This window comes from Rhodoferax sp. GW821-FHT10B06 (assembly GCF_059415605.1).
Window position 1 is genome coordinate 227,289 of record NZ_JBWKNO010000004.1, and the last position, 54,732, is coordinate 282,020.

At 62.1% G+C, this 54,732-nt stretch carries 57 protein-coding genes and 4 tRNA genes (2 of these 61 running past the window's edge); 29 read left to right on the forward strand and 32 right to left on the reverse strand.

Translation table 11 applies throughout. The features are described from left to right. From AC07O2_RS08415 to AC07O2_RS08460, 10 genes are all read right to left on the reverse strand, one after another. A protein-coding gene (locus AC07O2_RS08415; protein WP_495075289.1) for a 3',5'-nucleoside bisphosphate phosphatase crosses the window boundary here: on the reverse strand, positions 1–219 show its start. 636 nt of this gene lie to the left of the window's left edge; the window shows 219 of its 855 coding nt (coding positions 1–219); the start codon lies at positions 217–219; its stop codon lies off the left edge, out of view. 122 nt (positions 220–341) lie between these two features. Further along, a complete protein-coding gene (gene rpmG / locus AC07O2_RS08420) occupies positions 342–512 on the reverse strand; it encodes a 50S ribosomal protein L33 (protein WP_495075290.1) in 171 nt (56 codons plus the stop codon). 11 nt (positions 513–523) lie between these two features. Then, positions 524–757, reverse strand: a complete 234-nt coding sequence (gene rpmB / locus AC07O2_RS08425; protein WP_272548698.1) for a 50S ribosomal protein L28 — start codon at positions 755–757, stop codon at positions 524–526. 269 nt (positions 758–1,026) lie between these two features. Continuing rightward, positions 1,027–1,164 (reverse strand): hypothetical protein, encoded by a 138-nt coding sequence (locus tag AC07O2_RS08430; protein WP_495075291.1) that lies wholly within the window; start codon positions 1,162–1,164, stop codon positions 1,027–1,029. A gap of 87 nt (positions 1,165–1,251) precedes the next feature. Continuing rightward, positions 1,252–1,327: transfer RNA gene (locus AC07O2_RS08435), tRNA-Thr, on the reverse strand. Between the two features lie 14 nt (positions 1,328–1,341). After that, entirely contained in the window at positions 1,342–2,349 is a 1,008-nt protein-coding gene (locus AC07O2_RS08440; protein ID WP_495075292.1) for a class 1 fructose-bisphosphatase, read from the reverse strand. Between the two features lie 12 nt (positions 2,350–2,361). Next, entirely contained in the window at positions 2,362–5,079 is a 2,718-nt protein-coding gene (pepN, locus tag AC07O2_RS08445; protein WP_495075293.1) for an aminopeptidase N, read from the reverse strand. Further along, the gene (locus AC07O2_RS08450) at positions 5,069–5,758 is read right to left on the reverse strand and encodes an HAD family hydrolase (protein WP_495075294.1); all 690 of its coding nucleotides are present in this window, start codon (positions 5,756–5,758) and stop codon (positions 5,069–5,071) included. The genes pepN and AC07O2_RS08450 overlap by 11 nt, the downstream gene beginning before the upstream one ends. Beyond that, positions 5,758–6,862, reverse strand: a protein-coding gene (gene prfB, locus AC07O2_RS08455) for a peptide chain release factor 2 (protein ID WP_116605790.1) whose coding sequence is annotated in 2 segments (ribosomal slippage) — positions 5,758–6,780 and positions 6,782–6,862 — 1,104 coding nt in all. Because the reading frame shifts where the segments join, the coding sequence is not laid out codon by codon here. The genes AC07O2_RS08450 and prfB overlap by 1 nt, the downstream gene beginning before the upstream one ends. A 162-nt stretch (positions 6,863–7,024) precedes the next feature. Then, positions 7,025–7,963: an alpha/beta fold hydrolase gene (locus tag AC07O2_RS08460; RefSeq protein ID WP_495075295.1), complete on the reverse strand. Its 939-nt coding sequence runs from the start codon at positions 7,961–7,963 to the stop codon at positions 7,025–7,027. 121 nt (positions 7,964–8,084) lie between these two features. Here AC07O2_RS08460 and AC07O2_RS08465 point away from each other — a divergent pair, with 121 nt between their 5' ends. The 3 genes from AC07O2_RS08465 to plsY all read left to right on the forward strand — a co-directional run bounded on the left by AC07O2_RS08465 (position 8,085) and on the right by plsY (position 10,695). Next, positions 8,085–9,146: an aldo/keto reductase gene (locus AC07O2_RS08465; RefSeq protein WP_495075296.1), complete on the forward strand. Its 1,062-nt coding sequence runs from the start codon at positions 8,085–8,087 to the stop codon at positions 9,144–9,146. A gap of 215 nt (positions 9,147–9,361) precedes the next feature. After that, positions 9,362–9,853 (forward strand): aminoacyl-tRNA deacylase, encoded by a 492-nt coding sequence (locus AC07O2_RS08470; RefSeq protein WP_495075297.1) that lies wholly within the window; start codon positions 9,362–9,364, stop codon positions 9,851–9,853. A 194-nt stretch (positions 9,854–10,047) separates the two neighbouring features. Continuing rightward, positions 10,048–10,695, forward strand: coding sequence for a glycerol-3-phosphate 1-O-acyltransferase PlsY (plsY, locus tag AC07O2_RS08475; protein ID WP_495075298.1), 648 nt, complete (start codon positions 10,048–10,050; stop codon positions 10,693–10,695). Here the strand turns inward: plsY and AC07O2_RS08480 are convergent. From AC07O2_RS08480 to AC07O2_RS08490, 3 genes are read right to left on the reverse strand one after another with little or no spacing between them, the layout of a single operon-like run. Beyond that, positions 10,692–11,684 (reverse strand): HD-GYP domain-containing protein, encoded by a 993-nt coding sequence (locus tag AC07O2_RS08480; protein WP_495075299.1) that lies wholly within the window; start codon positions 11,682–11,684, stop codon positions 10,692–10,694. The two genes, plsY and AC07O2_RS08480, sit on opposite strands and share 4 nt — an antisense overlap. A gap of 44 nt (positions 11,685–11,728) precedes the next feature. Further along, entirely contained in the window at positions 11,729–12,379 is a 651-nt protein-coding gene (locus AC07O2_RS08485; RefSeq protein ID WP_495075300.1) for a retropepsin-like aspartic protease family protein, read from the reverse strand. Continuing rightward, positions 12,379–12,864, reverse strand: coding sequence for a YajQ family cyclic di-GMP-binding protein (locus AC07O2_RS08490; RefSeq protein ID WP_495075301.1), 486 nt, complete (start codon positions 12,862–12,864; stop codon positions 12,379–12,381). Before AC07O2_RS08490 ends, AC07O2_RS08485 begins: the two co-directional genes overlap by 1 nt. Before the next feature lie 63 nt (positions 12,865–12,927). Here AC07O2_RS08490 and murB point away from each other — a divergent pair, with 63 nt between their 5' ends. Continuing rightward, on the forward strand, positions 12,928–13,968 hold the full coding sequence (murB, locus tag AC07O2_RS08495; protein WP_495075302.1) for a UDP-N-acetylmuramate dehydrogenase: 1,041 nt from the start codon (positions 12,928–12,930) through the stop codon (positions 13,966–13,968). Between the two features lie 153 nt (positions 13,969–14,121). On the opposite strand, the gene ppnP is transcribed toward murB, so the two are convergent. Next, complete coding sequence (gene ppnP, locus AC07O2_RS08500) at positions 14,122–14,439, reverse strand: pyrimidine/purine nucleoside phosphorylase (RefSeq protein WP_490592364.1); 318 nt, start codon at positions 14,437–14,439, stop codon at positions 14,122–14,124. A 126-nt stretch (positions 14,440–14,565) separates the two neighbouring features. Further along, on the reverse strand, positions 14,566–14,913 hold the full coding sequence (locus AC07O2_RS08505) for an arsenate reductase (protein ID WP_495075303.1): 348 nt from the start codon (positions 14,911–14,913) through the stop codon (positions 14,566–14,568). A gap of 224 nt (positions 14,914–15,137) precedes the next feature. Here AC07O2_RS08505 and folC point away from each other — a divergent pair, with 224 nt between their 5' ends. From folC to rlmD, 9 genes are all read left to right on the forward strand, one after another. After that, a complete protein-coding gene (gene folC, locus AC07O2_RS08510) occupies positions 15,138–16,427 on the forward strand; it encodes a bifunctional tetrahydrofolate synthase/dihydrofolate synthase (RefSeq protein WP_495075304.1) in 1,290 nt (429 codons plus the stop codon). An 11-nt stretch (positions 16,428–16,438) separates the two neighbouring features. After that, positions 16,439–17,242, forward strand: a complete 804-nt coding sequence (locus AC07O2_RS08515) for an SPOR domain-containing protein (protein ID WP_495075305.1) — start codon at positions 16,439–16,441, stop codon at positions 17,240–17,242. A 12-nt stretch (positions 17,243–17,254) separates the two neighbouring features. Beyond that, positions 17,255–17,740 carry a CvpA family protein gene (locus AC07O2_RS08520; RefSeq protein WP_495075306.1) on the forward strand — a complete coding sequence of 162 codons (486 nt, stop codon included), beginning with the start codon at positions 17,255–17,257 and terminating at the stop codon, positions 17,738–17,740. Positions 17,741–17,768: 28 nt separating this feature from the next. Beyond that, positions 17,769–19,295: an amidophosphoribosyltransferase gene (purF, locus tag AC07O2_RS08525; protein ID WP_495075307.1), complete on the forward strand. Its 1,527-nt coding sequence runs from the start codon at positions 17,769–17,771 to the stop codon at positions 19,293–19,295. 12 nt (positions 19,296–19,307) lie between these two features. After that, entirely contained in the window at positions 19,308–20,696 is a 1,389-nt protein-coding gene (gene gltX, locus AC07O2_RS08530; RefSeq protein WP_495075308.1) for a glutamate--tRNA ligase, read from the forward strand. Between the two features lie 77 nt (positions 20,697–20,773). After that, a tRNA-Ala gene (locus AC07O2_RS08535) sits at positions 20,774–20,849 on the forward strand. A 62-nt stretch (positions 20,850–20,911) separates the two neighbouring features. After that, positions 20,912–20,987 (forward strand) — tRNA-Glu (locus tag AC07O2_RS08540). Between the two features lie 57 nt (positions 20,988–21,044). After that, positions 21,045–21,121 (forward strand) — tRNA-Asp (locus AC07O2_RS08545). 81 nt (positions 21,122–21,202) lie between these two features. Beyond that, positions 21,203–22,606, forward strand: a complete 1,404-nt coding sequence (gene rlmD / locus AC07O2_RS08550; protein WP_495075309.1) for a 23S rRNA (uracil(1939)-C(5))-methyltransferase RlmD — start codon at positions 21,203–21,205, stop codon at positions 22,604–22,606. A 13-nt stretch (positions 22,607–22,619) separates the two neighbouring features. Here the strand turns inward: rlmD and AC07O2_RS08555 are convergent, their stop codons facing one another. Then, on the reverse strand, positions 22,620–22,997 hold the full coding sequence (locus AC07O2_RS08555) for a hypothetical protein (RefSeq protein WP_495075310.1): 378 nt from the start codon (positions 22,995–22,997) through the stop codon (positions 22,620–22,622). Between the two features lie 125 nt (positions 22,998–23,122). Continuing rightward, positions 23,123–23,827, reverse strand: a complete 705-nt coding sequence (locus tag AC07O2_RS08560; protein ID WP_495075311.1) for a Bax inhibitor-1/YccA family protein — start codon at positions 23,825–23,827, stop codon at positions 23,123–23,125. Positions 23,828–24,009: 182 nt separating this feature from the next. Between AC07O2_RS08560 and AC07O2_RS08565 the strand changes: the two genes are divergently transcribed. After that, complete coding sequence (locus AC07O2_RS08565) at positions 24,010–24,417, forward strand: GlcG/HbpS family heme-binding protein (protein WP_495075312.1); 408 nt, start codon at positions 24,010–24,012, stop codon at positions 24,415–24,417. Positions 24,418–24,473: 56 nt separating this feature from the next. Here AC07O2_RS08565 and AC07O2_RS08570 read toward each other — a convergent pair whose 3' ends face one another. Then, positions 24,474–25,406: a choline sulfate utilization transcriptional regulator gene (locus tag AC07O2_RS08570; RefSeq protein WP_495075313.1), complete on the reverse strand. Its 933-nt coding sequence runs from the start codon at positions 25,404–25,406 to the stop codon at positions 24,474–24,476. A 104-nt stretch (positions 25,407–25,510) separates the two neighbouring features. Between AC07O2_RS08570 and betC the strand changes: the two genes are divergently transcribed. After that, on the forward strand, positions 25,511–27,106 hold the full coding sequence (gene betC, locus AC07O2_RS08575; protein WP_495075314.1) for a choline-sulfatase: 1,596 nt from the start codon (positions 25,511–25,513) through the stop codon (positions 27,104–27,106). A gap of 48 nt (positions 27,107–27,154) precedes the next feature. Next, positions 27,155–28,072 (forward strand): choline ABC transporter substrate-binding protein, encoded by a 918-nt coding sequence (choX, locus tag AC07O2_RS08580; RefSeq protein ID WP_495075485.1) that lies wholly within the window; start codon positions 27,155–27,157, stop codon positions 28,070–28,072. Positions 28,073–28,270: 198 nt separating this feature from the next. Here the strand turns inward: choX and hemP are convergent, their stop codons facing one another. From hemP to AC07O2_RS08605, 5 genes are all read right to left on the reverse strand, one after another. After that, on the reverse strand, positions 28,271–28,495 hold the full coding sequence (hemP, locus tag AC07O2_RS08585) for a hemin uptake protein HemP (RefSeq protein WP_495075315.1): 225 nt from the start codon (positions 28,493–28,495) through the stop codon (positions 28,271–28,273). 91 nt (positions 28,496–28,586) lie between these two features. Continuing rightward, positions 28,587–29,000, reverse strand: a complete 414-nt coding sequence (locus AC07O2_RS08590) for an ExbD/TolR family protein (protein ID WP_495075316.1) — start codon at positions 28,998–29,000, stop codon at positions 28,587–28,589. 2 nt (positions 29,001–29,002) lie between these two features. Further along, complete coding sequence (locus tag AC07O2_RS08595; protein WP_495075317.1) at positions 29,003–29,719, reverse strand: MotA/TolQ/ExbB proton channel family protein; 717 nt, start codon at positions 29,717–29,719, stop codon at positions 29,003–29,005. Between the two features lie 24 nt (positions 29,720–29,743). Then, entirely contained in the window at positions 29,744–30,436 is a 693-nt protein-coding gene (locus AC07O2_RS08600; RefSeq protein ID WP_495075318.1) for an energy transducer TonB, read from the reverse strand. 116 nt (positions 30,437–30,552) lie between these two features. Then, a complete protein-coding gene (locus AC07O2_RS08605) occupies positions 30,553–30,798 on the reverse strand; it encodes a (2Fe-2S)-binding protein (protein WP_495075319.1) in 246 nt (81 codons plus the stop codon). Between the two features lie 297 nt (positions 30,799–31,095). Between AC07O2_RS08605 and AC07O2_RS08610 the strand changes: the two genes are divergently transcribed. From AC07O2_RS08610 to AC07O2_RS08630, 5 genes are all read left to right on the forward strand, one after another. Continuing rightward, positions 31,096–31,521: a nuclear transport factor 2-like protein gene (locus AC07O2_RS08610; RefSeq protein WP_495075320.1), complete on the forward strand. Its 426-nt coding sequence runs from the start codon at positions 31,096–31,098 to the stop codon at positions 31,519–31,521. 16 nt (positions 31,522–31,537) lie between these two features. After that, entirely contained in the window at positions 31,538–32,440 is a 903-nt protein-coding gene (locus AC07O2_RS08615) for a polysaccharide deacetylase family protein (protein WP_495075321.1), read from the forward strand. After that, positions 32,437–34,032, forward strand: a complete 1,596-nt coding sequence (gene ggt / locus AC07O2_RS08620; protein WP_495075322.1) for a gamma-glutamyltransferase — start codon at positions 32,437–32,439, stop codon at positions 34,030–34,032. Before AC07O2_RS08615 ends, ggt begins: the two co-directional genes overlap by 4 nt. Positions 34,033–34,164: 132 nt before the next feature. Next, positions 34,165–34,446 carry an antibiotic biosynthesis monooxygenase gene (locus AC07O2_RS08625; protein WP_495075323.1) on the forward strand — a complete coding sequence of 94 codons (282 nt, stop codon included), beginning with the start codon at positions 34,165–34,167 and terminating at the stop codon, positions 34,444–34,446. 131 nt (positions 34,447–34,577) lie between these two features. Next, a complete protein-coding gene (locus tag AC07O2_RS08630) occupies positions 34,578–35,048 on the forward strand; it encodes a hypothetical protein (RefSeq protein ID WP_495075324.1) in 471 nt (156 codons plus the stop codon). A 17-nt stretch (positions 35,049–35,065) separates the two neighbouring features. Here the strand turns inward: AC07O2_RS08630 and AC07O2_RS08635 are convergent, their stop codons facing one another. Both AC07O2_RS08635 and AC07O2_RS08640 read right to left on the reverse strand, forming a co-directional pair. Next, a complete protein-coding gene (locus AC07O2_RS08635) occupies positions 35,066–36,313 on the reverse strand; it encodes a M20/M25/M40 family metallo-hydrolase (protein WP_495075325.1) in 1,248 nt (415 codons plus the stop codon). Between the two features lie 13 nt (positions 36,314–36,326). Then, entirely contained in the window at positions 36,327–39,272 is a 2,946-nt protein-coding gene (locus AC07O2_RS08640) for an FAD-dependent oxidoreductase (RefSeq protein WP_495075326.1), read from the reverse strand. A gap of 101 nt (positions 39,273–39,373) precedes the next feature. Here AC07O2_RS08640 and AC07O2_RS08645 point away from each other — a divergent pair, with 101 nt between their 5' ends. From AC07O2_RS08645 to AC07O2_RS08670, 6 genes are all read left to right on the forward strand, one after another. Further along, on the forward strand, positions 39,374–40,270 hold the full coding sequence (locus AC07O2_RS08645; protein WP_495075327.1) for a dihydrodipicolinate synthase family protein: 897 nt from the start codon (positions 39,374–39,376) through the stop codon (positions 40,268–40,270). A gap of 63 nt (positions 40,271–40,333) precedes the next feature. Next, positions 40,334–41,167 carry an ABC transporter substrate-binding protein gene (locus AC07O2_RS08650; RefSeq protein WP_495075328.1) on the forward strand — a complete coding sequence of 278 codons (834 nt, stop codon included), beginning with the start codon at positions 40,334–40,336 and terminating at the stop codon, positions 41,165–41,167. Positions 41,168–41,207: 40 nt separating this feature from the next. Further along, on the forward strand, positions 41,208–41,930 hold the full coding sequence (locus tag AC07O2_RS08655; RefSeq protein WP_495075329.1) for an amino acid ABC transporter permease: 723 nt from the start codon (positions 41,208–41,210) through the stop codon (positions 41,928–41,930). Positions 41,931–41,944: 14 nt separating this feature from the next. Next, complete coding sequence (hydA, locus tag AC07O2_RS08660) at positions 41,945–43,399, forward strand: dihydropyrimidinase (protein WP_495075330.1); 1,455 nt, start codon at positions 41,945–41,947, stop codon at positions 43,397–43,399. Positions 43,400–43,464: 65 nt separating this feature from the next. Beyond that, complete coding sequence (locus AC07O2_RS08665; protein ID WP_495075331.1) at positions 43,465–44,151, forward strand: GntR family transcriptional regulator; 687 nt, start codon at positions 43,465–43,467, stop codon at positions 44,149–44,151. 223 nt (positions 44,152–44,374) lie between these two features. Further along, complete coding sequence (locus AC07O2_RS08670; protein ID WP_495075332.1) at positions 44,375–44,953, forward strand: GNAT family N-acetyltransferase; 579 nt, start codon at positions 44,375–44,377, stop codon at positions 44,951–44,953. Between the two features lie 102 nt (positions 44,954–45,055). Here the strand turns inward: AC07O2_RS08670 and AC07O2_RS08675 are convergent, their stop codons facing one another. From AC07O2_RS08675 to AC07O2_RS08690, 4 genes are all read right to left on the reverse strand, one after another. Beyond that, positions 45,056–46,114 carry an alpha/beta hydrolase gene (locus AC07O2_RS08675; protein WP_495075333.1) on the reverse strand — a complete coding sequence of 353 codons (1,059 nt, stop codon included), beginning with the start codon at positions 46,112–46,114 and terminating at the stop codon, positions 45,056–45,058. Positions 46,115–46,431: 317 nt separating this feature from the next. Further along, on the reverse strand, positions 46,432–46,857 hold the full coding sequence (locus AC07O2_RS08680) for a hypothetical protein (RefSeq protein ID WP_495075334.1): 426 nt from the start codon (positions 46,855–46,857) through the stop codon (positions 46,432–46,434). Between the two features lie 29 nt (positions 46,858–46,886). Continuing rightward, a complete protein-coding gene (locus tag AC07O2_RS08685) occupies positions 46,887–47,102 on the reverse strand; it encodes a hypothetical protein (RefSeq protein ID WP_495075335.1) in 216 nt (71 codons plus the stop codon). Then, complete coding sequence (locus tag AC07O2_RS08690) at positions 47,089–47,340, reverse strand: hypothetical protein (protein ID WP_495075336.1); 252 nt, start codon at positions 47,338–47,340, stop codon at positions 47,089–47,091. The genes AC07O2_RS08685 and AC07O2_RS08690 overlap by 14 nt, the downstream gene beginning before the upstream one ends. Before the next feature lie 690 nt (positions 47,341–48,030). On the opposite strand from AC07O2_RS08690, the gene AC07O2_RS08695 reads away from it, so the two are divergent. Both AC07O2_RS08695 and AC07O2_RS08700 read left to right on the forward strand, forming a co-directional pair. Then, entirely contained in the window at positions 48,031–48,645 is a 615-nt protein-coding gene (locus AC07O2_RS08695; RefSeq protein ID WP_495075337.1) for a hypothetical protein, read from the forward strand. A gap of 49 nt (positions 48,646–48,694) precedes the next feature. Continuing rightward, a complete protein-coding gene (locus tag AC07O2_RS08700) occupies positions 48,695–51,628 on the forward strand; it encodes an MGH1-like glycoside hydrolase domain-containing protein (protein WP_495075338.1) in 2,934 nt (977 codons plus the stop codon). Between the two features lie 372 nt (positions 51,629–52,000). Here the strand turns inward: AC07O2_RS08700 and AC07O2_RS08705 are convergent, their stop codons facing one another. The 3 genes from AC07O2_RS08705 to AC07O2_RS08715 all read right to left on the reverse strand — a co-directional run. Beyond that, entirely contained in the window at positions 52,001–53,092 is a 1,092-nt protein-coding gene (locus tag AC07O2_RS08705) for an alpha-hydroxy acid oxidase (RefSeq protein ID WP_495075339.1), read from the reverse strand. Continuing rightward, positions 53,089–53,772: a Fe2+-dependent dioxygenase gene (locus AC07O2_RS08710; protein ID WP_495075340.1), complete on the reverse strand. Its 684-nt coding sequence runs from the start codon at positions 53,770–53,772 to the stop codon at positions 53,089–53,091. Before AC07O2_RS08710 ends, AC07O2_RS08705 begins: the two co-directional genes overlap by 4 nt. A gap of 75 nt (positions 53,773–53,847) precedes the next feature. Next, positions 53,848–54,732, reverse strand: partial view of a TonB-dependent receptor gene (locus AC07O2_RS08715; RefSeq protein WP_495075341.1) — the end only. The gene runs 1,416 nt beyond the window's last position; the window shows 885 of its 2,301 coding nt (coding positions 1,417–2,301); its start codon lies beyond the right edge, outside the window; it ends in the stop codon at positions 53,848–53,850.

Sequence of the window (54,732 nt, forward strand, 5' to 3'; positions counted from 1 at the left end):
GGCAAAAGTGACCGAGATTTCAACCCCGGTCAGGTATTTCATGCCATGGGCCTTGGCAGCGGCGGCGGCCCGGGCCTGACCGCCGATTTCGTCGTGGTCAGTAAGCGCCCACAATTCCACGCCGTTGGCGCTGGCGCGTGCTGCCAACTGCTCCGGCGTCAGAGTACCGTCGGAAACCACGGAGTGGCAGTGGAGGTCAGCGTTGAGTATGGATGTCACGGTCTGATTTTAGGCCCTAGCGCTTCCCCTGGTCCGCACGGTGGCTATTGGGTGGGAATGCAGGCGGGCATAAAAAAACCCGCTGGGTAAGAGCGGGTTTCGGGGCAAAGAGCCAGGCTGGATTACTTCAGCTTGATTTCTTTGTATTCCACATGCTTGCGAGCCTTGGGATCAAACTTGCTGATCAACATTTTCTCGGGCATGGTTTTCTTGTTTTTGGTCGTGGTGTAGAAGTGACCAGTACCAGCTGTGGATTCCAGCTTGATTTTTTCGCGTCCGCCTTTGGTTGCCATGATTCAGCTCCTTATGCTTGGCCACGTGCGCGCAGATCGGCGAGCACAGAGTCGATACCGTTTTTGTCGATCAAACGCAAACCGGCATTGGAAATGCGCAGACGCACCCAACGGTTTTCGGTTTCGACCCAGAAGCGGCGGTATTGCAGGTTCGGCAGGAACCGACGTTTGGTTTTGTTGTTGGCGTGGGAGACGTTGTTCCCAACCATCGGGCCTTTGCCCGTTACTTCGCATACGCGTGCCATGAGGACACTCCAATTTTGTGCAGTGGTGTGCGTTCTAAGCTTGCCACTGCAATTAACGGCTAATCGCCGCACCTCGCCACCTGCTTGAAGTGGCGGTAAAAGTCATTTACCGGCGATATTGTTCCCATTAAAACTAATTAAAACGGGCGCGCCAAATCCAGTAAAGCCTATGATTATAGCGTCTTGATTTGAGTTTGTCTTCTGCGACTGTTTCAGTGCCCTTGCGCCTGTCGCGCGCGGCTCCTGGTGCTCTTCTGTGCCAGGACACCTCAGGGGCCGCAACAATCTACCAGGTAGGTGCCGGCAAACCACACCAGCACGCCGCAAAACACCACGGCCAAGGCGCATATGGCCAGCAGGCGGCCAAACCTTGGCTGAATTTCTTTGCGGGGAGGGGGTTGGTTCATGGCGCGGTCTTTCTAAGGCAATGTGCAAACCGTCTGCAAAATGCAAAAGCCCGCTATCTTTTGGACAGCGGGCTTTTAAATTCAACGTGGTGCCGGAGAGATGAATCGAACACCCGACCTTCTCATTACGAATGAGCTGCTCTACCGACTGAGCTACACCGGCACGTTAGCCTTGGATTATAGCTTGGAGAAGTAGCTATTAATGTGGGCCACCTCATTTTTTGATCCGAGGATCACGCTCACGCGTTCGTGCAGCTTCTCCGGCACGATGTCCAGGATGCGCTGGGTGCCGGTGCTGGCTGCGCCGCCGGCCTGTTCGATCAGCCAGCCCATGGGGTTGGCTTCGTACATCAGGCGCAGCTTGCCGGGCTTGTTGGGCTCGCGCTTGTCCCAGGGGTAGAGGAAGACACCACCGCGCGTCAGGATGCGGTGTACATCGGCCACCATACTGGCGATCCAGCGCATATTGAAGTCCTTGCCACGCGGGCCTTCGCTGCCTTGCAGGCAGTCTTCCACATAGCGCTTCACCGGCGTGTCCCAGTGGCGCATATTGCTCATATTGATGGCAAATTCCTTGGTGTCTGGCGGAATCTGCACGTTCTCCTGCGTCAGCACAAAGGAGCCCTGCTCGCGGTCCAGCGTGAACATGGCGACTCCGTCGCCTACGGTCAGCACCAGGGTGGTTTGCGGGCCGTAGACGCAGTAGCCGGCAGCAACCTGGTGGTGGCCGGCCTGCAGAAAGTCTTTTTCACCCACGGCGGCATCGCCATCGGGTTTTTTGAGCACGCTGAAAATGGTGCCGATGCTGACGTTCACGTCGATGTTGCTAGAGCCGTCCAGGGGATCGAACAGCAGCAGGTATTCGCCCTGCGGATAGCGGTTCGGCACGGCGTAAATGCTTTCCATCTCTTCGGATGCCATGGCCGCCAGGTGGCCGCCCCATTCATTGGCTTCGATCAGCACTTCATTGGCGATGATGTCCAGCTTTTTCTGGATTTCGCCCTGCACGTTTTCAGACTCGGCGGTACCCAGCACGCCACCCAGCGCGCCCTTGTTGACGGCATGGCTGATGCTCTTGCATGAGCGGGCCACCACTTCCAGCAGCAGGCGCAGCTGGGCCGGAATCAGGCCGTCCACGCGTTGCTGCTCTACCAGGTAGCGGGTGAGGGATATATTTTTGGACATGGGTTTCCTTGTTTAGTCGGCCAGTGCGCGCGTAACTACTTCGCGCACGTCGTTGCTGAGGTCGGCTTTGGCGGCCACGCGGGCCAGGGCTTCGCGGGCGGCACTGCGATAGGGTTCGGTCAGGTTCTTCCAGCGGTCCAGGGCGCGCGCCAGTCGGGCGGCGACCTGGGGGTTGATGCCGTCCAGTTCGATCACGCGCTCGCTCCAGAACACATAGCCTGCAGCGTCGCGGCGGTGGAAGGCGCCGGGGTTGGCGCTGCAGAAGCTGAACACCAGGCTGCGCGCCCGGTTCGGGTTGCGCAGGCTGAAGTCGGGGTGCTTCAGCAGTTGGCGCACGGCAGGCAGGATGTTGCCATTGCGGTCGGTGGCGCCGGCCTGCAGGGCAAACCATTTGTCCAACACCAGGGCCTCGTCCTTGAACAGGGCGTGGAAACGCTGCAACGCCGGGGCGGCCAGGGCGTTGCCACTGGACACCAGGGCGCTGAGGGCGTTGAAGCGGTCGGTCATATTGCCCGCATCCTTGAAGCGCTGGTAGGCCTTACCCGGCCATATCGTGTCACCGTTGGTCAAGGCGGCTAGGCACAGATGGGTCAACGCCATGCCGGCCAGGGCCCGGCGTCCACTGGACAGCGGGTCGGGGCGGTAGGCGCCGGTATCGCCGTAGGTCTCGTAGGCCCAGGCCCAGTCGTCTGCCAGGGCGTGGGCCAGCTGGCTACGCATGGCTTCGCGCACGGCGTGGATGCGCTGCGGGTCCACCACGTCCAGCTGTTCAGCCAGATAGGTTTCGGACGGCAGGGTCAGCACCAGTTCCTTGAAGGCCGCATCCAGCGCGGGATGGCGCAGTACGCTGCGCATGGCTTCAATATAGGCATCGTTTAGCGGTTTGGCGCAGGTAATATCTGCGTCGCTAGCTATCAATGCAATAGCAGAGCGAACCGCCAGGCGCTGGCCGGCTTCCCAGCGGTTGAAGGCGTCCGTGTCATGCGCCAGCAGGGTCAGCAGCTGCGCATCGGTGTAGTCGAAGGCAAGTGTCACCGGTGCCGAGAAGCCGCGCAGGATGCTGGGCACGGGCTCTGCGGCCAGGTTAACGAAGGTCAGGGTTTCCGTCGCCTCGTGCATCACGAAGGTGTAGGGCTCGGCCAGCGTGCTGCCGTCGGCGGTTTGCAGGGCCAGCGCGCTGCCGTCCTGTGCCAGCAGGCCTAGGCCGATGGGTATCACAAACGGCTCTTTCTGTGCTTGACCGGGCGTGGGGGCGCAGCTTTGCGCGAGGGTCAGCGTATAGCTCTGCGCGGCTGCGTCGTAGACGCCGGTGGCTTGCACGCGGGGCGTTCCGGCCTGGCTGTACCAGCGCTTGAACTGGGGCAGCAGGCGCGCCAGATCGGACTGAGGGTTCGCGTCGGCAATCGCCTGGGCGAAGTCGTCGCAGGTCACGGCCTGGCCGTCGAAGCGCTCGAAATACAGCGTCATGCCCTTGGCAAAACCATCGCGCCCAGAGGTTTGAGTCGCCGCAGAGGCAGCGAGGGTCTGCATCATGCGTACCACTTCCGCACCTTTTTCGTAGATGGTGACGGTGTAGAAGTTGTTGATCTCGATGTAGCTGTCGGGCCGCACCGGGTGCGCCATCGGGCCAGCATCTTCGGGGAACTGGGCAGTGCGCAGCACACGCACGTCTTCGATGCGCTTGACGGCCTTGGCCGAGGGGTCGCGGCACAGGTCCAGGCTGAACTCCTGGTCGCGGAAGACGGTCAGGCCTTCTTTCAGGCTGAGCTGGAACCAGTCGCGGCAGGTGACGCGGTTGCCGCTCCAGTTGTGGAAGTACTCGTGGCCCACCACCGATTCGATATTCGCGTAGTCGGTGTCGGTGGCCGTGGCCTGGTTGGCCAGCACGAACTTGGTGTTGAAGATGTTCAGGCCCTTGTTTTCCATGGCGCCCATGTTGAAGTCGCTGGTGGCGACAATCATGAAGCGCTCCAGGTCCAGCGGCAGGCCGAAGCGGGCTTCGTCCCAGGCGATCGATGCCATCAGCGAATGCATGGCGTGCTCGGTCTTGTCCAGATCGCCGGGGCGCACAAACACCTGCAGCAGATGCTCTTTGCCATTGCGCGCGGTAATGCTTTGCTCGCGGCTGACCAACTGGCCGGCCACCAGGGCGAACAGGTAGCTGGGCTTGCGGAACGGGTCCACCCACTTGGCGAAGTGGCGACCATCGTCCAGTGGGCCGTGGTCCACCAGGTTGCCATTGCTCAGCAGCACCGGGTACTTGGCCTTGTCGGCGCGCAGCGTCACGGTGTAGCTGGCCATCACGTCCGGGCGGTCCAGGAAGTAGGTGATGCGGCGGAAGCCCTCGGCCTCGCACTGGGTGAAGAAGGTGTCGTTGCTGACGAACAGTCCCATCAGCTTGGTGTTCTTGATGGGCGCGCAGGTGGTGAAGATTTCCAGATCAAAAGCGCCTTCGTCGGCACTCGGCAGGCTGCCCAGCACCAACTGGTTGCCCTCGATCTTGAAGGATGCGCCCTGGCCGTTGACCAGCACGCGCGCCAGGTTCAGCTCTTCGCCGTCCAGGCGCAGCGCCTGCGCGGGCACATCGGGGTTGCGGCGCATGCGCATCTTGTTGAGCACGCGGGTTTTGGCCGGGTCCAGGTCGAAGCAGAGCTCGACCGTGTCGATCCAGAAAGCCGGTGCGGTGTAGTCTGCCCGGTGGATGGCTGTCGCCTGTCCTTCACGATACATGGAGGTTCCCCAGAAAATTCGATTGCAAGAGTTCGTCGTAGTTGCGCACGCAGGTGATCACGTGCGGCCCGGCCAGTTCGTCGGGCGTATTGGTGCTGCAGATGCCGACGGCACGCATGCCGGCGCGGCGTGCAGCTTCTATGCCAAAGGGCGCATCTTCGAACACGATACAGTGTTCCGGCGCAATGCCTATGCGCTCAGCTGCTGCTAAAAAGATAGCGGGTGTGGGCTTGCCGGTCAGGCCCTCGTCGCCGCGCGCGATGGCGTCGGGCGGTGGGTTCATCTTCAGATGGCCGAGGGCGAATTCCACGTTGTGGATGTCGCCTGCCGTGCCCACGCCCACCTTCAGGCCACGCGTGCGGGTGGCGGCGTAGAAGGCGCTGAAGCCGGCCACTTCCTTGAAGATGGGGCCGAAGATGTCGCGGTACAACTGCTCTTTCTCGTGCACCAGCTCCCAGGCTTGGGGCTCGTCCATATCCGGCTGGTCCAGCAGCAGACGCACGCATTCCAGGCCGGTGCGGCCGGTGGTGCGGCGCATGATTTCGTCGATCTCCATGTCCACACCGTGCTTCTGGGCAAAGTCCAGCCAGGTGGAAGTGTGGTGCGGCATGGAGTCGATCATGGTGCCGTCCATGTCGAAGATGATGGCCTTGGTGGGCTGCGCGAAAAGAGCTTGCATTAAACGCCTTGTTTCAAAGAGGCTTCGATGAAGATGTCCAGGTCGCCGTCCAGCACCTTCTGGGTCGCCGAGACTTCGACGTTGGTGCGCAGGTCCTTGATACGGCTGTTGTCCAGCACGTAGCTGCGGATCTGGTGGCCCCAGCCCACATCGGTCTTGGTGTCTTCCAGCTTTTGCTGCGCCTCTTGCTGCTTGCGCAGCTCGAAGTCGTACAGGCGCGAGCGCAGGCGCTTCCAGGCCACGTCGCGGTTGCTGTGCTGGCTGCGGCCATCCTGGCACTGCACCACGATGCCGGTGGGGATGTGCGTCAAACGCACGGCCGAATCGGTCTTGTTGATGTGCTGGCCGCCGGCGCCGGATGCGCGGAAGGTGTCGGTGCGCACGTCGCTGGGGTTGATCTCGATCTCGATTGAGTCGTCGATCTCGGGGTAGACGAAGACGCTGGCAAAGCTGGTGTGGCGGCCGCCAGACGAGTCGAACGGGCTCTTGCGCACCAGGCGGTGCACGCCGGTCTCGGTGCGCAGCAGGCCGAAGGCGTATTCACCCTCGATCTTGATGGTCGCGCCCTTGATGCCGGCGGTGTCGCCGTCGGTCAGGTCTTCCACGGTGGCGGTAAAGCCTTTGCGTTCGGCGTAGCGCAGGTACTGGCGCAGCAGCATGCTGGCCCAGTCGCAGGCTTCGGTACCGCCGGCGCCGGCCTGGATGTCCAGGAAGCAGGGCAGGGGGTCGGCCGGTTGGTTGAACATGCGGCGGAATTCCAGCGCTTCGACCTCCGTGGCCAAGCCCGCGGTCTCGGTTTCGATGGTGAGCAGGCCGTCTTCGTCGCCTTCTTCCTTGGACATCTCGAACAGCTCGGTGTTGTCGGCCAGCTCACGGGTGAGCTTTTCCAGCGCCAGCACCACGCCGTCGAGCAGTTTCTTCTCTTTGCCCAGTTCCTGGGCCTTCTTTGGGTCGTTCCAGACGCTGGGGTCTTCTAGCGATGCATTGACGGTGCGCAGGCGCTCGGCTTTGGCATCGACGTCAAAGATACCTCCGTAAATCTTCGGTACGCACGCTTAGGCTGCTGAGTTGGTTGCCAATGGTGTTGATGCGTTCTGCTTCCATGAGAGTCTTCCTAGAGTGCACTTGCCGGCTCCGCGAGCTGGAAAGTAGGGTGAGCCGGTGGCTGAACCCATTATTTTCTCACGCGCTTTACAGCCGCATGAATGCTATATAAATGAAAGCGGCTTGTGCAGGTAGTGTCTGCGCTAGCGGCCTAAAGGATGCTTATTTTTGCAGATGCTCCAGCGGCGTATCGAGAAAGTCTTCCACCAGCCGGGCCAGCTGCTGGGGCTGGTCGTGGTGCAGCATGTGGCCGGCGTCCTGCACCACGGCCACGCGGACGTTGGGCACCGACTGCAGGCGCTGGTGGAATTCTTCCCGCGTGTAGCGGCCCTGGCTCCACTGCGCCAGGCTGTCGTCTGACGCTTCTATGGACAGCGTGGGCGCGGTGATGCGCTGGTACAGGGCCAGCGTCTCGTCCACCCGGTACAGCTGGGCGCTGCGCAGCTTGTGCGCCGCCTCGCCCAGGATCTGCCAGGCGCTGCTGCCGTCGGGCTGGGTGGTGGGCTGGGCCCAGTGCTGGGCCAGCCAGTCGGCCTGGCTCTGCTGCAGGCGGCGGTTGGTCTTCATCAGGCGCTGGGCCACGCCGCCCAGGTCGGCATAGGTTTTCAGCTGCACCTCGCCGCGATGCAGGCCCTTCAGGTCGTCGATCCAGCGGGCGAACTGGCCCGGGGCCTGGGCTGCGCGGGTGGCCGGCATGCCAAAGCCCTCCAGATTCACCAGGCGGCGGATACGTTCGGGCCGCACGCCGGCGTACATCATGGCGATATTGCCGCCCATGCTGTGGCCCACCAGGTCCACCGCCTGGCCGGGGGCGTAGTGGTCCAGCAGCAGCTCCAGGTCGGCCAGGTAGTCGGGGAACCAGAAGCTGTCGGCGCCGCCGCTGTCAGTCTGGCCAAAGCCGCGCCAGTCGGGGGCGATGGTGTGACGGTCCTGGTCCATGGCGTCCAGCATGAACTGGAAGCTGGCGGCCACGTCCATCCAGCCGTGCAGCAGCACCAGCGGCGGCTGGCCGGGCACGGGCTGGCCCCATTCGCGCACGTGGTAGCGCAGGGTGCGGATAGGTAGCCAGTGGCTGCGGGAAATGCGTTGCGGGGCGTACATGGTCTCATGGTAGCGGCAGCACGTGTTCTGGCGCCTTGCGGTAGGATGCCAAAACAAGCGGTGCCTCCTGCATTTGAGGGGCGCACCGCCATTTTTTTGGGGATTTTGGGAACCCGCAACCATGAAAAAAGTACAACTGGGTCAAAGCGACCTGCAAGTCAGCCCGATCTGCCTGGGCACCATGACCTTTGGCGAGCAGGTGGCCGAGGCCGATGCCCACGCCATCCTGGACCGTGCGCTGGAGCACGGCATCAACTTCATTGACACGGCCGAGATGTATTCGGTGCCGGCCCGCGCCGAAACCTATGGCGCTACCGAGACCATCATCGGCCACTGGTTTGCCCAGCACCCCGGTCTGCGCCACAAGGTGGTGCTAGCCACCAAGGTGGCCGGCCCGTCGCGCGGCATGCCCTGGGTGCGTAACGGCAGTGCCGACCTGACGCGCGGCGAGATCATCGACGCCTGCCACGGCAGTCTGCATCGCCTGCGCACCGATGTGATCGACCTGTACCAGATCCACTGGCCGGCGCGCCATGTGCCGGCCTTTGGCGGCGTGTACTTTGATCCCGAAAAAGACCTGCCGGTGGCTTCCATCCAAGAGCAGTTGGAGGCCTTGGCCACCCTGGTCAAGCAGGGCAAGGTGCGCGCAGTGGGCCTGTCCAATGAAACCCCTTACGGCGTGCACGAGTTTGCCCGCCTGGCCGACCTGCACGGCCTGCCGCGCGTGGCCACGGTGCAGAACCCGTATTGCCTGATCAACCGTACGGTGGAGAACGGCCTGGACGAGACCATGTACCGCCTGGGTGTGTCCCTGTTGGCCTATTCGCCGCTGGGTTTTGGCCTGCTGACCGGCAAGTACGACGCGTCCGGTACCACCGGGCCGGGTGCACCCGAGGGCCGCATGGCCAAGTTTGAATCCATGCGCAAGCAGCGTTGGGGCCGCGCCGAGTCGCTGGCCGCTGCGCGCCGCTACAACGCCCTGGCCCGCGCCCATGGCCTGACGCCTACGCAGCTGGCCCTGGCTTTCTGCTACACCAAGTGGCAGGTGGCCAGCACCATCATCGGCGTGACCTCGCTGGCGCAGCTGGACGAATGCGTGGCTGCCTGGGGTACCAAGCTGACGTCCGAAGTGCTGGCCGAGGTGGACAAGATCCGCTGGGAGTTGCGCGACCCGGCGCAGTGACTTTGGCTCACCCCCAGGCTCCACGCTGCGCGTTTCCGCCAACCCCCTTGCAGGGGGCGAACCCAGCGGGCCGGCGGAGCCGGTCCCGCGGGTTCCTTGGAAGGGGCGGGGGCGTCAATCGGCATTTTGGGTGGCTCTTTGCTTGCTATGTTTTAAATAGCTGCTAGCGCAGGTATCTTCTGCGCTAGGGGCTTATTTCTTATAAATTTCTGGCCATGGCCAAACACGAGCATATTTCCGAAACACCGGCAACGCAGCTGCTGCGGGCGCACAAGGTGGCGTTTACCGAGCATCCATACGAATACCTGGAGCATGGCGGAGCGCAGCACAGTGCCGAGGTGCTGGGGATGGACCCGTTCAGCGTGGTCAAGACGCTGGTGATGGAGGACGAGCGGGCCAAGCCGCTGATCGTGCTGATGCACGGCAACCGTGCGGTGTCCACCAAGAACCTGGCGCGGCAGATTGGCTGCAAGTCGGTGGCGCCGTGCAAGCCCGAGGTGGCGAACCGGCATAGCGGCTACCTGGTGGGCGGTACCTCGCCGTTCGCCACGCGCAAAACCATGCCCGTGTATATCGAGGCGGCGATTCTGGAGCTGCCGCGCATCGCCATCAACGGCGGGCGGCGCGGCTACCTGATCGGGCTGGACCCGCAGGTCTGCGTGCAGCTCTTGGACGCGAAACCGGTGAACTGCGCAATTCCGCTCTGAACACCCCCAGGCTTGCCCACTGCCCCGGAATCGGTTTGTAAAACCGAGAACGCATGTGGCCTCCAACCCCCTTGCAGGGGGGCAACACCAGCAGCCCGGCCAAGCCGGTTCTGCGGTGTTTCTGGAGTGATGCCCCGGATTTACATTGGGGGCCGCTTGGAAAACTAGAATGCGTCCAAGTTTGGAGACCCCTCTTGGAAAAGTTTTACCCCCTTCTCGCCACCCTGGCCGCCTATCTGCTGGGCTCTTTGTCGTTTGCGGTCATCGTCAGCCGCGCCATGGGTTTGAGCGATCCGCGCACCTTTGGCAGCAAAAACCCCGGTGCCACCAATGTGCTGCGCTCGGGCAGCAAAAAGGCAGCGATTGCCACACTGTTGCTGGACGGCGTGAAGGGCTGGTTGCCGGTCGCCCTGGTCACCTGGTACGGCCCGCGCTGGGGGCTGGAGGACGGCAGCATCGCGCTGGTGGGGCTGGCGGCGTTTCTGGGCCACTTGTTCCCGGTGTTCTTCCGCTTTGTAGGCGGCAAGGGCGTTGCGACGGCGCTGGGCGTACTGCTGGGCGTGCACTGGGCCCTGGGGCTGGCGGCCATGCTGACCTGGGTGTTCATGGCCTATGCGTTCCGCTTCTCGTCCCTGGCCTCGTTGACGGCAGCCTTGCTGGCGCCGGTGTTCTACGTGCTGGGCAGTGGTGGCTTCTGGTACACCGAGACCAGCATTCTGGTGTCGCTATGCGTGATGGCGGCGCTGCTGGTGCTGCGCCACCGCGAGAACATCGTTCGTCTGCTGCAGGGCAAGGAATCGCGCCTGGGCCAGGGCAAGAAGAAGCCGGCTAAGTTGGGCTAATCCAGTTGGGGGCCGCCACGGTCCGCCTGAATGCCCTGGCGCAGCAGGCGCTGGTGGTTGATGCGAGTCTTCACGGTATTGGCCGGCAGTGCGGATTGCACCTTGGGCGCACTGGTGGAGGTGCGGTGCAGGCGCGGTGGTATGAAGGGCTGGTTTTTGGCGTTGAGCAGCGTGGCCACCAGGGGTTGGTTGGCTGTGGCGCTGCGGCGCAGGACCAGGGCTGTATCACCGTTGTCCATGGCCACAAAGGTGCCGGGCGGGCACTGGCCTATGGCCCGGACCAGGGCTGCACCCACCGGGTCGTTGCGGACCTGCACATTGGCCAGCATGGAGCGCACGGTTTCCGCCATGCTGCGGCCTGCCCGTGATTTGCGCGGGCTGACCATGGCCGCGTAGCGGTCCACCACGCCCAGGATATGGGTCAGCCGGTAGACGGGTTCCAGCTGCTGGAATTCGGCCTTGCTGGTGGCCGGGCCGTGGTGGTTGATCACAATGTCCAACCACAGGTAGTCGCTCACGCCCATGGCGCGCAGCAGGGTGGCGCTGGCGCTGGCGTGGCCGCGTATCAGTGCTTGCTGGGCGTCGCTGGGCTTGTTGGTCTGCAGGGCCAGGGTGTCTTGCAGCGTGGTCATGCCGATGTTCATGGTCATGGCTGCGCGCACCAGGCTGTCGCGTTCAACGGGCTTCAGCTTGAGCTCTTCGGCTGTGACATGGCACAGCACAGCGCACACCAGGGCGTGCAGGGCGCTGTAGCCGACGGCCGAATTGGTGGCCAGCTGGAACAGCAGGTACAGGCCGGTGTCGGTGTCCTGCCGCAGCAGGTTCTGCATCCACAGATCGTACTGGCGGATTTTGCGTGCCAGGTCGGCGGTATGGCGCGGCTGGGCCAGCACCATGGACAGGCCGGCCTGCAGGTCGGCCCACAGACTCAGCAGGTCTTCGTAGTCCGCCTCCTGGGGGTGGGGCACGTCGGTAGAGGGCGGTGGCATGGAGGTCACAAACAAGAGGCCAGGAGAAGACCGGTAGCGTGGGTTCAGTAGCGTCTTTCCAGCACCAGCTGGTCGTTGGTACGCGTCATCTGGAAGCGGGTCAGAAAGCTGTTGCCTAGCAATATATAGGGCATGGAGGCGGATGTCACTACGGCTTCTACCTCGGTCAGCTCTACATCGCCCACACGCACGGAGGCTAGGCGGATGCTCCAGCCCGGTACCTGGCCGTTGGCGGTGTTCATGCGGATCTGCTGGCCGTTCTTGTAATTGACACCCATGCGCTCGGCGTCGGACACGCCCATGCTGACCACGGTGGCACCGGTGTCCACCAGGTATTGCATGGCCTGGCCGTTGATCTTGCCTGCGCCTATGAAGTGACCCTGGCTGTCGGCGGTCAGCATGATTTTCTTGCCGCCGCGCTCGCCCACGCTTACCGGCGACTCGCCCATGCGCAGATGGGCGCGCTTGCCAGCGATGTCCACCACGGCCTCTTCGGAAGAAACGGTCACCACTTTCACGCCCATGTAGGTGTCACCGGGGGCCACGCTTTTGGGCGGCTTGCCGTCCACCATCAGCAGCGCCTTGCCGCCCAGCATGCCGCCCAGGGCTACGCTTTGGGCCTGCGCTGTGCTGCTGGCGCCCAAGGTTAGGCCGGCGGATACCGCGACCAGGCACAGGCGCGAGCGGGTAGACATCAGTCGCGCTGGTTGTTGAAGCTCAGCGGCAGGTCGGTGATCTCTTTGCGGATCAGCGCCATGGCGGCCTGCAGGTCGTCACGCTTGGCGCCGGTGATGCGCACCGCGTCGCCCTGGATGGCGGCGGTGACCTTGAGTTTGCTGTCCTTGATGGCGCGGGTGATCTTCTTGGCGACTTCGGTCTCGATGCCGTTGCGCACCTTGATGACCTGCTTGACCTTGTCGCCGCCCATCTTTTGCACGTCGCCCTTGTCCAGGAACTTCACGTCCACGCCTTGCTTGGTCATCTTGTTGGTCAGCACGTCCATGATCTGGTCGAGCTGGAATTCGGCGTCACCGATGATGGTGATTTCCTTGTCTTTCAGCTCGATGCTGGCAGACGTGCCCTTGAAGTCGAAGCGGGTGGTGATTTCCTTGGCGGAGTTGTCTACCGAGTTGCGCACTTTGGGCAAGTCGGGTTCACAAACGGTGTCGAATGAAGGCATGGTTTTTTCTCTGAATCGGGTGTGCGGCCACGGCAAAGCAGGTCGCGGTGGGACAATCCAGCCATGTTAATCGAGAAAAATGTTCCCCTGCGCAGCTATAACAGCTTTGGCATTGTGGCCCGCGCCCACACCCTGGTGCGCGTGGCCAGCGAGGCCGATCTGCAGGCGCTGCGTGCCGATGCCGCCCTGGCCGCGCAGCCCAAATTCGTGCTGGGCGGCGGCAGCAATATCGTGCTGACCGGCGACGTCAAGCCGGTGGTGTTGAAGGTGGAGGTACGCGGCAAGCGCCTGCTGGCCGAGACCGACAAGGCCTGGGTGGTCGAGGCAGGCGCCGGCGAGGCCTGGCACGACTTCGTGGCCTGGACGCTGGACCAGGGCTACCCAGGCCTGGAAAATCTGGCGCTCATCCCCGGCACCGTGGGTGCGTCCCCGGTGCAGAACATCGGTGCCTACGGCGTGGAGCTGCAAGACCGTTTTGATTCGCTGGATGCGGTGGACCTGGCCACCGGCGCCAGCTTCAGCCTGAACGCCGCGCAGTGTGCGTTCGGCTACCGCGACTCTGTCTTCAAGCACCAGGGTGGCCTGGGTCTGGAGGGCCGGGCGCTGATCACCCGCGTGCGTTTCCATCTGCCCAAGAACTGGAAGCCAGTGCTGGGCTACCTGGATCTGGAAAAGAAAATGGCCGCCACCGGCGTCCAGCAGCCCGCGGCGCGCCAGATATTCGACTGGATCTGCGAGATCCGCCGTGCCAAGTTGCCCGACCCGCAGGTCATCGGCAATGCCGGTAGCTTCTTCAAGAACCCTACCGTCAGCGCCGAGCAATGCGCCGACATCATCGCCCGCGACCCGCGCGTGGTGTACTACCAGCTGGCCAACGGCACGATGAAGCTGGCCGCCGGCTGGCTGATAGACGCCTGCGGCTGGAAGGGCAAGACCGTGGGCAACGCCGGCGTGTTTGAAAAACAGGCCCTGGTACTGGTGAACCGCGGCGGCACCGACAACCCTGTCACCGGCGGCGAGGTGATGACCCTGGCCAAGGCCATACAAACCAGCGTCTACGAACGCTTCGGCATCCGCCTGGAGCCCGAGCCGGTAGTTGTCTAGCTCGCCACGGCTGGCGCAGGAATCCCCTTCCAGAGATGCCGCAGAACCGGCTTTGCCGGGCTGCTGGCATCGCCCCCTGCAAGGGGGGTGGCGGCCACCTGCGTTCTCGGTTTTACAAACCGATTCCGAGGCAGTGGGCTAGCCTGGGGGTGTTCAACCAAAATGGCAGATGTAGTGGTAGGGGGCGGTTACGCGGATTTGGAACGAGCTGTTGCCGGGCACGCTGAACTTTTCGCCCGCGCCCGACTTCAGCCATTCCGTGGCGCCGGTCAGCAGGTATTCGCATTCGCCGCCCACGCCTTCCATGATTTCGGGCGCGCCGGTGTTGAAGGTCAGGGTGGCTGGCAGGATCACGCCCACGCTTTTCTTGGTGCCGTCGGCAAAGGTAATGCCGTGGCTGATGCACTTGCCGTCGAAGTAGACGCTGGCCTGGGTGGTAACGCTGACGTTGTCGATCTTTGCGGTGGTCATGCTTGGTTTCCTGGATTAACTATCAATTTCATAGCTGCTCGCGCAGGTAATATCTGCGCGCGAGGCATATTTGGCTTAAATCTTGGCTGGCACGCCCGTCGATTCTAGGGCGGCCGGGCGCTGCTTTTAGGGGGCTTTGCCGGCCCAGGCGTCGGCGCTGAAGCCCACCGTGGTGCTGTCGCCCCATTCCACCACCGGCCGTTTGATGGTGCTGGCGTGTTCGCGCATCACCGCCTCGGCACTGGCCGCATCTACCACGCTGGCCTGCAGCGCCGGGTCCAGCTTGCGCCAGGTCGTGCCCTGGCGGTTCAAGACCTTTTCCCAGCCCAGCGCCTGGGTCCAGGCGGCCAGTCGGTCGGCCGGCACACCGGCTTTCTTGAAGTCATGGAAGGTGTAGGGCAGGGCGTGGTTGTCGAGCCAGACGCGGGCCTTTTTGACCGTGTCGCAGTTGGGGATGCCGTAGAGGGTAATCATGGCCGGATTATTCCAGAGGGTAGAAGCATTGCCGAAAGCTATGTATTTCGTAGCATCTTTTGCATGCCGCATAAGCGCAAGAGGCTTAAAACACCTATAAGTTGTGCAGAAATACCCCTTCCAGAAACACCGCAGAACTGGCTTTGCCAGGCTGCTGGTGTTGCCCCCCCCCGCAACGGGATAGGCGAGAGCGAAGCGCAGCCTGGGGGTGAGACAATCTTCTTATGCAAACCTTGAACGACTGGCTGGCGCACTGCGAACGGCTACACCCCACCACCATTGAGCTCGGCCTGGACCGGGTCCGTACCGTTGCCGAGCGCATGGGCCTGCGTTTTGATTGCCCGGTCATTACCGTGGCGGGTACCAATGGCAAGGGCTCCACCTGCGCCATGCTGGAGGCGATCCTGCTGCAGTCTGGCTACCGCACCGGGGTCTATACCTCGCCACACTTGGTGCACTTTGAAGAACGCTGCCGTATCGGTGGTGAAATTGCAAAAGCTCCTGATTTTGTAGCGCACTTCGCAAGTGTGGAGGGCGCCAGAGGCGATATTTCTCTGACATATTTTGAGTTCACCACCTTGGCCATCTTGGCGTTGATGGCGAGTGCCAAGTTGGACGCGGTGATTCTGGAAGTCGGCCTGGGCGGCCGCCTGGACGCGGTCAACATCATCGACACCGATTGCGCCGTGATCACCAGTGTGGATCTGGACCACATGGAATTCCTGGGCAATGACCGCGAAACCATAGGCCGGGAAAAGGCCGGCATCATGCGCGCCGGCAAGCCGGTGGTGGTCAGCGACCCGGTGCCGCCGCAGAGCGTGGTGGACCACGCCAAGTCCATCGGTGCAGACCTGTGGCGTTTTGGCGAGGATTTCAATTTCTCCGGCGACAAGCAACAGTGGGGCTGGGCCGGCCGCGGGCGGCGCTACAGCGGCTTGGGCTACCCGGGCCTGCGCGGTGCCAACCAGCTGATGAATGCCTCGGGCGTGCTGGCCGCGCTGACGGCGCTGCGCGAGCGCCTGCCGGTCACGGCCCAGGCGGTGCGCACCGGCTTGTCCATGGTGGAGCTGCCGGGGCGCTTCCAGATCGTGCCGGGCCAGCCCACGCTGGTGCTGGACGTGGCGCATAACCCCCATGCTGTGGCGGCGCTAACCGCCAACCTGGACGCCATGGGCTTCTACCCCACTACCCACGCGGTGTTTGGCGCCATGGCCGACAAGGATTTGCTGCCCATGCTGGCACGCATTGGCCCGCTGATCGACCGCTGGTATTTCACCGATCTGCCCACCGCCCGAGCCGACTCGGCGCAGCACTTGCAAAGCCAGTGGCAGGCCCAAAATACCCGCCAGGATGCCAGCAGTTCCGTGCATGCTGGCCCGGTGGAGGCGCTGCAGGCTGCCATCGCCGCCGCCGACCCCGCTGATAGAATCGTGGTCTTTGGCTCGTTTTACACGGTCGGTGGCGTCCTTGAGGGCGGTATTCCCCGGCTGCACGCCAAACACATGGGCTCTTGACTCTCCTCCGCATGGCTTTCTTCAAGTTCCGTTCAGGCGGCTCCAAAAACGACGAACCGTCGCCCGGCCCCGCTGAAACCATCGACGGCATGCGCCGCCGCGCCCGCCACCGTTTGATCGGTGCGGCCCTGCTGGTCGGTGTGGGTGTGGTGGGTTTCCCACTGCTGTTCGACACCCAACCGCGCCCGATTTCGGTAGACATCCCCATCGACATCCCCGACAAGGCCAAGCTCAAACCGCTGGCCATAGACGGGGCCGAGGCCGTGGTCAAGGTTGACAAGCCGGTCGCCACCGAAGAGCCGGTGGTCAAGGAGGCCGTGAAAGAGTCCAAAGAAACCAAGGTCGTGAAAGAGCCCAAGGTCTCTACCGAGTCCAGCCTGGACCCCAAGGAAGAGGTAGTGGCCGCACGGCCCGCGCCCAAGCCGGAAAAGCCGGCTGTGGCCAAACCCGAACCCAAGCCAGAAGCTAAGTCCGAGCCCAAAGTGGTGGAAGCCAAGGTCGAAGCCAAGTCGGCGCACAAGTCGGAAGACGACAGCGCCAAGGCCCGGGCACTGCTGGAAGGCAAATCCTTGCAGGACGCTGGTGATGGCCGTTTCATTGTGCAGGTGGGCGCGTTCGCCGACGCTGACAAGGCCCGCGAAGCCCGCGTCAAACTGGAACACGCCGGCCTGAAGACCTATACCCAGGTGGTGGACACCAAGGACGGCCCGCGCACCCGGGTGCGCGTCGGCCCCTTCACCAAAAAGACCGAGGCCGACAAAGCCGCAAGCAAGATCAAGGCGCTGGCCCTGCCAGCCTCGATCCTGGCTTTGTAAATGCCGGGCGGTATGGCGACGCTGGACTGGATCGTACTGGCGCTTCTGTGCGCCTCCCTGTTGCTGGGAGCGGTCCGCGGTCTAGTGTATGAAGTGTTGTCGGTGCTGGGTTGGATTGTGGCCTTTGTGGTGGCGCAGTGGTTTGCTGCCGATGTGGCGCAGCATTTGCCTATGGGCCAGGCGTCTGCCTCGCTGCGATTCGCCGCCGGTTTTGTGCTGGTGTTCGTTGCTGCGGCGTTCGCGGCCGGGTTATTGGCAAGTTTGTTGAAAAGTCTGGTGCAGGCCGTGGGCCTGCGGCCAGTGGACCGTGTACTGGGCGCCATTTTTGGCCTGGTGCGCGGCGTATTGTGGATATTGGTCGCTGCAGTGGTGGTCCATCTGACCGGTTTGCACCGGGGGCTGTGGTGGCAGGAATCACGCAGCGCTGCAATCGCGACCGAGGTGCTGCATACCGCCCGGCCGCTATTGCCAGAAGCTTTCGCTAAATTTTTACCGTGACGCAAGTCATTCGCTAGGGAATAAAACCATGTGTGGAATCGTTGGAGTTGTCAGCAACGCCCCCGTCAACCAGTTGATTTACGACGCTCTGTTGCTGCTGCAGCACCGGGGCCAGGATGCGGCGGGCATCGTGACGCAATTGGACCGCAAGTTCTACATGCACAAGGCCAAGGGCATGGTGCGGGATGTGTTCCGCACCCGCAATATGCGCGCTTTGCCCGGCAATTGCGGTTTGGGCCAAGTGCGTTACCCCACGGCCGGCAATGCCTATAGCGAGGAAGAGGCTCAGCCCTTCTATGTGAATGCGCCTTTCGGCATCGTGCTGGTGCACAACGGCAACCTGACCAATGCCCATGCGCTGAAGGCCGAGCTGTTCAATACCGACCATCGCCATATCAACACCGAGAGCGACTCAGAAGTCCTGCTCAACGTGCTGGCGCATGAAATTGAAAAGTCCACCCGTGGCCTGCCTCTGTCGCCCATGGACGTGTTTGCCGCCGTGCGCAATGTGCACCGCCGCCTGCGCGGCTCCTACGCGGTGATTGCGTCGATTGCCGGCCACGGCGTGCTGGCTTTCCGCGACCCGTTTGGCATCCGCCCCATGTGCGTTGGCCGTGCGCCAGGCTCGGTGATGCTGGCCAGCGAATCGGTGGCCCTGGAAGGCACACTGCACACACTGGACCGCAATCTGGCACCCGGTGAAGCCGTGTTTGTCGATCTGGAAGGCAATGTGCAGTACCAGCAGTGCGCCGATGCGCCTACGCTGAATCCTTGCATCTTTGAATATGTGTACCTGGCGCGGCCGGATTCGGTGATGGACGGCATCTCGGTCTACCAGGCGCGTTTGAACCTGGGCGAAACCCTGGCCAAGCGAGTCATCTCCACTGTGCCGCCGCAAGACATCGACGTAGTGATCCCGATCCCCGAGTCCAGCCGCCCCAGCGCCATGCAGTTGGCGCAGCTACTGGGACTGCCGTACCGCGAAGGTTTTGTGAAGAACCGCTATGTGGGCCGCACCTTCATCATGCCCGGCCACGAAGTGCGCAAGAAGTCGGTGCGCCAGAAGCTCAATGCCATCGCCAGCGAGTTCAAGGGCCGCAATGTGCTGCTGGTGGATGACTCCATCGTGCGCGGCACCACGTCCAAGGAAATCGTGCAGATGGCCCGTGATGCGGGCGCCCGCAAGGTCTATATGGCCAGCGCTGCACCGCCGGTGCGCTTCCCCAACGTTTACGGCATCGACATGCCCACCAAGAGTGAGCTGGTGGCCCATGGCCGCACTGTGGAAGAGGTTCGCGAGCTGATTGGCTGTGACGCCCTGATTTACCAGGACGTGGAAGGCATGAAGAGGGCGATCTGGGCGGCCGCCTCGACCAACACCGATACGCTGGACACCAAGATCAGCGGCTTTGATGCCTCTTGCTTTGACGGCGTTTACGTCACAGGCGATATCACCTCGGACGATATCCAGCGCCTGAATGAGGGTCGTCCGGGCGGACAGAACCCGGATGGTGATAACTCCCGCCTGGCTTTACCCAACGCTGAACACGCGTAACCATTGATATCCATGACACAGAAGACCCGTACCCGTTTCGCGCCGTCGCCCACCGGCTTTATCCACTTGGGTAATATCCGTTCGGCCCTGTATCCCTGGGCATTTGCCCGCGCTACCGGCGGCGACTTCGTCCTGCGCATTGAAGATACCGATGTGGAGCGTTCCACCCAGGTGGCTGTCGATGTGATCATCGAAGGCATGAATTGGCTGGGCCTGGACTACGACGAAGGTCCGTTCTACCAAATGCAACGCATGGACCGCTACAAGGTGGTACTGGCGGATTTGGTGGCGGCCGGCCATGTCTATCCCTGCTACATGTCTGTCGCCGAACTGGATGCCTTGCGCGAGGCGCAAATGGCGGCCAAGGAAAAGCCCCGCTATGACGGCACCTGGCGGCCCGAGCCGGGCAAGACCTTGCCCGCAATCCCCGTCGGCGTGCAGCCCGTGCTGCGTTTCAAGAACCCGCAGGGCGGGGCGGTGGTCTGGGAAGACAAGGTCAAGGGCCGTATTGAAATCAGCAACGATGAGTTGGACGATCTGGTGATTGCTCGCCCCGATGGCACTCCCACCTACAACTTCTGTGTGGTGGTGGACGATCTGGACATGGACATCACCCATGTCATCCGCGGTGACGACCATGTGAACAACACGCCGCGTCAAATCAATATCTTCCGTGCGCTCGGCAAGGAACCACCGGTGTATGCCCACCTGCCTACCGTACTGAACGAGCAGGGCGAGAAGATGAGCAAGCGCAACGGCGCCAAGCCGGTAACGCAATATGCGGCCGAAGGTTATTTGCCGGACGCGATGGTGAACTACCTGGCCCGCCTGGGCTGGAGCCATGGTGACGACGAAATCTTTAGCCGTGAACAATTCCTGCAGTGGTTCAACCTGGACCATCTGGGCAAGAGCGCCGCGCAGTTCGACGAAGCCAAATTGCGTTGGGTGAACGCCCAGCATCTGAAGGCCATGGCTGATGATGCACTGGCACCGCTGGTGGACGCCCATTTGCTGGCACGGGGTATCACGACCGACGAGCGTCTGCCGGCAATTTGTGGCTTGTTCAAAGACCGTTGCGACACCACCGTGGCGTTGGCCGACTGGGCGGCCAAGTTCTATACCGAGGTAGCGCCCCAGGCCGAAGAGCTGGCGCAACATGTGACGCCTGCCATCCAGCCCGCACTGGCGCTGCTACGTGACAAGCTGGCAAGCTGCACCTGGGACAAGCCTTCCATAGCCGCAGCCATCAAAGAAGTGCTGCTTGCGCAGGGCATTAAAATGCCGCAGTTGGCAATGCCAGTGCGCGTATTGGTCATGGGGACGGCGCAGACGCCGTCCTTGGACGCAGTGCTTTTTTTAAGTTCTCGCGAAAATATTTTGCGGTGCTTGCAAAAGTCCTAAATTGCACGCTATAATTTGAGGCTTGGAAGGTTAACAACAAAGCAGAGCTTACAAGGCAAAGCAGTGTTGATGGTTACGGGGGTATAGCTCAGCTGGGAGAGCGCTTGCATGGCATGCAAGAGGTCAGCAGTTCGATCCTGCTTACCTCCACCACCAAATCTTTTGAAGAATTTTGAGTGTGGAAGTTATTTTTGATAACGTTGTTCCAAGGTTTTGACCCTATCGTCTAGAGGCCTAGGACACTACCCTTTCACGGTAGGTACCGGGGTTCGAATCCCCGTAGGGTCGCCAAGTTGTAGCGCTTGGGTATGTTGCTTGTAAGAGCGGTGTGCCGAAAGCTATCTACCAGGAGTGGTAGTTCAGTTGGTTAGAATACCGGCCTGTCACGCCGGGGGTCGCGGGTTCGAGTCCCGTCCACTCCGCCAAAATGGAAAAGCCTTCTAGTTCGTCAGAATTAGAAGGCTTTTTGCTTTGTGATTTTTATTTTCGCGCCATAGGGACGCAGCATGACCGATCAGACGCAATCCTCACCCCAATATCCTGAAGACAGCCTGCTGGTGGAGTCGCTGGATATCGAGGCCCAGGGCATTGCCCACAAGCCGGACGGCAAAGTGGTATTCATCAAGGGGGCGCTGCCGTTTGAGGTGGTCACTGCGAATATCAACCGCAAGAAAGCGACTTTCGAGCAGGCTACCGTCGGAGCCATCCACCGCGCGTCTTCGCAGCGGGTGCAGCCCGGTTGCCCGCATTTTGGTTTGCACGAAGGGGCTTGTGGTGGTTGCAAGATGCAGCATTTGCACGTTGGAGCCCAGGTCGCCATCAAGCAGCGGGTGCTGGAAGACAATCTTTGGCACCTGGGAAAGGTCAAACCCGAGAATATTTTGCGTCCCATTGAGGGGCCATCTTGGGGTTACCGCTACCGCGCGCGCCTGTCGGTGCGTTTTGTGCGCAAAAAAGGCGAAGTACTGGTCGGTTTCCATGAGCGCAAGAGCGGCTATGTGGCCAATATGCGTGAGTGCAAAGTGCTGCCTCCGCATGTGAGCGACTTGTTGCTGCCCTTGCGTGCCTTGATTGGCTCCATGGAAGCGCGGGAAACCCTGCCGCAGATCGAGCTGGCCTGCGGCGACGCCGTGACGGCCCTGGTTTTGCGTCATATGGAGGCCTTGAGCCAGGCCGATCTGGCCAAACTGCGAACTTTTGGCGCCACGCACCAGGTGCAATGGTGGTTGCAACCCAAGGGACCGGACAGCATCCATTTGCTGGAAGAGGGCGGCGAGCAGTTGTCGTATGCCTTGCCCGAGTTCGGCATCACGATGCCGTTCAAGCCCACCGATTTCACCCAGGTGAATCCGCACATCAACCGCGTTCTGGTGGTGCGGGCGCTGCGCTTGCTGGATGTGCAAAAGAACGAACGGGTGATCGACTGGTTCTGCGGCTTGGGTAACTTCACCCTGCCGCTTGCGACCCAGGCGGGCGAGGTACTGGGCATCGAGGGTAGCGAGGCCCTGGTCGCACGCTCGCGTGAAAACTATAAGAAAAACAAGGCCTCAGCGCAGGCTGCTTCTGCACTGGCAGCTACTAAGTTTGTAGCGCGCAACTTGTTTGAAATGACACCTGATGTGTTGACCGCCGACGGCAGTGCCGACAAATGGCTGGTCGACCCGCCGCGCGAGGGCGCGTTTGCACTGGTGCAAGCCCTGGCGGAACTGCACCAGACGCCGGCATTGCGCCGGGGCTGGACGCCGCCGCGCCGTATCGTCTATGTGAGCTGCAACCCAGCTACCCTTGCGCGCGATGCCGATGTGCTGGTGCACCAGGCGGGTTACCGCTGCGTCTCGGCGGGGATGGTGAATATGTTCCCGCATACCGCCCACGTCGAAAGCATGGCGGTCTTCGAGCTGGAAGGCTGAGACTAAAGCGGGGCTAGGAGGCCTTGGCTTTGGTGCCGCGCGCTTCCTTGGCGTCCGAGGTGGGCTTTTCCTTGGTGGTTGCGACGGCCTGGTCCGCTACGGGCTGCTCGCCTTCAGCGGGAATCTTGACCACCGAGGGCGTGCCCTCGATCTTGTTCTCGCGCATATAGGCGTCCATCTCTTTCCAACCTGCGAAAACCAGAGACCGCTGGGCTTTGGGATTGAGTGTGTAGCAATCTTCGATGCCACGCAGAGCGTGGCGGCAGGCGCCGCCCGTGGCCTTAGCATCGGCCTCGCGTTGGACCACCTTGGGGTCTGGATAGATCCCTGGGATCTCGCAGCCCGCTAACAGCAGGACTACGCAAGAGGCGAGAAGATGGCGGCTTGGCATGGGGCCTAAATTTCAGAAAAGATACTGTGGTTATCGGCTTTTTGGGTCTGGTATTGAGCGGAAGTTTCCTGAGAGACCAAAGAAAAAGGCCCCGGAGGGCCTTTTGAGGGGGGCTGGCCCGGCGCTTAGTCGCGCTCGCCGCCCATGATGCCCAGCAAAGCCAGCAGGCTTTGGAAGATGTTGAACAGGTCGAGGTACAGGGCCAGTGTGGCGCTGATGTAGTTGGTTTCACCGCCGTCGATGATCTGCTTCAGGTCATACAGCATGTAGGCGCTGAAGATACCAATGGACGCGACCGACAAGGCCATCATGCCGGCCGTGGAGCCCACAAAGATGTTGATGATGCCGCCCACCAGCAGTACCAGCATGCCGACGAACAGCCATTTGCCCATGCCCGACAGGTCGCGCTTGATGACGGTAGCCACGCTGGCCATCACCAGGAACACGCCGGCCGTGCCGCCAAAGGCGGTCATGATCAGGTCCGGGCCGTTCTTGAAGCCCAGCACCATGGCGATCATGCGCGACAGCATCAGACCCATGAAGAAGGTGAAACCCAACAACACGGGTACGCCGGTGGCCGAGTTCTTGGTCTTCTCGATGGCATACATGAAGCCGAAGGCGCCGCCCATGAAGACGATCAGGCCCAGGCCGCCGGTCAGCGCTTGGGTGATGCCGGTGGCCACACCCAGCCAGGCTCCCAGCACGGTGGGTACCAGGCTCAGGGCCAGCAACCAGTAGGTGTTGCGCATGACGCGGTTGCGTTCCTGTTGCGACACGCCATAGCTGTTGATGGTCTGGCCCACGCCAAAACTCGTAAAACGGTCATTCATAGTGGAAGCTCCTTGAAGGCTGCAATAGCAGATGGGGAAATTCTAGGCCGATTCAAGACTGGGACCGAATTTTGCATGGCCTATTTTGCGTGGGGGTACCCCGTATGCGGCGTGATACCCCCTTGGAGGCTGGGTCACAGCCGTTATGCTTCTACCTTTTATCCACTTTCAGGGACGTAGCCATGAAAACAAAATCCGTACTCGAATTCGCCGATGTCAAAGCCATTGCTGCCGCTGCCGAAGCCGAAGCACTGAAAAACCAATGGGCCGTGACCATCGCCATCGTGGACGAAGGCGGCCACCTGCTGCATCTGCAGCGCCTGGACGGTGCCCCCGCCTTGAGCGCCCACATCGCACCGGCCAAGGCCCACACGGCTGCCTTGTCGCGCAAGGAATCCAAGGTGTACGAAGACATCATCAACAATGGCCGTACCTCGTTCCTGAGCGCGCCGGATGTCAAGGGCCTGCTGGAAGGCGGCGTACCTATCCTGAAGGACGGCTTCTGCCTGGGCGCGGTGGGTGTCAGCGGCGTGAAATCGTCCGAAGACGCACAGATTGCCAAGGCCGGCATCGCCGCCATCGGTCTGTAATTTGCTCTCTTTTTAGGAGCTGCTAGCGCAGGTATTCTCTGCGCTAACAGCTCTTTTCATTTGTAGAACGGGCTGGCGGCCAAAGCCTGTTCGCATTCCCCCACGATCCACTGTCGGAAGCGCTGCAAGGCCTGCGCGGACCGGGTCGCCTGGGGTTCCACCAAAAAATAGCCATTGCTGGTACGGCTGGGGGACTGGCAGGCCGGCACCAGCTGGCCGCTGCGCACAAGGTCGTCCACCAGCGGCACCCAGCCCAGCGCCACGCCTTGGCTGGCGGTGGCGGCCTGGATGACCAGCGGGTAGTTGTTCAGCGTCAGGTCGCGGTTTTCGCCCGTGGTGACCAGGCCCTGCAGGGCCAGCCAGCTGTCCCAGCCCAGCCAGCGCTGGGGTTCGGTGCTTTCCAGGTGCAGCAAGGGCAGGTGGACCAGTTCCGCCGCGCTGCCTTGCAGCCCATATTGCGCCAGAAAGCGCGGGCTGCAGACGGGCAACACAATCTCTGGAAACAGGCGCTGTGCCGTGCAGCCCGGCCACTGGCCGGCACCGAAGGCGATGGCAATGTCCACCGGCTCGCCCCGGATGTCGAAGGCGTTTTGGGTGGTGACGATGCGCACGTCCAGATTCGGCACCAGGGCCTGCAGCGCAGCCAGCCGGGGCATCAGCCAGTAGGTGGCAAAGCCGAAGTCGGTGGCCACGGTCAGCACCTGGCGGCTGCGCCGTGCGCGGATCTTGGCCGCTGCGTCGCCTATGCCGGCTAGGCTTTCGCGCACCGCGCTGAATAGCTGGGCACCGTCGGCTGTCAGTGACACGCCACGGTGCTCGCGTTTGAACAACGGCACGCCCAAATCCTCCTCCAGCAGGCCGATGCGCTGGCTAACTGCGGGCTGGCTGGTGCCCAACTCTTGGGCAGCAGCGGTAAAGCTCAGGTGGCGCACCGCAGCCTCAAAGTAGACCAGGCTGTGCAGTGGCGGCAGGCGTTTCGGGTTTGACATAGCTGTGGCTTATGTGTGCATAAGAAATCTCAGTCTTCACACGCAGATTCTGCCTGCATAAACTGGATTTGTTACATAAATCCATATTATGTTGGGACGAGCCAATGGATGCACCCGCGCACAGCCGCAAGCCGAATATTCTGATACTGATGGCCGACCAGCTCACGCCGTCGGCCCTGGCCGCCTATGGCAACCAGGTCAGCAAGACCCCGCATATCGACGCGCTGGCCAAGGCCGGCGTGGTGTTTGACGCGGCCTATACCAATAGCCCGCTGTGCGCGCCGTCGCGCTATGTGTTCATGGCCGGCAAGCTGCCCTCTGCCATTGGCGCCTACGACAACTCGGCCGAGCTGCCGTCCGAGGTGCTGACCTTTGGCCACTATCTGCGCCATGCGGGCTACCGCACCATTTTGTCGGGCAAGATGCATTTCTGTGGCGCCGACCAGCTGCACGGTTTTGAAGAGCGCCTGACTACCGACATCTACCCGGCCGACTTCGGCTGGACGCCCGACTGGGACCAGCCCGAGGTGCGCCCCAGCTGGTACCACAACATGGGCTCGGTGCTGGATGCCGGCACCTGCATCCGCAGCAACCAACTGGACTTCGACGAAGAGGTGGTGTTTCTGGCGCAGCAGAAGCTGTTCGACATCGTGCGCGACGACGATGCCCGGCCGTTTTGCATGCTGGTGTCGATGACGCACCCGCACGACCCCTACGCCATTCCTAAAGCCTATTGGGACCTGTACCGCGACGAAGACATTGACATGCCGCGCGTGGGGCCTGACGAGGTGCCGCTGGACCCGCACAGCGAGCGCCTGCGCCATGTGAGCGACATGGACAGCACGCCCATCTCTGACCAGCAGACGCGCAATGCGCGCCACGCCTATTACGGCGCGGTGTCGTACGTGGACGAGCAGGTCGGCAAGATTTTGCGCACGCTGGAGCAGACCGGCCAGGCCGACAACACCATCATCCTGCTGTTGTCCGACCATGGCGATATGCTGGGCGAGCGCGGGCTTTGGTACAAGATGAACTTCTTTGAAAACGCCTGCCGCGTGCCGCTGATCGTGCATGCGCCCGCGCGCTTCGCGCCGCACCGGGTGGCGGCGTCGGTGTCGCTGGTGGACATACTGCCGACCCTGGTGGACCTGGCCTGTGCTGGCGAGACCCCGGCCTACCCGGAGGCCATCGATGGGCGCAGCCTGTGGCCGCATCTGCTGGGCCAGGAGGGGCATGACGAGGTGGTGGGTGAATACCTGGGCGAGGGGGCGGTGGCGCCCCTGGTGATGCTGCGCCGGGGCCGCTACAAGTTCGTGTATTCACCCGCTGACCCGGACCAGCTGTACGACCTGGTGGCCGACCCGGACGAGCGGCACAACCTGGCTAACTTGGCTGGTGACCCCACGCACACGGCCCGTCTACAGGCCTTGCGCAGCGAGGTGGTCGCACGCTGGGACATGCCAGGCCTGCGTGCCGCCGTGGTGGCCAGCCAGCGCCGGCGCCGCTTCCACTTCGCAGCCCAGAGCCAGGGCGCGCGCCAGGCCTGGGACCACCAGCCCTACCAGGCTGCCAGCCAACGCTATATGCGCAACCACATCGACCTGGACACGCTGGAAGCACGGACCCGCTATCCAGTTGTGAAGCCGGTGGTGAAACCCATTGTTAAACCCGATGCCGCTGGCATCCAACTTGTAAGCTAGGAGTGCACCATGGGACGTGAACGTGTTTTGCTGGCGGCAGCCAGTGTGATGGCCGGGGCTTTGCTGGTGGGCCACAGTGCCAGCGCAGCCGAGCCCGAGGCTTGCAGGCAGGTACGCATGGCCGACCCCGGCTGGACGGACATCACCGCCACCAACGCCGTGGCGGGCATCTTGCTCAACGCCCTGGGCTATGAGCAGAAGGTGGCATCGCTATCGGTGCCCATCACCTATGTGGGTGTGAAGAAGGAGCAGATCGACGTCTTCCTCGGCAACTGGATGCCGGCGCAAAAAGGGCTGGTCGAGCCCATCTTGAAAGAGGGTGCGATGGAGGTGCTGCATGCCAACTTGCCCGGCGCCAAGTTCACGCTGGCCGTGCCCGGCTATGTGGCGGATGGCGGTGTGAAAAGCTTTGCCGATCTGGCCAAGTATGCCGACAAGTTCGACCACAAGATCTACGGCATCGAGTCGGGTTCGCCTGCTAACCAGAACATCAAGAAGATGATCGAGGCCAAGAGTTATGGCCTGGACGGCTGGACCCTGGTGGAGTCGAGTGAGCAAAGCATGCTCAGCCAGGTGGCGCGCAAGGAAAAGGGCAAGGACTGGATCGTCTTCCTGGCCTGGGAGCCGCACCAGATGAACACCAAGTTCCAGATCAGCTACCTGGACGGCGACAAGGACTACTTTGGCCCCAATTACGGCAGCGCCACGGTCAACACCGTGTCGCGCAAGGGCTATGCAAGCCAGTGCCCGAATGTGGCGCGCTTGTTCAGCCAGCTGGAGTTCACGGTGGACCTGGAGAACAAGGCCATCACCGATGTGCTGGACCAGAAGATCGATGCCAAGGCGGCCGGCATGCGCCAGCTCAAATCCAACCCCAAGATGCTGGAGACCTGGCTCGCTGGGGTGAAGACCTATGGCGGCGATGACGGCCTGACGGCGGTCAAGAAGGTGTTGGCGCAGAACTGAGTGTTGGGCTGAGCGCCGGGCTGGGTGTTGTGGCCGTGTGGGAAAAAAAGCATGGCTAGTCGAAAAATGGCCGAGGCCGCTCTCCGTTGGCTAGCAAAAAACGACCCTTGCAGACTTCGTGCTGAAGTCCTGGGAGTCGCCCCACGATGAAACAGGTGCTGCCTCTGCGGGCGCAGGGGCAGCGGTGAAATAACGGGCTTACTTGGTCAGTATCAGCTTGCCTTGCTTGGTGTTGTGCAGGCGGTAGACCGAGCCGTTGTGCATGATCTCCACCGCCTTGTGACCACGCAGCAGGTCGCGGCTTTCCAGGGCCAGGGTCTTGGCGGCAGCCACCCCGTCCGCCAACATGCCTTGGAACGCGCCATTGGCATTCTCTCCCGATGCGGGATTGAACTGGGGGCGGGCGGCTAGGTTGGCGTACATAGGATGCTCCTGAAAGATATGTGCTGAACTTGCGATTGGTTAATGATAACCATTCTCAATTAATCCGCAAGTCCCTGTAAAGACTTATTTATCAAGGGGCCTTGGGTTCGGTGATGAAGCCGATCTTCTTGATGCCGCTCTGCTGGGCCGCCGCCATGGCCTGGGCCACGCGTTCGTAGCGCACGTTCTTGTCGCCACGGATATGCAGCTCGGGCTGGGGCTCTTTCACCGCCTCGGCCTGCAGCATGGGCACCAGATCGGTCTCGGCGACCTTGTTTTCGTTCCAGTAGTAGTCGCCCTGCGCATCCACGCTCAGGCGGATGGTGGCGGGCTTGGCGTCTTCTACCTGGTTGGTCGCACGTGGCAGATCCACATTGACCGAATGCTTCATTACCGGAATGGTGATGATGAAAATGATCAACAGCACCAACATCACGTCCACCAGGGGCGTCATGTTGATCTCGTTCATCACCTCATCGGGTTCGTCCTGGGTACCGAAGGCCATGCTCAGTTCCCTTTCTTCATGGGCACGACATTGGCTGCGTTGCCGCTGGCCACACGGGCGCCGGTGACGAAGAAGGCGTGCAGGTCGTGGGCAAAGCTGTTCAGCTTGATCAGGATGGACTTGTTGCCGCGCACCAGGGCGTTGTAGCCCAGCACCGCCGGGATGGCCACGGCCAGACCCAGCGCAGTCATGATCAGCGCTTCACCAATGGGGCCGGCCACCTTGTCGATGGTCGATTGGCCGGACATGCCGATGCTCAGCAGTGCGTGGTAAATGCCCCAGACTGTGCCGAACAGACCAATGAATGGCGCGGTGGAGCCGACGGATGCCAGGATGGCCAGGCCGGCTTGCAGCTTGGCGGTGAACTCATCGATGTTGTTGCGCAGGCAGCGCGTGACCCAGTCGCTCACGTCCAGGCTGTCATGCAGATGGGCCTTGGTGTTGCGGTGGTGGGCGGTGGCTTCGCGGCCTTCCAGGGCGATTTGCAGAAAGGGGTTACTCTGGTCATCGCCCAGCTTCTTCAGGCCGGTGGCGAAGTCTTCGCTGTGCCAGAAGTCAGCGGCGCCGCCAGCCAGCTTCTTGAACTTGAAAATGTCCAGGGCCTTGACCAGGATGACGATCCATGAGGTCAGCGACATGGCCAACAAGATGATGGCCACGGTCTTGGTGACAAAGTCGCCCTGGGTCCAGACGTTGGCGATGCCGAATTGCGATTCCATTCAATACTCCAGATAAGAAAAAAACTATTCGAGAACCCAGTTCACGGGCGCGTTGTAGGCCATGGCTGTGGGCACACCGTTGCGCTTGCCCGGCACGTAGCGCCAGGACATCACGGCGGTGTAGGCCGCCTGGTCCAGACGGTCGTACCCGCTGGACTTCAACAAGGTCGCGCTGGTCGGCAAGCCGTCTGCACCGATCATCACGGTGTAAATGGACGTACCTTGTTCCCCCAGCCGCTTGCTGATGACGGGATAGCGCGGCTTGGGGTTGTTCAGATAGTTGGCATCGCTGGACGGCAGCTCCACCTTGGGCGGGGCCGGTGGCGCAGCAGGCGGGGCGGGCGGGGCCACGGCAACCGGCGCTGCGATCGGCGGCGCAGGCGGCTGGGGCGTGGTCACGCCAGTGGGGGCATTCGGCGCAGGTGTGGGGTCGGCAATCGCCAGGGGCTGCGGCGCGGGCGGCAGCACCGGGGCTTTGGTCTTGACCACCGGTTGCTTGACCGGCGTGGGCGGTACCGGTGGTGCGGGCTTGGGCAGGGGCGGCTCGATGAATTCGCTGAGCATTTCCACCGGCACGATGACGTCAACGGCCTTGCGGACCAGGCCGCTTTGCAAGGCCCACAGGGCCACCACGTGGAAAGCCACCACGCTGCTCACGATGACGGCATTGCGGCTGAGGCGCGGGGCGGCGGAAGGCAGGGAGGCAGTGCTTTGCATACGGGGGATAGCGCCTGAGAGAGCCTAGGGGGCCAAAGAATGGAAGCGGCGCTGCACGCCGGGGCGGCCCACCAGTTATTTATGAAAGATCCACCAGGCCGAGCCTAGTACCAGGATCAGGCTGCCGCCAAGCGTGCCGAGGAGTTCCATGCCTTGCTCTCCAAAATGGATGTGGCGAGCTGGATGGCTGCGACGGGTTGCGAGGCGCTGCACTGCGCCACGATGTCCCGGGCACAACCTTCGCATTGGCCGCACTGGGTGGCGACACCCAGTTCCAGCTGGATATCGCTAAAGCACATGCCTGCACGCACATGGCGGGCAATATCGCGGTCAGATACTCGTTGGCATACACAGACGATCATGGCGGCAAGCAAATTGGCTGGCGGTGAAAGATGCGTAAGTATAAACACGAATTACTATCATTTGCAACCCATTGATTTTGGCAATCGTTTGGCGAGCGGTGTTTGTGTTCGGTTTATAGGCGGGCCAGGGGGCGGACGGGCGATCCGGCTTCGTATTCTGGTTACTATTATTTTGATAGCTACCGGTGTACGTAAATACTGCGCTAGAGACCTGAAAGACTTGTAGGTTGTGTGCTTGGTTTTAAGTGGCACCCGGGTGGATGCGGCACACTGGCATACCCATTGCTTTTTTGAACCATGCCTATCGACATCCCCCCGGCTGCACTGCAGGCCAAAGAACTGGTGGAAAGTTTTTTGCGGACCATCATGGTGCCCGACCCTGAGGGCGCGCGCGCCTTCATTGCGCCCGAGCTGCGCATCCGCTTCACCGGCGGCCGTGCCATGCGCGACCCGGCCGAATGCAGCGCCTTCAACGCCAGCCGTTATGCCTGGGTGAAAAAGAAGTTTGAACAGACCGACGTGGTGGCCGGCGCCACCGAGGACGAGGCCATCGTCTACAACATCGGCACCCTGTACGGCGCCTGGCCCGACGGCACGGCTTTCGAGGGCAACCGCTATGTAGACCGCTACGTGGTGCGCCGCGGCCTGATCGTGCAGATGGACGTGTGGAACGACAGCGCCGAATGGCTGCTGGTGCGCGCCGGCCTGTGCGAGCCGTTATGAGTGTTGGAATGTTGGTATGAGCACATTCGCCCCTCCCATCCCCGGCAACGGCCGCTTTGCCTACAGCCCCATCATCCGCCGTGCCCGCTACAGCTGGCCGAATGGCGCCAAGCTGGCGGTGTACCTGGGTTTCAACATCGAACACTTCGCGTTTGGCGAAGGCCTGGGCGCCTGCATAGGCCCCAAAACCGCGCAGCCCGATGTGCTGAACTACAGCTGGCGCGAGTATGGGAACCGCGTCGGCGCCTGGCGCTGCCTGGAGCTGTTCGACCAGCTGCAGCTGCCCACCGGCGCACTCATCAACACCGCGCTGTACGAGCATTGCCCCGAGCTGGTCCAGGCCTTTGCGGCGCGCGGCGACGAGCTCATTGGCCACGGCTACAGCAATGCCTTCAACCAGGCCAGTCTCAGTGAAGAAGACGAGCGCGCACTGCTGGCCGACTGCCGCACGCGCATCGCCCACCACAGCGGCACGGCGCCCAGCGGCTGGCTGTCGCCGTGGATCGCCGAAAGCCGCAGCACGCCCGACCTGCTGGCCGAGACCGGCTACAGCTACACGCTGAATTGGTGCCATGACGACCAGCCCACCGCTTTGGCCACACGCAGCGGCCAGCGCCTGTGGTCCATTCCCTACCCGCAGGAGCTGAACGACATCCCCATGGTCATAGGCCGGCTGATGGACGGCAAGGCCTTTGCCGACATGGTGATAGACAACTTTGACGAGATGCTGCAGCAGGCGGCCCAGCAGCCGCTGGTGATGGGTGTTGCGCTGCACCCCTACATCGTGGGCCAACCCTACCGCCTGCGGCATCTGCGCCGTGCGCTGGAACACATCGCCCGCGCGCGGGATGCGGGCCAGGTCTGGATCACCACGCCCGGCCAGATTTGCCAGCATGCCGAACAGGTGCACGCAGCATGAGCGCCACCCTCAACGCCACATCCACCCAGGGCATGGTCACCAGCCCGCACGCCCTGGCCTCGCAAGCTGGGCTGGACGTGCTGGCCGCTGGCGGCAACGCCATCGAGGTCGCCATCACCATCGCCACCAGCCTGGGCGTGGTCTACCCACATTTTTGCGGCTTGGGCGGCGACGCCTTCATGCTGATCGCCGACAAGGCGGGCCAAGTGCAAACCCTGTCCGGCATAGGCCAGGCGCCGCAGCTGCTACCCAGTTACAGCGGCGTAATTCCTGTGCGCGGCCCGCAGTCCATGCTGACCACGGCTGCTACGGTGGACCTGCTGGGCCAGGCCTTTGACATCAGCCAGCAAGCCTGGGGTGGATCGCTGAGCTGGCAGCGCCTGCTGGCGCCGGCTATAGCCCAGGCGCGCGATGGATTCCCCATCTCCGAGTCCGAGCGCTTCTGGCTGCAGATGCGCCTGCCCGAGATGGCGGCGCTGCCCGGCGTGGCCGCCCAATTCTTGCACCAGGGAGCGGTGCCCGCCGCAGGCTTTTTGCGCCAGCAGCCGGCGTTGGCCGCCACGCTGGAAACCCTGGCGGCCCGCGGCCCGCGCGACTTTTATGAAGGCCAGCTGGCGGCCCGCATCGCCCAGGGCCTGGCCCAGGCCGGCTCACCTTTGACCGCCGCCGACCTGGCCCGCACCCGGGCGCGGGTAGAAGCACCGCTGTCCGTGTCCTACCGGGGCGGCACGCTGCTGGCACACCGGCCGCCCACCCAGGGCATCACCACGCTGGAAATCATGGGCATCCTGGATAGGTTTGACCTGGCCCAGATTCCCGAGGGCAGCGCCGACTACTACCACCTGCTGGTCGAGGCCATCAAGCAGGCCTTCATCGACCGCAACCGCCATGTGGCCGACCCTGAGTACGCCGATGTGCCCATCGAGCGCCTGCTGTCCCCGGCCCACCTGGACCAGCGCGCCAGCGCTATCCGCATGGACCAGGCGCTGCCCTGGCCGCAGCCTTTCCAGGCTGGCGACACCGTTTACATCGGCGCCGTAGACCGCTGGGGCCAGGCCGTGTCCATGCTGGCCACCACCTACTTCGACTGGGGCAGCGGTGTGCTGGTGGGCGATACCGGCATGCTTTGGCACAACCGTGGCGCGGCCTTCTCGCTGGACCCGCAGCACCCGAATGTGCTGGCGCCGGGCAAGCGCCCGTTCCACACCCTCAACCCCGGCATGTACCTACAAAACGGCAAGCCTCACATCCTGTATGGCACGCAGGGCGCCGACGGCCAGCCGCAAACCCTGGCTGCAGTGCTCACCCGCATGATCGATTACGGCATGGACCCGCTCAGCGCCCTGGCCCGGCCGCGCTTTCTGCTGGGCAAAACCTTCTCCGACGCGCGCGACTCGCTGAAGCTGGAAGAAGACGTGCCGCCCGAGGTGTTCGCCGAATTGGCCCGGCGTGGCCACGCCCTGAGCCCGGTGGCGCGCCAAAGCCCGCTGATGGGACACCCTGGCGCCATCCGCATCGACCCCGCCAGCGGCCAGATGCGCGGTGCGCACGACCCACGCAGCGACGGGCTGGCTTTGGGCTTGCCAGGTTGATGCTATTTAATTAGTAGCTGCCAGCGCAGGTGCTATCTGCGCTGGCAGCCTAAAAGGCTTGCAAGCCGGTAGGGCCGGGGGCGGCAAGGCGCACAATCCCGCCAAGCTTTGCCACACCCACCGCAGGACCGCATGCAACAGGTACTCATCATCCACGAGGTCCAGGACTACGCCGCCTGGAAGAAGGTTTTCGACGCCGCTGCCGGTATCCGCTTTGAGGCCGGCGAGCGCAGCTACCAGGTGCTGCGCTATGACACCGACGCGAACAAGATCGTGCACTTCTCCGCCTGGACCTCGCTGGCCCAGGCCCGCGCCTTTTTTGAGTCGCCCCGGCTGGTGCAGATACGCATGGATGCCGGAGTAAAGGCGCCAGAATTCATCTACCTGGAACAGCTGGAAGCGGGTACGCTTTAGCCCCCTGGTGTGTTGGTCGGTGCCAAATCCGTCACTCGGTAGCGTATTTAAGGCCCCCTACGCTGGTTGGTGTAAGCCTCGTCGGGGCTTAGGCGTTAGCCTGTCAGATACAACAAGAAACAAGGAGCGATATGGACACCAGCCTCTGCCCCGCCAAGACTGACAAGGGCAACCTGGTCATCAAGGACCGGTCCACCAAGATGAAGATTGCACAGCGCTCGGCGCTGATCCTGTGCGACGGCAAGAAAAGCATCGCCAAGATACTGGCGCAGATCGGCGGCATGGGCCTGTCAGCCGATGACTTCCAGCAACTGCACGATCTGGAGCTGATCGAATTCGTGGCCGCCGCGCCCACAGAAAAGCGCCCCGCCTCGGGCACCGGCGCCAAGTTGCAGGACCTGGGCTCGGCCGAGCGCTACATGCTGGCCTACCAGACGGCGGTGCAGCTCACCAGCGGCCTGGGCCTGAAGGGCTTCATGCTGAACCTGGCGGTGGAGCGGGCCGGGGATCTGGACGCCTTGAAAAGCCTGGCGCCCAAAATCCAGAAGGCCGTGGGCGACGAGGCCTTCCAACCCCTGCGCTATATTTTTGATAACAGCTGACGCAGGCAGTATCTGCGCTAGGCCGTTAAAAGCCTGAGCAAGGTATTGGCCACCACCACGGTGGCTTTGCGCAGCTCGTCCAGCGGCACGCGTTCGTCTGCGCGGTGGCCGTTGGCCTCCAGCAATGTCTGCGGGCCGGCCCCGTACATCACGGTGGGAATGCCGGCTTCGCTGTACAGGCGCGCATCGGTATAGAGCGGCACGCCAATCGGCGTTACCGGTTTGCCCATGACCAGGCTGGCCTCCTCGCACAGCAGCTCGGCCAGTGCCTGGGCGCCGGGCGCTGGCGCGAACGGCCGGGCCAGCAGGATTTGCCGTATCTCTACCGTGATGCCTGGCAGGGCGCGGCAGGCGTTTTCGATCACGCTGCGCAGCTCGACCTCTACCGCCTCGGGCACTTCCTCGGGCACGATGCGCCGGTCTATGCGCAGGCTCAGCGTGTCTGCCACCACATTGGTGTTGATGCCGCCGTGGATCAAGCCCACCACCAGGGTCGGGTGGGTAATGCCGGCTGTTTGCGACGGGCGCAGGGCCAGTGCATCGCGGTGGCGGTACAGGGCGGGCAACAGGGTGGCCGCGGCCTCGATGGCGTCAACGCCGGTGTCGGGGCGCGCTGCGTGGGCCGACTTGCCGCGCAGTGTCACTTCCAGGTGCAGGCAGCCGTTGTGCGCCACGATCACATGGTGCGAAAAGGCGGCCGACAGCACGTAGTCGGGTTTGCTCAGACCCTGGGACAAGAGCCAGCCTGGCCCGGTCATACCGCCGGTTTCTTCGTCATAGGTCAGGTGCAGCTCCACCGTGCCGGCCAGCGGCGTGCCCTGTGCCTGCAGTTGTTTGAGCGCGCGCAGTGCGAAGGCATAGGTGGTGAAGTCGGACTTGGAAACGGCTGCGCCGCGCCCGTAGAGCCAGCCGTCGCGCACCTCACCGCCGTACGGGTCGGTGCTCCAGCCGCCGCCGGGCGGCACCACGTCGCCGTGCGCGTTCAGCGCCACCGTGGGGCCATCGCCAAAGCGGTGCCGCGCGATCACATTGCTCACGCTTTGCATGCCTTGTGCGGCGGCAAAGTCGGGCGGTACCGGGTGGACTTCAACCTTGAAATCCATGCCTGCGAGCAGGCGGGCGGTCAGCTCGGCGTGCGGTGCGCAGTTGCCTGGCGGGTTGTCGGACGGGCATTGCACCAGCTGCGTGAGCGTGCGCACCTGCTCGTCGAAATGGGCGTCGATGTATTGGCGCAGCGTGTTGCGCGCGGAAGATGTCTGGTGCATAGATTAAAAAGGTTCAAAGGAAGCGGTTGATGTGGAAAGGGGACATGTCGATGGAGGTACGTCCATGCACCACCAGGTCGGTGGTGAGCTTGGCGACGATGGGGGCCAGGGTGTAGCCGTTCGAGCTGACGGCGTTGTAGAAGCCAGGCACTCCGGGCACGTCGCCAATGATGGGCGCGCCGTCGATGTTGACGTTCATGCCGGCCCAACAGCGCAGCATGTGCAAACCGCTGACGGCCGGCAGCACCTTGCGTGCGACCCACAGGCTGCCCTCGATGCTGGCGCGTTCTGTGCGGTTCAGCCGCATGCCTTCGTGGAAGGCCGCCGTCCAGCCGCCGCCGATGATGAGGCCGCCGCTGGCAGCCTGCTTCAGGCTGAGGTGCCGGTCGGCGTGGGCGATCAAATGGTCTACCAACGGGGGCGCAGGCTCGGTGACGATCATCTGCAGGGGCGCGCCTTTGACGGGAATTTTCACGCCCAGCATGTCGCCTATGGTGCTGGACCAGGCGCCGCTGGCGTTGATGATGCGCCCGGCGTGGATGCTGCCGCGCGAGGTCTGCACCACAAAGCCGGCCCCATCGCCGGGCTTGCGCTCAATCGCTTGCACATCGCAGCCGCGCAGCATGCGTGCGCCAAGCTGTTGTGCCCGGCTGGATACCGCGTAGGTGGCGCGCAGCGGGTTGATCTTGCCTTCCATGGGGCACAGCTCGGCGCCCAGCAGGTCCTCTGAGAGGGCGGGGGACAGGCGGCGCAGCTCGGTGCCATCAATCACCTGGGCGTCTATGCCGTAGCTGCGCTCCAGCGCGGCCTTGGCCTCGATGAAGTGCATGCCGGCGGCACTGTCGGCCACCATCAGGCCGCCGGTGATCTTGATCTCCAGGTCTTCGGCGCAGTCGGCTTCAATCTCTTGCCACAGGCGCACCGACATCGGCCCCAGCGGCAGCGTGGCCGCGGCCGGGCCACCACCTTCCTGGGCCTTGGCGCCGAAGTCAAAGGACAGCAGTTGCACATGCAGGCTGCCCGCATTGGCGCCCGAGGCTTGCAGATTGGTGTCGTCGCGGTCCACCACGGTGACGTTCTGCCCGGCTTGGGCCAGGTAGTAGGCCAGGCAGGAGCCCAACACGCCGGCACCGATGACCAGCACATCCGTGTGCACAGGCGCAAAAACCATGTGCTCCACCGGGCGGGCCAGATTCGGCGTGATGGCGTGCTTGTGGCCACCCCATTCGGGCTTCTCGAAGCCCAGTGCGCCGGCAGGCACCGGTTTGGCCGGGGGACGTGGCGCAAAGTACTGTTCGACCTCTGGCGGGCGCCCCGTCATCTCCCCCACCAGCTTGGCGGCGGTGACTGCGCAATAGCGTCCCTGGCAGCGTCCCATGCCCAGGCGGGTGTTGCGCTTCAGCGCCGCCAGCGTGTCGCGCCCGGCGCGGATTTGCGCGCGCACCGAACCAAAGCTGATCTCTTCGCAGCGGCACAGCAAGGTGCTGTCGGGCAGGTCTTGCAAGCGTATGGGCGGTGCCTGGTAGAGCGACCACAGTGCCTGCTGAAAGCATTCGGCCTGCTGCAGCCGGCGCTGCGTACCGGCGGGCTCGGTGGCGTGTAAACCCAGCTTGCGCGCCGCGGCCAACCCGGCCAGCGTGCCGCGTGCCTGGGCTACGCGCGCGCCGCCCATGTCGGCGCCGTCACCCACCACGTACACACCGGGCAGGCTGGTGGCGCCGTCCGCCTCGGTCACGGTGGCCAGATAGCCCAGATGGCGGTCGGCCACGCGGTGTGTACAGCCCAGCATGCGGGCCAGTTCCGTGGAAGGAATGAAGCCGTAGCCCAGGCACAAGGTGTCCACCTCGTAGCGCAGCGCTTTTGAAATCGTGGCCTGGCCTTGTGCATCCAGCGCAGCAGCCTGCACAGCCTGCAACTGGCCCACGCCCTCGGTGGCGACGACGGAGTGGCCCCACAGCAGCGGCACCTTGTGGGCGCGCAGTTGCCGCAGATAGCGCCAGCCATCGCGCAGCAGGTCGGGTGCGGTGCGTGCTGCCGCCAGTATCTGCCGCCACTGGTGCGGCGTGGGGCGTGGCGCCGATTCCAGCACCGCGACGACATGCGCGCCACCGGCCAGCAGCTCGGCGGCCAGCTGCAAATTCAGCGGGCCGTTGCCGGCAATCAGCACACGCTGGCCCGGCGCCACGCGGTAGGCGCGCGCCAAGGTCTGGGCGGCGCCTGTGGTCATTACGCCCGGTAGCGTCCAGCCGGGGAAGGGCATGGGGCGTTCGTAGGCACCGGGTGCAATCACCAGCTGTTTGCAGTGGATCACCGTGGCTTGCCCATGGATCAAGGCGCCCACTTCCTGGGGCGAGAAGGCCGCCCATACCTGGGCGCTCTGCAGCACGGTAACACCGGCATCCCGCACCGCCTTTTCCAGCGCCAGGCCCTTGGCAAATTGGCCATCCAACGGCGTGCTGGTTTGCTGTGATGGGGCCAGTGGCTTGTAGAACTGGCCGCCGGACTGCAGGCGTTCGTCCAGCACCAGTACCTCCGCACCGGCCTGGCGTGCGGCCAGCGCGGCCGACAGGCCGGCCGGCCCGGCGCCCACCACCAGCAGGTCCACCTGCCGGGTCGCGGGCTCGCTGCCGGCTTCCGGTGTGAGCGGGCGCAGCGGGTCTTCCGGGGTGCCGGCGGGCATGGACGAGCGAATTTGCTGGCCATCGGCCACTTTGACCAGACAGGCGCGTTGGCTGGTCTGGCCATCGACGGTGACCAGGCAGTCGAAGCAGGCGCCCATACCGCAGTACATGCCCCGGCGTTCGCCTTCACGGGTGTGGCGCATCTGCCGGATGTTGTTGGCGGCCAGGGCGGCAGCAACGGTTTCGCCTTCCAGGCCCTGGAGGCTCTGGCCGTCGTACCAGAAATGGATAGGGCGCCCGCTGGCAGTGACGGCGGGATGGGTCAGTCGGGTGCTCATGAAAGTGCTGGGCGAAAAAAATCGTGTTGACGTGTTTGAATGTATACGTATACTACACGTATACAAATACATCGTCATCACATTTTTCACCAGGACCGGCAATGACAGCATTCCGTGGCACCTATACGGTGCTTATTACCCCCTTGACTGCGGACGGCAAGCACGTCGATGTGCCCGCATTGAAGAAGTTGGTCAATTGGCAGATTGAGCAGGGCATACACGGCCTGATCCCTCTGGGTAGCACCGGCGAATTCCTGTCTTTGAACCCCGATGAACGCCAGTTGGTCATCGAGACCTGCGTCAGTACCGCAGCAAAACGCGTGCCCGTGTTGATCGGCACCGGTGCGGAGTGGACCGACGAGTGCGTGCGCTTGAGCCGCGAGGCCGAGAGCATGGGCGCCGACGGCGTGATGATCATTCCGCCGTTCTACAGCAGCCCCACCGACGACGAGCTGTTCGCGCACTACCGCAAGGTGGGCGAGTCGATCGGCATTCCCATCATGCTGTACAACAACCCCGCCACCGCCAATGTGGACCTCAAGCCCGAGCTGGTTGCGCGCCTTTCACGCATAGACAACTGCCGGTACATCAAGGAGTCCACGCTGGAAGTCACCCGTGTGCGCGACATCATCGAGCTGTGCGGCGACCGCATGACCGTGTTTGCCGGCATCCTGGGTTACGAGTCGTTCTGGCTGGGCGCCCAAGGCTGGGTGGCCGTGTGCTCCAACCTGATCCCAAAAATGTCGGCGCGCCTGTTTGAGCTGGTGGCCGATGAGCGCGACATGCCCGCCGCACTGGCGCTCTACAAACAAATGCTGCCCATCGTGCGCTGGGTCGGCGGCCACCGCTATGTGGCCGCGTCCAAGGATGGTCTTTCGATGATGGGCCTGCCGGTTGGCAAGCCGCGCGCCCCCCGCCTGCCGCTGCCCGAGGCCGATGCCGTGGACCTGCGCCAGGCGCTGGACCGCCTGGGGCTGATCGACTCGATACGCGCCTGAGTACCGCTACTACTTTCCCCGCTTTCTGTTTGCTGCCTCCACCTACCTTTGAAGGAAATCACCATGAAACTGCTTCCCGCTCTTGGCGCCGCGACGGCTCTTTTCATCTTCGGCTTGGGCACTGCGAGCGCGCAGGCCTGCAAATCCCCGGTGCCGGATTCGGCCCTGGTCAAAAAGGGCACGCTGACTATGTCGGTCAACCCAACCCTGCCGCCCATGCAGTTTGTCGACCAAACCGGTGCACTCAAGGGCATGCGGGTGGAATTGGGCGAAGCTATCGCCAAGCGCCTGTGCCTCACGCCGGAATACGTGCGCATCGAGTTTTCGGCAATGATCCCGGGCCTGCAGGCCGGCCGCTGGGACGTGATTAACACCGGCATCTTCTACACCGAAGAGCGGGCCAAGATGATGCAGATGCTGCAGTATGAAAACCAGGCCATCAGCATTAGCACCACCAAGGGCAACCCACTCAAAATCGCCAAACCGGACGACCTGTCTGGCAAAAGCATAGGCGTAGAAATCGGCGGCTTTGAAGAACGCAAGGCGCGTGAGCTGGATAAGCAGCTGACTGACAAGGGCATGAAGGGCATGACCATCCGCACCTTCGAGAACTTCGCCATGGCCTTCCAGGCCTTGCGTGCCGGTCAGGTCGAAGTGGCGCTGTCCATCGACTCCACCGCCACTGAATATCAGAAGCGCGGCGACTTCGACCGTGTACTGAGCGGCCTGTTCCCCACCCCGGTGGCCATCGCCTCGCGCAACAAGGAACTGGCCGACGCCATGGCCAAGGCGCTGAACGATATGAAGGCCGACGGCAGCTTCCAGAAGCTGTTCGACCAGTACGGCGTGAAGCCGATTGACGGCGCCGTCACCGTAAAAGGCCCCGCAGCCGGCTGAACGCTGGCCTCCACCACACACTGAGTTGCAAGGATAGTCCATGGGTCAAGGCTGGAACTGGTCGGGGTTTGCCGACTATTTGTTCAACCCCTACATATTGAGCGGCGCGCTCACCACGCTCTGGCTGACGCTGGCGGCCATCGTCGGCGGCATGTTCGTGGGGGGCGCCCTGGCCTTGGCCCGGCTGTCCGGCCGTGCGTGGCTGGCCCTGCCGGCCCACTTCTATATCTGGGTGTTCCGCGGCACGCCCTTGCTGGTGCAGCTCATCATCATCTTCACCGGCCTGCCACAGCTGGGGCTGAAGCTGTCGGTGATCGAGTCGGCCCTGCTGGGCCTGATCCTGAACGAGGCCGCCTACCTGGCCGAGATCGTGCGCGGGGGCATCCAGTCGGTGCCGGCAGGGCAGACCGCTGCTGCCAAGGCCATGGGCTTCAGCAATACGCAGACCATGCGCTATATCGTGGTGCCGCAGGCCATGCGGCTCATCATCCCCACGCTGGGCAACAGCATCAACGGCTTGCTGAAGACCACCTCGGTCACGTCCGTGATCTCGATGGAAGAACTGCTGCGCCGCACCCAGGTGCTGATCCAGGAAAAATTCATGGTGTTGGAGTTGTTTGCCGTGGCCGCCATCTACTACCTGCTGATGACCACGGTGTGGGACCTGGTACAGCGCCGCATCGAACAGCATTACGGCCGTGCCTACGGCCATGGCAGCTCTGCCAAGCAGAAGCCTGCCGACACATCGCTTGAACAACGCTAGCCGGAGAAAGCCGCATGGCAACCTACGATCTGATACTGCGCAACGCCGACATCGCCACGGTAGGTGACCGCTACCGTGCCGACATAGGCGTGCGTGACGGCCGCATCTGCGCCATCGCCCAGGGCCTGGAGGGCCATGCCGACCGCGAAATCGACGCGGCCGGCCGCCTGGTCACCCCCGGGGGCGTGGACGGCCACTGCCACTTCGACCAACCTACCAGCGATGGCTCGCGATTTGCCGACGACTTCTACACCGGCACCCGCTCCGCGGCCTGCGGCGGCACCACCACCGTGCTGCCCTTTGCCGCGCAGCAGAAGGGCCATAGCATCCAGGACGCGGTGGACGACTACCACCGCCGCGCGGACAGCAAGGCGGTGATCGACTACGCCTTCCATCTCATCGTGGCCGACGCCACCAAGGACGTGACCCAGCGCGAGCTGCCCGCGCTGATCGAGAAGGGCTACACCTCCTTCAAGATCTACATGACCTACGACGACCTCAAGCTGAACGACCGGCAGATCATCGAGGTACTGGCCACGGCACGCAAACACGGCGCCATGACCATGATCCACGCCGAGAACAGCGACTGCATCGCCTGGCTGACCGAGCAACTGCTGGAGGCCGGCCTCACCGCGCCGCGCTACCACAGCAGCTCGCGCCCCATGGCGGTGGAGCGCGAGGCCACGCACCGCGCCATCGCCCTGGCCGAGCTGATCGACACGCCCATACTCATCGTTCACGTCTCCGGCCGCGAGGCGGTCGAGCAGATCCACTGGGCGCGCGGCCGCGGCCTGCCCATCCATGCCGAAACCTGCCCGCAGTACCTCTTCCTGAGTGCCGACGACCTGGGCATCAACCCCGACGACCCCATGCACGGCGCGCGCTGCATCTGCAGCCCGCCGCCGCGCGACAAGGCCAACCAGCAGTTCATCTGGAACGGCCTGTCCAGCGGCATCTTCACCATCTTTTCATCCGACCACGCACCCTTCAATATGCAGGGCCCGGACGGCAAGCGCGTGGCCGGTGACGACGCCTCTTTCGACCGCATCCCCAACGGCATTCCCGGTGTAGAAACCCGCTTGCCCCTGCTGATGAGCGAGGGCGTGCTGGCCGGCCGCATTGACATCCACCGCTTTGTGGAACTCACCGCCACCAACCCCGCGCGCCTGTACGGCCTGTACCCCAAGAAGGGCACCATCGCCGTGGGCGGCGACGCCGACTTCGTGGTCTGGGACATCTTTCCCGCAGGGCAGGAGATCACCATCCGCAACACCATGCTGCACCACGCTGCCGACTACACACCCTACGAGGGCATGCAGCTGCGCGCCTGGCCCGGCATCACGGTGTCGCGCGGCCGCGTGGTTTGGCAGGACGGCGTGTTCAACGCCGAGGCTGGCTCGGGCCAGTTCCAGCCCTGCCTGCGGCCCCGCGTGCCCAACGAGGGCAACCCGCTGAACAAGTGGCTTTGATCAACTGGTGGTGTCAGGCTAAGGTCTGATACGCTTGCCGCACTTTTTTGTCCATAGACACCCGTATGCCCAGCCTTCCCAGCCCGGCCCAACCCGCCACCATCACGATCGCGCCGCTTGAAGTGCGCTCGGCCAGCCTGGCCGAGCAGGCCTACGACCGCCTGCGCACCATGATTCTCGACCGCCAGATTCCCGCTGGCAGTCCCCTGCAAGAGGCCCACCTGGCGGAGGTGCTGGGCATTTCCCGCACCCCCATGCGCGAGGCTCTGGTGCGGCTGGCGGGCGAGGGCCTGCTGGTGCGGCGCGACGCGCGTTCCTACGCCGTGCGCGCGCTGGGTACCAAGGAATACTTCGACTGCATGCGGGCCCGCGAAGTCATCGAATGCGAAGCCATCAGCATGGCCGTCAGCAAGATTACCGATGCCCAGATCGATGCCCTGCAGGCCGACATCGAGGCGCTCAACGCCGGTGAGCACAGCGAGGTCGAGCACTGGCATTTCGACGACCGCTTCCATGTGCTGATCGCCACCGCCAGCGGTAACGTAGTCTTCCCCCGCCTGGTGGAAGAGCTGCGCGTGAACGCCCGCCTGTTCCGCCTGCACAGCCCGCTGCACCGCCAGCGCGAGAACCACGACGAGCACGGCGAAATCGTCCAGGCCCTGCGCGACCGCGACGCCCAGCGCGCCAGCGCCCTGATGCGCGAGCATCTGCGCAACCTGCAGGAAGACGTGAAGCGGGCGCTTACCGATTGAGGTGTGGGCTATCGGGCTGCAGTCGGTGCTATTTAATATGTAGCTGTTTGCGCACGTGGATATTGCGCTGGAGGCCTGAAGCGCATGAGGTATTCGATGCCGTAGGTGTTGTGATATTTTTAGTGGATACGCGAATGTGGTTCGTCGATGGCGGGCATCGACTACAACCAAGCATGCCCGACTGCTTTCCAGTCGATGCACAAATACCCAATCTACTGAAGATATGCCACTTGCGACACCCAGTTCAAACGTAAGGCTTGTTTGGCCAGAACCTACCTATCTTCCCGGCTATGTCGCGGCATTGGAGAAGGGGTGGTCGCCCAACAATCTCCGGCCAGAGTTTGCGCAAGAAGAACTCTTGTTGATACAAGCTGACTCCGCTCGTTTTCTCGAAGGTCTCGTGGACCGGGAAGCTAGAGGTGATCCTGTAAAGCTTCCAGATGGAACGACGGTACCTCGTCTGCCCGGGTATCGACGTTGGTTGTGGGATGGCGAGTTTTGCGGCAGCATAGGCCTGCGGTGGTCTTCAGGAAGCAATACATTGCCCGACTATTGCCTTGGCCATATTGGATACAGCGTTGTGCCGTGGAAAAGTGGACGGGGCTACGCAAAAGAGGCGCTCCGCTTACTGTTGCTCGATACGCCCGCCGAGGGGCTGAGTTATGTCGAAATCACCACTAGCCCTGAAAACTTGGCATCACAGCGGGTGATTCGGGCCAATGGCGGTGTTCTGGTAGAAGCGTTTGTCAAATCACCATGCCTTGGCGGCACACCGGAACTTCGATTCCGCATCGACGTTTGAGGCCTGCTGCCTCAACGGTGTGCGAAGAACCGCGCCAGCGGCAAATCTGACGGATGTCGATGCCCGGTCATAACCCGTCGTTTACCAGAGACGGCTTTCCGCCTACCGGTCAGCCGCAGGCTTCGGCGTACAGCCATCCTGCTCGAACAAGGCAGCACGACCACAGGTCGAGGAGAGCATCTGGGGACTGTGGTGTCCGATACCCGGCACTTCCAAAAGCCGTTGTGCCCATTCACCGTGTGGGCGCGACGACAGGTAGGAAAAGTAGCGAGTGCCTCTGTCGAAACGGGTGGCCCCCTGGGCCTCGGCCGAACATGAGCGGTCGAGTTGATGGTGCGCCGGATCGATATCGGATGTCCCGAGCAAATAGACAATATCCTGCGCCAGATAGTCCCGTTCCAGTGCCTGCGGATCAACCGGCTGTGAGACATACGAAGGCAGGCCACCATCGAACCCATACCCCCAACGGTTCGCCTTTAGGCAAGCGATCGTCATTCCATCGGCACGCTGGTTGACATCAATCGGTCGGTCGGACGTGAAATAGAGGTAGGAAGACGGATTAGCGACCACATAGCGCAGGTGCACTCCCAGCCGCAGCAGCGGCTCCTGTCCATGCCCGACCGCGGCATAGCGCTGCACGAATTGCCCACCTGCGGAATGCCCGGCGACCACGACCGTGCGCAGATGCGGGAACAATTGCCGATCCGCCAGGCGCGTGAGGATGGCGTCGAGTACATCGAAGGAACTGATGGGCACCGGACCACGTGCGTCGTATCCCAGCTTCCAGTCATTCGGCCCCCAGCGCAAGGTGGTGTCTGGCAGATGGTGTGCGTCGATGTCGGCCTGGATCAGGAACTGCGGTGTGATGAGCATGGCATCGTCCGCCGATGCGCCTGCCCGTGCGGTTGCCAACTCGCCGGACTTGAGGTCGCTTCGGAGCCAGCCGTGGATCACGATAACCGCACGGGTTACACCCGGCTGTGGTTGTGTCCAGTCGCGTGAAACATGAATCGGGACTACGCCCGTTCCCTTCGCGGTAGCCACGTCCAGGCGCCCGTCCTGAACCACGGGTACCGATGCCAACACCTCCGGATCGATTGCGGCGCTGGCTGCCAAAGACAACATCACCAGCCACGTTGCGACGAAAGTAATGCGAAGCATGTTCATGTCCCTTTGGGTTCGTGTGCGATCAGCTAGCAACGTGGAGAAAGTCAAGAGGTTGACAGAAGGCTCTAGGCGCAGCCCGGCTTTACCTCGGCTTGCAAAGCAAGAACTTGCAGGTCGACTTCGAGCAAGACGCACCAATGCCAAAGTTAGTCTCTGGCTTGCCCGAGGTAGTGCGCAACTCGTCGAAACATTTGACGCTGCGATAGCGCGATGCGTTCGTCTGACTGGAGTTGCTGGTACTGGCGGGGTTTTGTCATTTCTGCACCATAGTTGAATAAGGTGTTGCACTTCAGATTTGAGTCCGCCATGCGCTAGAGCGGTATTTCCTTCTTAATGACTTCCATGGTGCAGCTCTTCCCCGTGCGCCGGCACTGGTCGTCTTCGCGCCAGTAGCTACCGTGGCTGACGCAGCCCGTTTGGCAGATTACCCAGTCCGCTGCTGCGTGGTGGGCTTCTATATCTTCGGCAGCCGGGGGCTCCAGCTGCACCAGGGTTTCGCGCAGCCAGGCCAGCATGGTGTCGCGCAGGATGACGCGGGCGCGCAGGCGTATGACCTGGGCTTGCAGGGCGTGGATCTGCTGCTGGTAGTCCACCACCAGGCTGCTCACACGGGCCTGGGCGCCGGCCAGCATGCGCACCAGGGCGGCGTGCTCGCAGGCCACGTCGGACGGCGGCGCGGCCACCAGCATCAGCGGCTGGCGTTGCAGTACATGGACGCGGGCTTCCTGGGTCACCATGGTGGTCTCCGTTGTGGGGCGTTGTGGGTCTATGCCATCAAGAGTTGCGGGCAGCCGTCGGCCTGGACGCGGACGCTTTGCAGCAGCACGGCCTGGTTGGCGTAGCGCAGGGCCAGGTTCAGATCATGCAGTACGGTGACTATGCCCACGCCGCGGCTGTGCGCCCAGCTGCGGGCCAATTGGGCTCGGGCGCACTCGCCGTCGGCCACGGCCTGGGCTTCCAGGTACATGCTATGGGTACTCATACTCTGTGCGGCATGCGGATGCGTCGGTCAGCAGCAGCACGCGGTTGCCGTCCATGCCACGGATGTTGAAGCCCGCATTGCTGTCGCGCCCGGTGTTGCCCGAGGCCAGAGTGAAGCGGGCCGGCGCGCGCTTGACGGCCGTTGTAACGATGGATTGGGCCTGTGCAGACAGCATGGAGCCAAAGCAAAGGTTGATCAGCCAAGCGATCTCGCGCAAGGGGAAAGGAGAGGAGTGCAAACGACGCGCCACAGTAAAACCTGACAACAGTTGAAAAGAGTCAAGGGCTGGCTGGTGGGAGGTGCAAACAGCGTGGAGTGCGCGCTGTACCGGCGGGGGTGGCTAGCTGGGATGTGAAAGTATTATATGAGAATAATTCTCATTTGATGTAATTGTTTGTGTTGTCTTGCGCTTGTAAACTGACAGTTCGCTATTGTTTTTATAGCTTCAGGTGTAGGTTTTGCGTGCGCTAAAAGGCGATTTGGCTTGGACATTCGGGGCGGCTGCATCGCCGACTTTTTGACCCGACCCCGCACGCGCTTGGTGAGCAGGTGGGGAGTACATGTACACGGGGTGCTCGCCTTGCATTGACTTCGGGGTAAATGCTGATGGGGTATACGTGGATATCTGTTTGTGTATCAAATGCCGCTCAATCATTATTAGGTTGATATGGAAAGTTTCCATACCATCCGTTGCCTGCGCCACATTCTCTTACGAAGCGACGAGCAATAAAAATTCTAGGAGACAGGCTCAGTACGAACCTCTGCGGCATATCCGCTCGCTTTCCCTTTGCCTGCGGGCGCCGTGTTTGAACGCGTTGGCGTTTTCCGGGATTCAATCCTGATAAACCGCTGTGCATATGCTTTTTCATGGGCTTGGCAGCCCAGTAGTTCAAAACAACCCATTTAATTCATAAAACAAGTGTAAATAATGAGAATAATAAAAAAATGGGGGGTTGGTCATTTTATTTTCTGTGTGCTTCTCATATTGGGGTTGGGTATATATTTTTTCCTTGAAGAAACTCAGCCCTTGTCCGAAGAAAATTTGAGTGCTCTCGATGCTGGAAGTGTGACTCTGCCTTTAGCAAAACAGGTACCGCAAAATTCCCCATGCATTAAGGGAACAGATGTGACTACCGGTAATGGATGCCAGCCTGCACTGGCAGTGCATGAGCCATTGCAGAATGAAAAGCCCCCGTCAAATACCGTGGGAATACCCGCGCAATTACGGCTGGCCAGCAAATGCAGAGGGGCGAATGCCGCCGAGATTGAAAAATCTGGTATCGATTGCCACCAAGAAATTCAAGAGGCAGCGAATACCGTCAAGCAGCTTGAGGAGCGTTTTGCCAAGGGAGATGGGCGTTCCGCTAGCGAACTTGGTAATGAATTGCGGCGAAATATTGCACAAAATGAAGACACGGTAGCGGGTAAAGAATATAAAAATACATTAATTCATGTGGAGGAGGCCCTATATCAGGCAGCAGCTTCGGGCGATAAGGCTGCTGCCATGGCTTATTACTCAAAGGAGCGTGCACCGGTTGAATGATCAATTTTTACAGCACAATTTTAAAGAATTAAAATAATTGGAGACATTTATGAAATTGAAGATAAAAAAATCAAAGATCTATGCCGGCATTGCATTCTTTGTCATTGGGGGCGCATATTCATCGGTCTTGCTGGCGGCGCCTACTAATTTTCTTAATAAAGACCAATTGCTGACAGCGTATGCCCCTGATGGGGATTGGTATAAATCCAATATTCCATTTTTGGATATATCCAATCATAAAATCCAGGAAATTTACTACTACCGCTGGAATGTACTGAAGTCGCATATGCGCAATGTGGGTAACAAGGAGGTTTTCACGGAATTCCTCAACGCCATGGGTTGGGATCAGGCTCCCAGCAACACGATTCCCGATGCGGCGGGCTTTCATATCACCGAAGGGCGTTGGCTAAAGGATCGCCGTCCGGTGAATGACTACATCAGCCACTGGTATTCGAATGCGGACCCACGCCAATTCAGCGAGTGGATCAGCGATGCTGCCTACCAGAAATACCTGGTGGATAGCGACAAGAGTTTTGTGGTGAATAACCTGGCCAATATGAAACGGGTTTACAACGCATGGAACGACCACTATGACGCGTCCCGTGGGCTCTATTGGCAGGTGCCGTTGAACGATGCCACCGAATACACCATTGCATCCATTGACGCTAGTGGCGGTAATGACGGTTTTACCGGGGGCGACGCCTTCAGGCCATCCATTAACAGTTATATGTATGCCAATGCGAAGGCGATCAGTAATATCGCTGCACTGGCTTCGGATACTGCTACTGCCAATGATTTTGCCGGTCGTGCATCCGCGATTAAAACGAATTTGCAAAATAGCCTTTGGAATTCGTCCTTCAACCATTTTGTGGACAGATATAAAGTATCCAACCAATACGTTCAAAATTGGAACTTTATCCGTGGTCGGGAATTGGTAGGGTATGCGCCGTGGTATTACGGCCTGCCAGACAACAATGCCACCTTTAATACGGCATGGACGCATTTGATGGATACGTCCAAGTTCTATGGCCAATTTGGCATCAGAACCAACGAACCCAGCTACCAATATTACATGCGGCAATACCGGTACGACGCCGCAACCAAATTGCGCGAGTGTCAGTGGAATGGCCCAAGCTGGCCATTCCAGACAACCCAGTTACTGGGCGGCATGGCCAATCTGCTCAACAATTACACGCAGACCAACGTGTCTCGCAGTGACTACATCAAGGTTTTGAACCAATACACGGTGCAGCATTACAAGAATGGCAAGCCGTATTTGGTGGAAGACTATGACCCGGATGTGGGTGGCCCGATCGTCGATTTGCCGGAGCGCAGCCAACACTATTTCCACTCCGGGTACATCGATCTGGTTATTTCCGGGTTGGTGGGTCTGCGGCCACGCGGCGACGATGTGCTGGAGGTGAACCCCCTGATTCCCACCAGCAGCAGCGATCCGAACTATGTGAGCTACTTTGCTCTTGAAGACGTTGCCTACCATGGCCACTCCCTGACCATTCTGTGGGATGCAGCGGGTACCCGCTACGGCCAAGGTGCCGGCCTGTCCATTTATGTCGATGGCACGCGGGTAGTCGGTCCGGCGGCGCTGGGCAAGAAAACCATCAATATCGCTGCGCCCATCGTGGCCAGCGCGACTGTTGGCGCCCAAAACTATGCGGTGAATGTGTCCGGCAGCGGTTATCCCGCTGCGTCAGCGTCCTTCAGCTATTCCACCGATCCGGCTGGAAAAGCCAATGACGGCCGGATTTGGTACTACCAGGATACGAAGAACCGCTGGTCGTCCTTTTCCTCGGGCAATGCCGTTGACTGGTATGCGGTGGACTTTGGCGCTACCAAGACGTTCTCGTCCGCGAAGCTGTATTTCTTCAGTGATGAGACCGGCCTGAAAGCCCCCACCAGCTACAACCTTCAGTACTGGAATGGCAGCGCGTGGGTCAATATTCCGAACCAGGTCAAGTCGCCTGCGGCGCCGCTGGGGAATACGGTCAACACCGTCAATTTCTCTGCGGTCAATGCGTCTCGCATTCGTGCGGTGTTCAACAATGCGTCGGGCTTCTACACCGGGATGAGCGAGTTTGAAGTCTATGGCAACGGCATTGCCAGTGGCTCCAGGTACCGCATGGTCAACTTCAATAGTGGAAAAGTATTGGGCATTGCCGACGCGGCAACAACCGACGGTGCGTCTGCGCTGCAGTGGACCGATAACGGAACGTCTGACCACAACTGGATCATCGAGCTGCAAAGCAGCGGGTTCTACAAGATCCGCAATGTGTTGAGCGGCAAGGTGCTTGGCGTCACCGGCATGTCCACTGGCAACGGCGCCCAGGTCATCCAATGGGCAGACACCGGGACAACGGACCACGAATGGAAGATTGAATCGACAGACGACGGCACCTACAAAATCACCAACCGCAACAGCGGCAAGGTGCTGGCCATAACCAATGCCGCGACAAACGATGGCGCCCTGGCGCTTCAATGGAGTGACGTGGGCTCTCTGGACCAGCGCTGGGCATTGACGATAGACAGCGGGTTGACCTCCAATGCCATTTACAAGGTTGTCAACCGCAACAGTGGCAAGGTTCTGGGTGTCACAGGCATGTCGACAAGCGATGGCGCGCAGGTGGTTCAATGGGCTGACTCAGGTACCGCCGACCACAAATGGCGTGCTCGGCTGCTCAATGACGGTACGTACGCGTTTGTCAACGTCAATAGTTCCAAGGTACTGGGCATAGACCAAATGATGTCTTCCAACGGCACCAAGTCGGTCCAGACCCCTGACTCCGGTATAGCCGGAAATCTATGGAAAGTAGTGGATGGTGGCAATGGCTACTACAAGCTGGTGAACAAGTTCAGCGGCAAGGTGCTCGGTATTGATAGCATGTTGACGACGGACGGCGCCAACGCTTTGCAATGGTCCGACAACGCAACCAATGACCAACTCTGGACATTTACAGCAACCCAGTAAATGAAGGCTAGAAGCCGCTGTTGCGGCTGTCTACGGGCGTCTGGATCCAGCAGATGCCATGGATTGTTTGTCCACGAGCGCTGTCCGCTTTGGGGTACTTTTTGTAGCCTGAGGTTGCTGCAGTATTGATAGCTACTAGCGTAGGTTCCTCCTACGCTAGGAGGCGATTGGGCTTGAGATTTTGGGGTGGGTGTGGCGCCGTCAACATCCCCGGTGGGGGATGCCAATGGCGTTTACAACCCCCAAATGATTTACAAGCCGAATCGGTCTCTAGCGCAGGAAGAACCTGCGCTGTCAGCTATCAATTTGAGAGTAAACGTTCATCCGGTCGCATGGCCTTGCGCCTTGCAGAGCGTAAACGCCCCGCGCCCGCTACACCAGCAAACTGGGCGACGCCTGCGCCAAGGTCGCGCAGCCGCACAGCGCCATTGCAATCTCCAGCTCATCCCGCAGCAGCCGCAGCACATGGGCTACGCCCACCGCACCCGCATTCGCCAGGCCATACACATAGGGCCGCCCCACCAGCACGGCGCTGGCGCCTAGGGCGATGGCTTTGAGTACATCCGTGCCACGGCGGATGCCGCCGTCTACCAGCACCGGCATGCTGCCGGCTACAGCCTCCACGATGCGCGGCAGCATCTGAACGGTGGCGGGGACGGTGTCCAGGGTGCGGCCGCCGTGGTTGGAGACGATCAGGCCGGCCACGCCCAGCCGGACGGCCTGGGCCGCGTCGGCGGGGTGCAGCACGCCTTTGAGCAGCACGGGCAGGCGGGTGTGCGACTGCAGCCAGGCCACGTCGTCCCAGGTGGGCGCCACGTCGCCCAGGCCGCCACACAGGCCGGGGCCGGCGGGCGCGGGGGCCAGGTCGGCCAGGTGCACGGCGCTGATGCCAGGCGGCAGCTGGAAGCCGGCGCGGCGCTCGCGGTCGCGGGCGCCGTGGGCCGGGGCGTCGACGGTCAGCACCAGGGCTTCAAAGCCGGCGTGCTCGGCGCGGCGCACCAGGTCGAGGGCAAAAGCGCGGTCGTGCTGGATATAGAGTTGGAACCATAAAGGGCCCCTGGCGCTTTCAGTACCTGCGGCAGCAGCTATGTTTTCCATAGCAATGCTGGACTGGGTGCTGAGCACCATGCCCGCGCCCAGGGCTGCTGCTGCGTAGGCCGTGGCCAGCTCGCCATCTGGGTGGGCCATGCGCTGGTAGGCCACGGGAGCCAGCAGGATGGGGTGGGCCAGTTCGCGGCCCAGCAGCGTGGTGTGGGTGTGGCCACCGGTCAGGTTTTGCAGCACGCGGGGCAGCAGCTGCAAGCCGTCCCAAGCGCTGCGGTTGGCGCGCAGGGTGATCTCGTCGGCCGCGCCGCCGCTGAAGTAGGCCCAGGCATTTGCGTCCAGCACGGTCTGGGCGTGGCGTGCGTGGTCTTCCAGCGTGACCACGCCGGGCGGGATGCTGGCGACGCGCGGGGCGTTCATGTATCAGCCCACATGCGTAACAGGTTGTGGTACGTGCCGGTGAGGGCCGTGGTCTCAGCTGTTTCACCGTGCTGCTGGCGCAGGCGCAGCAGGTTCATGTCCAGATCGAACAGCAGCTGGCGCTGCTCCTGGTTGCGCACCATGCTTTCCACCCAGAAGAAGCAGGCCAGGCGGGCGCCGCGGGTGACGGGCGCCACCTGGTGCACGCTGGTACCGGCATAGACCACCAGGTGGCCGGCGGGCAGCTTGACGGACTGCGGGCCGGCGGCATCCTGCACCAGTAGCTCGCCGCCGTCGTAGTCGGCCGGGTCGCTGAGGAACAGGGTGCAGGAGATGTCGGTGCGCACGCGCAGCCCGGTGTCGGGCGCAAAGCGCACGGCGTTGTCCACGTGCGGGCCATAGAAGTTGCTGCTGCCCTGGTAGCGGTTGACGCGCGGGGTGAACACGCGTTTGGGCAGGGTGGCCGAGAAGAATGTGGGGTTGCGGTCCAGCCCACGCAGCACCAGGGCACGGATCTGACTGGCGGCGTCGCAGTCGTGCGGTAGCTGCTCGTTGTTCTTGACCTCGCGGGCCTGGCTGCCGGCACTGTCGCGGCCATCGGCCCAGGGAGCGTGGTCCAGCAGTTGGCGGGCGTGCAGCACTTCTTCGGGGCTGAGGATGTCGGGTAGGTGGAGTAGCATGGGGGAATTGTCGTAGCTCGTGAAAAAGCCGCCCGAGAATACGTTCCCAGGGCGGCTTGGTTGGCGTGCCGTGGCTTAGAACTTGACGGTCAGCGTGGTTTGGAAGATGCGGCCGGCGCCGGGCACATAGTGGCCACGGTATAGCGCGTCAGCGTACAGCTTGTTGGCCACGTTGGTCAGGTTGGCCTTGAGGGTCATGCTGTCGTTGATGGCGTATTCGGCCATCAGGTCGGCGGTCATGAAGCCGGGGGCTTCCCAGGCGGGGGCGGTCACGTCGGCGGGCGCTTGCTTGCTGCGGAAGTTGATACCTACACCGGCGCGCAGGGCGGGGGTGAACTGGTAGGTATTCCACACCGTGCCGCTGTGCTTGGGGCTCAGGCCGGGGCGGTCACCCACGCGGTTACCCACGGTGGTGGCGGTAGAGGCCGCAATGTCCACACGGGCCACGGGCATCCACATGTAGGAGCCGTAGATTTCCCACGCGGTGGTCAGACGGCCGGTGACGTCCAGCTCGAAGCCGGCGGTATGGCGCTTGCCCGACAGCAGCAGGCGGTCTGCCGCGGTGTCCGGGTCGGTGTTGCGCTCGTTGAACTTGGTGGAGCGGAACAAGGCCAGGCGTGTGGTGAAGCGCTTGTCGGCCGAGTCCAGCTTGGCACCGACTTCGATGTTTTCGCTGCGTTCCGGGTCGGTGTTGGCGCTTTGCGCGTTGTACGAGTAGGTGTCGCCCGAGGTGTTGAACGAGGTGCCCCAGGAGAAGTGGTACGAGTCCAGCACGTTGGGCTGGTACAACACGCCAGCGCGCTTGCTGATGGCGGAGATGCTCTGCTTGTAGCTGGCAGTGCCTGCACCGGTGGTGACGCTGTAGGTATCGTACGTGCCGTCCATGCTGTCGTAGCGCAGCCCTGCCAGCACCTTCCAAGTGGGCGTGATTTGCACCATGTCTTGGGCGTAGATGCCGTA

Excerpts from the sequence above, each read along its gene's own strand:
- AC07O2_RS08430 (WP_495075291.1), bottom strand. The coding sequence starts at position 1,164 with ATGAACCAACCCCCTCCCCGCAAAGAAATTCAGCCAAGGTTTGGCCGC.
- AC07O2_RS08665 (WP_495075331.1), top strand. The coding sequence starts at position 43,465 with ATGCCCAGCCTTCCCAGCCCGGCCCAACCCGCCACCATCACGATCGCG.
- AC07O2_RS08695 (WP_495075337.1), top strand. The coding sequence starts at position 48,031 with ATGAGAATAATAAAAAAATGGGGGGTTGGTCATTTTATTTTCTGTGTG.
- hemP (WP_495075315.1), bottom strand. The coding sequence starts at position 28,495 with ATGTACGCCAACCTAGCCGCCCGCCCCCAGTTCAATCCCGCATCGGGA.
- AC07O2_RS08470 (WP_495075297.1), top strand. The coding sequence starts at position 9,362 with ATGGCCAAACACGAGCATATTTCCGAAACACCGGCAACGCAGCTGCTG.
- AC07O2_RS08520 (WP_495075306.1), top strand. The coding sequence starts at position 17,255 with ATGGCGACGCTGGACTGGATCGTACTGGCGCTTCTGTGCGCCTCCCTG.
- AC07O2_RS08685 (WP_495075335.1), bottom strand. The coding sequence starts at position 47,102 with ATGAGTACCCATAGCATGTACCTGGAAGCCCAGGCCGTGGCCGACGGC.
- AC07O2_RS08570 (WP_495075313.1), bottom strand. The coding sequence starts at position 25,406 with ATGTCAAACCCGAAACGCCTGCCGCCACTGCACAGCCTGGTCTACTTT.
- AC07O2_RS08460 (WP_495075295.1), bottom strand. The coding sequence starts at position 7,963 with ATGTACGCCCCGCAACGCATTTCCCGCAGCCACTGGCTACCTATCCGC.
- AC07O2_RS08650 (WP_495075328.1), top strand. The coding sequence starts at position 40,334 with ATGAAACTGCTTCCCGCTCTTGGCGCCGCGACGGCTCTTTTCATCTTC.
- AC07O2_RS08655 (WP_495075329.1), top strand. The coding sequence starts at position 41,208 with ATGGGTCAAGGCTGGAACTGGTCGGGGTTTGCCGACTATTTGTTCAAC.
- AC07O2_RS08480 (WP_495075299.1), bottom strand. The coding sequence starts at position 11,684 with ATGCCACCGCCCTCTACCGACGTGCCCCACCCCCAGGAGGCGGACTAC.
- rlmD (WP_495075309.1), top strand. The coding sequence starts at position 21,203 with ATGACCGATCAGACGCAATCCTCACCCCAATATCCTGAAGACAGCCTG.
- AC07O2_RS08675 (WP_495075333.1), bottom strand. The coding sequence starts at position 46,114 with ATGCTTCGCATTACTTTCGTCGCAACGTGGCTGGTGATGTTGTCTTTG.
- AC07O2_RS08710 (WP_495075340.1), bottom strand. The coding sequence starts at position 53,772 with ATGCTACTCCACCTACCCGACATCCTCAGCCCCGAAGAAGTGCTGCAC.
- AC07O2_RS08465 (WP_495075296.1), top strand. The coding sequence starts at position 8,085 with ATGAAAAAAGTACAACTGGGTCAAAGCGACCTGCAAGTCAGCCCGATC.
- AC07O2_RS08610 (WP_495075320.1), top strand. The coding sequence starts at position 31,096 with ATGCCTATCGACATCCCCCCGGCTGCACTGCAGGCCAAAGAACTGGTG.
- AC07O2_RS08505 (WP_495075303.1), bottom strand. The coding sequence starts at position 14,913 with ATGATTACCCTCTACGGCATCCCCAACTGCGACACGGTCAAAAAGGCC.
- AC07O2_RS08490 (WP_495075301.1), bottom strand. The coding sequence starts at position 12,864 with ATGCCTTCATTCGACACCGTTTGTGAACCCGACTTGCCCAAAGTGCGC.
- hydA (WP_495075330.1), top strand. The coding sequence starts at position 41,945 with ATGGCAACCTACGATCTGATACTGCGCAACGCCGACATCGCCACGGTA.
- AC07O2_RS08565 (WP_495075312.1), top strand. The coding sequence starts at position 24,010 with ATGAAAACAAAATCCGTACTCGAATTCGCCGATGTCAAAGCCATTGCT.
- murB (WP_495075302.1), top strand. The coding sequence starts at position 12,928 with ATGTTAATCGAGAAAAATGTTCCCCTGCGCAGCTATAACAGCTTTGGC.
- AC07O2_RS08705 (WP_495075339.1), bottom strand. The coding sequence starts at position 53,092 with ATGAACGCCCCGCGCGTCGCCAGCATCCCGCCCGGCGTGGTCACGCTG.
- choX (WP_495075485.1), top strand. The coding sequence starts at position 27,155 with ATGGCCGGGGCTTTGCTGGTGGGCCACAGTGCCAGCGCAGCCGAGCCC.
- betC (WP_495075314.1), top strand. The coding sequence starts at position 25,511 with ATGGATGCACCCGCGCACAGCCGCAAGCCGAATATTCTGATACTGATG.
- AC07O2_RS08635 (WP_495075325.1), bottom strand. The coding sequence starts at position 36,313 with ATGCACCAGACATCTTCCGCGCGCAACACGCTGCGCCAATACATCGAC.
- rpmG (WP_495075290.1), bottom strand. The coding sequence starts at position 512 with ATGGCAACCAAAGGCGGACGCGAAAAAATCAAGCTGGAATCCACAGCT.
- AC07O2_RS08515 (WP_495075305.1), top strand. The coding sequence starts at position 16,439 with ATGGCTTTCTTCAAGTTCCGTTCAGGCGGCTCCAAAAACGACGAACCG.
- AC07O2_RS08440 (WP_495075292.1), bottom strand. The coding sequence starts at position 2,349 with ATGTCCAAAAATATATCCCTCACCCGCTACCTGGTAGAGCAGCAACGC.
- AC07O2_RS08450 (WP_495075294.1), bottom strand. The coding sequence starts at position 5,758 with ATGCAAGCTCTTTTCGCGCAGCCCACCAAGGCCATCATCTTCGACATG.
- AC07O2_RS08630 (WP_495075324.1), top strand. The coding sequence starts at position 34,578 with ATGGACACCAGCCTCTGCCCCGCCAAGACTGACAAGGGCAACCTGGTC.
- ggt (WP_495075322.1), top strand. The coding sequence starts at position 32,437 with ATGAGCGCCACCCTCAACGCCACATCCACCCAGGGCATGGTCACCAGC.
- purF (WP_495075307.1), top strand. The coding sequence starts at position 17,769 with ATGTGTGGAATCGTTGGAGTTGTCAGCAACGCCCCCGTCAACCAGTTG.
- ppnP (WP_490592364.1), bottom strand. The coding sequence starts at position 14,439 with ATGACCACCGCAAAGATCGACAACGTCAGCGTTACCACCCAGGCCAGC.
- AC07O2_RS08625 (WP_495075323.1), top strand. The coding sequence starts at position 34,165 with ATGCAACAGGTACTCATCATCCACGAGGTCCAGGACTACGCCGCCTGG.
- AC07O2_RS08700 (WP_495075338.1), top strand. The coding sequence starts at position 48,695 with ATGAAATTGAAGATAAAAAAATCAAAGATCTATGCCGGCATTGCATTC.
- AC07O2_RS08670 (WP_495075332.1), top strand. The coding sequence starts at position 44,375 with ATGCCACTTGCGACACCCAGTTCAAACGTAAGGCTTGTTTGGCCAGAA.
- gltX (WP_495075308.1), top strand. The coding sequence starts at position 19,308 with ATGACACAGAAGACCCGTACCCGTTTCGCGCCGTCGCCCACCGGCTTT.
- folC (WP_495075304.1), top strand. The coding sequence starts at position 15,138 with ATGCAAACCTTGAACGACTGGCTGGCGCACTGCGAACGGCTACACCCC.
- AC07O2_RS08600 (WP_495075318.1), bottom strand. The coding sequence starts at position 30,436 with ATGCAAAGCACTGCCTCCCTGCCTTCCGCCGCCCCGCGCCTCAGCCGC.
- AC07O2_RS08485 (WP_495075300.1), bottom strand. The coding sequence starts at position 12,379 with ATGTCTACCCGCTCGCGCCTGTGCCTGGTCGCGGTATCCGCCGGCCTA.
- AC07O2_RS08645 (WP_495075327.1), top strand. The coding sequence starts at position 39,374 with ATGACAGCATTCCGTGGCACCTATACGGTGCTTATTACCCCCTTGACT.
- AC07O2_RS08590 (WP_495075316.1), bottom strand. The coding sequence starts at position 29,000 with ATGGCCTTCGGTACCCAGGACGAACCCGATGAGGTGATGAACGAGATC.
- AC07O2_RS08555 (WP_495075310.1), bottom strand. The coding sequence starts at position 22,997 with ATGCCAAGCCGCCATCTTCTCGCCTCTTGCGTAGTCCTGCTGTTAGCG.
- AC07O2_RS08595 (WP_495075317.1), bottom strand. The coding sequence starts at position 29,719 with ATGGAATCGCAATTCGGCATCGCCAACGTCTGGACCCAGGGCGACTTT.
- AC07O2_RS08560 (WP_495075311.1), bottom strand. The coding sequence starts at position 23,827 with ATGAATGACCGTTTTACGAGTTTTGGCGTGGGCCAGACCATCAACAGC.
- rpmB (WP_272548698.1), bottom strand. The coding sequence starts at position 757 with ATGGCACGCGTATGCGAAGTAACGGGCAAAGGCCCGATGGTTGGGAAC.
- AC07O2_RS08615 (WP_495075321.1), top strand. The coding sequence starts at position 31,538 with ATGAGCACATTCGCCCCTCCCATCCCCGGCAACGGCCGCTTTGCCTAC.
- AC07O2_RS08605 (WP_495075319.1), bottom strand. The coding sequence starts at position 30,798 with ATGATCGTCTGTGTATGCCAACGAGTATCTGACCGCGATATTGCCCGC.
- pepN (WP_495075293.1), bottom strand. The coding sequence starts at position 5,079 with ATGTATCGTGAAGGACAGGCGACAGCCATCCACCGGGCAGACTACACC.
- AC07O2_RS08640 (WP_495075326.1), bottom strand. The coding sequence starts at position 39,272 with ATGAGCACCCGACTGACCCATCCCGCCGTCACTGCCAGCGGGCGCCCT.
- AC07O2_RS08680 (WP_495075334.1), bottom strand. The coding sequence starts at position 46,857 with ATGGTGACCCAGGAAGCCCGCGTCCATGTACTGCAACGCCAGCCGCTG.